General features: G+C 62.4%; 55 protein-coding genes and 2 tRNA genes (1 of these 57 only partly in view). 28 read left to right on the forward strand and 29 right to left on the reverse strand.

Annotation, left to right across the window (positions count from 1 at the left end; genetic code table 11):
* Window positions 1-140 precede the first annotated feature (140 nt).
* Together FJ959_RS19665 and FJ959_RS19670 are read left to right on the forward strand one after the other, a co-directional pair.
* Window positions 141-686 carry an SIS domain-containing protein gene (locus FJ959_RS19665; protein ID WP_140515824.1) on the forward strand — a complete coding sequence of 182 codons (546 nt, stop codon included), beginning with the start codon at window positions 141-143 and terminating at the stop codon, window positions 684-686.
* 4 nt (window positions 687-690) lie between these two features.
* Complete coding sequence (locus FJ959_RS19670) at window positions 691-1,434, forward strand: creatininase family protein (protein WP_140515756.1); 744 nt, start codon at window positions 691-693, stop codon at window positions 1,432-1,434.
* Between the two features lie 45 nt (window positions 1,435-1,479).
* Here the strand turns inward: FJ959_RS19670 and FJ959_RS19675 are convergent, their stop codons facing one another.
* From FJ959_RS19675 to FJ959_RS19685, 3 genes are all read right to left on the reverse strand, one after another.
* Entirely contained in the window at window positions 1,480-2,397 is a 918-nt protein-coding gene (locus FJ959_RS19675; RefSeq protein WP_140515758.1) for a carbohydrate ABC transporter permease, read from the reverse strand.
* A 13-nt stretch (window positions 2,398-2,410) separates the two neighbouring features.
* Window positions 2,411-3,532 carry a sugar ABC transporter permease gene (locus FJ959_RS19680; protein WP_140515760.1) on the reverse strand — a complete coding sequence of 374 codons (1,122 nt, stop codon included), beginning with the start codon at window positions 3,530-3,532 and terminating at the stop codon, window positions 2,411-2,413.
* 94 nt (window positions 3,533-3,626) lie between these two features.
* Window positions 3,627-5,291, reverse strand: a complete 1,665-nt coding sequence (locus FJ959_RS19685) for a sugar ABC transporter substrate-binding protein (protein WP_140493924.1) — start codon at window positions 5,289-5,291, stop codon at window positions 3,627-3,629.
* Window positions 5,292-5,579: 288 nt separating this feature from the next.
* Here FJ959_RS19685 and ugpC point away from each other — a divergent pair, with 288 nt between their 5' ends.
* Genes ugpC through rbsK form a run of 3 tightly spaced genes read left to right on the forward strand, consistent with a single transcriptional unit; the run spans window position 5,580 to window position 8,043 of the window.
* Window positions 5,580-6,629, forward strand: coding sequence for a sn-glycerol-3-phosphate ABC transporter ATP-binding protein UgpC (gene ugpC, locus FJ959_RS19690; RefSeq protein WP_140631582.1), 1,050 nt, complete (start codon window positions 5,580-5,582; stop codon window positions 6,627-6,629).
* Window positions 6,630-6,656: 27 nt separating this feature from the next.
* Window positions 6,657-7,109 (forward strand): RbsD/FucU family protein, encoded by a 453-nt coding sequence (locus tag FJ959_RS19695; RefSeq protein WP_140493920.1) that lies wholly within the window; start codon window positions 6,657-6,659, stop codon window positions 7,107-7,109.
* 4 nt (window positions 7,110-7,113) lie between these two features.
* Complete coding sequence (rbsK, locus tag FJ959_RS19700; RefSeq protein ID WP_140631585.1) at window positions 7,114-8,043, forward strand: ribokinase; 930 nt, start codon at window positions 7,114-7,116, stop codon at window positions 8,041-8,043.
* Between the two features lie 26 nt (window positions 8,044-8,069).
* Here rbsK and FJ959_RS19705 read toward each other — a convergent pair.
* Window positions 8,070-8,145, reverse strand: a tRNA-Val gene (locus FJ959_RS19705).
* Window positions 8,146-8,361: 216 nt separating this feature from the next.
* On the opposite strand from FJ959_RS19705, the gene FJ959_RS19710 reads away from it, so the two are divergent.
* Window positions 8,362-8,438: transfer RNA gene (locus FJ959_RS19710), tRNA-Asp, on the forward strand.
* Between the two features lie 46 nt (window positions 8,439-8,484).
* On the opposite strand, the gene FJ959_RS31850 is transcribed toward FJ959_RS19710, so the two are convergent.
* From FJ959_RS31850 to FJ959_RS19755, 10 genes are all read right to left on the reverse strand, one after another.
* A complete protein-coding gene (locus tag FJ959_RS31850; protein ID WP_181171936.1) occupies window positions 8,485-8,634 on the reverse strand; it encodes a hypothetical protein in 150 nt (49 codons plus the stop codon).
* 129 nt (window positions 8,635-8,763) lie between these two features.
* Window positions 8,764-10,515 carry a sulfatase-like hydrolase/transferase gene (locus FJ959_RS19715; protein WP_140631588.1) on the reverse strand — a complete coding sequence of 584 codons (1,752 nt, stop codon included), beginning with the start codon at window positions 10,513-10,515 and terminating at the stop codon, window positions 8,764-8,766.
* 36 nt (window positions 10,516-10,551) lie between these two features.
* Window positions 10,552-11,958, reverse strand: a complete 1,407-nt coding sequence (locus FJ959_RS19720; RefSeq protein ID WP_140631590.1) for a 50S ribosomal protein L11 methyltransferase — start codon at window positions 11,956-11,958, stop codon at window positions 10,552-10,554.
* Window positions 11,955-12,164: a hypothetical protein gene (locus FJ959_RS19725; protein WP_140495002.1), complete on the reverse strand. Its 210-nt coding sequence runs from the start codon at window positions 12,162-12,164 to the stop codon at window positions 11,955-11,957. The genes FJ959_RS19720 and FJ959_RS19725 overlap by 4 nt, the downstream gene beginning before the upstream one ends.
* A gap of 849 nt (window positions 12,165-13,013) precedes the next feature.
* On the reverse strand, window positions 13,014-13,217 hold the full coding sequence (locus FJ959_RS19730) for a CsbD family protein (RefSeq protein WP_140493912.1): 204 nt from the start codon (window positions 13,215-13,217) through the stop codon (window positions 13,014-13,016).
* Window positions 13,218-13,374: 157 nt separating this feature from the next.
* The gene (locus FJ959_RS19735) at window positions 13,375-14,160 is read right to left on the reverse strand and encodes an SDR family oxidoreductase (protein WP_140631593.1); all 786 of its coding nucleotides are present in this window, start codon (window positions 14,158-14,160) and stop codon (window positions 13,375-13,377) included.
* Complete coding sequence (locus FJ959_RS19740) at window positions 14,157-15,152, reverse strand: ABC transporter permease (protein WP_140556947.1); 996 nt, start codon at window positions 15,150-15,152, stop codon at window positions 14,157-14,159. The genes FJ959_RS19735 and FJ959_RS19740 overlap by 4 nt, the downstream gene beginning before the upstream one ends.
* 105 nt (window positions 15,153-15,257) lie before the next feature.
* Entirely contained in the window at window positions 15,258-16,298 is a 1,041-nt protein-coding gene (locus tag FJ959_RS19745) for a sugar ABC transporter substrate-binding protein (protein ID WP_140515774.1), read from the reverse strand.
* Between the two features lie 39 nt (window positions 16,299-16,337).
* The gene (locus tag FJ959_RS19750; protein ID WP_140493903.1) at window positions 16,338-17,102 is read right to left on the reverse strand and encodes an ATP-binding cassette domain-containing protein; all 765 of its coding nucleotides are present in this window, start codon (window positions 17,100-17,102) and stop codon (window positions 16,338-16,340) included.
* Window positions 17,102-18,265: an ROK family transcriptional regulator gene (locus FJ959_RS19755; RefSeq protein ID WP_140631596.1), complete on the reverse strand. Its 1,164-nt coding sequence runs from the start codon at window positions 18,263-18,265 to the stop codon at window positions 17,102-17,104. Before FJ959_RS19755 ends, FJ959_RS19750 begins: the two co-directional genes overlap by 1 nt.
* A gap of 149 nt (window positions 18,266-18,414) precedes the next feature.
* Here FJ959_RS19755 and FJ959_RS31855 point away from each other — a divergent pair, with 149 nt between their 5' ends.
* Complete coding sequence (locus FJ959_RS31855; RefSeq protein WP_181168489.1) at window positions 18,415-18,582, forward strand: hypothetical protein; 168 nt, start codon at window positions 18,415-18,417, stop codon at window positions 18,580-18,582.
* 36 nt (window positions 18,583-18,618) lie between these two features.
* On the opposite strand, the gene FJ959_RS19760 is transcribed toward FJ959_RS31855, so the two are convergent.
* Both FJ959_RS19760 and FJ959_RS19765 read right to left on the reverse strand, forming a co-directional pair.
* Window positions 18,619-19,923: a M23 family metallopeptidase gene (locus FJ959_RS19760; RefSeq protein ID WP_140631598.1), complete on the reverse strand. Its 1,305-nt coding sequence runs from the start codon at window positions 19,921-19,923 to the stop codon at window positions 18,619-18,621.
* Between the two features lie 159 nt (window positions 19,924-20,082).
* Entirely contained in the window at window positions 20,083-20,550 is a 468-nt protein-coding gene (locus tag FJ959_RS19765) for a peroxiredoxin (protein WP_140631601.1), read from the reverse strand.
* Window positions 20,551-20,645: 95 nt separating this feature from the next.
* On the opposite strand from FJ959_RS19765, the gene FJ959_RS19770 reads away from it, so the two are divergent.
* Window positions 20,646-24,035 carry a DUF3971 domain-containing protein gene (locus tag FJ959_RS19770; protein WP_140631603.1) on the forward strand — a complete coding sequence of 1,130 codons (3,390 nt, stop codon included), beginning with the start codon at window positions 20,646-20,648 and terminating at the stop codon, window positions 24,033-24,035.
* A gap of 7 nt (window positions 24,036-24,042) precedes the next feature.
* Here the strand turns inward: FJ959_RS19770 and tyrS are convergent, their stop codons facing one another.
* On the reverse strand, window positions 24,043-25,296 hold the full coding sequence (tyrS, locus tag FJ959_RS19775; RefSeq protein ID WP_140631606.1) for a tyrosine--tRNA ligase: 1,254 nt from the start codon (window positions 25,294-25,296) through the stop codon (window positions 24,043-24,045).
* Between the two features lie 299 nt (window positions 25,297-25,595).
* On the opposite strand from tyrS, the gene FJ959_RS19780 reads away from it, so the two are divergent.
* Genes FJ959_RS19780 through FJ959_RS19795 form a run of 4 tightly spaced genes read left to right on the forward strand, consistent with a single transcriptional unit; the run spans window position 25,596 to window position 29,207 of the window.
* A complete protein-coding gene (locus FJ959_RS19780) occupies window positions 25,596-26,330 on the forward strand; it encodes a glycosyltransferase family 2 protein (RefSeq protein ID WP_140515786.1) in 735 nt (244 codons plus the stop codon).
* Window positions 26,323-26,655, forward strand: a complete 333-nt coding sequence (locus tag FJ959_RS19785) for a lipid-A-disaccharide synthase N-terminal domain-containing protein (RefSeq protein ID WP_140493889.1) — start codon at window positions 26,323-26,325, stop codon at window positions 26,653-26,655. Before FJ959_RS19780 ends, FJ959_RS19785 begins: the two co-directional genes overlap by 8 nt.
* A gap of 43 nt (window positions 26,656-26,698) precedes the next feature.
* The gene (locus FJ959_RS19790; RefSeq protein WP_181171935.1) at window positions 26,699-28,348 is read left to right on the forward strand and encodes a glycosyltransferase family 39 protein; all 1,650 of its coding nucleotides are present in this window, start codon (window positions 26,699-26,701) and stop codon (window positions 28,346-28,348) included.
* 25 nt (window positions 28,349-28,373) lie between these two features.
* Complete coding sequence (locus tag FJ959_RS19795) at window positions 28,374-29,207, forward strand: phosphatase PAP2 family protein (RefSeq protein WP_140631609.1); 834 nt, start codon at window positions 28,374-28,376, stop codon at window positions 29,205-29,207.
* A 17-nt stretch (window positions 29,208-29,224) separates the two neighbouring features.
* On the opposite strand, the gene FJ959_RS19800 is transcribed toward FJ959_RS19795, so the two are convergent.
* Both FJ959_RS19800 and FJ959_RS19805 read right to left on the reverse strand, forming a co-directional pair.
* Window positions 29,225-29,875 carry an FMN-binding negative transcriptional regulator gene (locus FJ959_RS19800; protein WP_140631612.1) on the reverse strand — a complete coding sequence of 217 codons (651 nt, stop codon included), beginning with the start codon at window positions 29,873-29,875 and terminating at the stop codon, window positions 29,225-29,227.
* 15 nt (window positions 29,876-29,890) lie between these two features.
* Window positions 29,891-30,565 carry an alpha/beta hydrolase gene (locus FJ959_RS19805; RefSeq protein ID WP_140493883.1) on the reverse strand — a complete coding sequence of 225 codons (675 nt, stop codon included), beginning with the start codon at window positions 30,563-30,565 and terminating at the stop codon, window positions 29,891-29,893.
* A gap of 241 nt (window positions 30,566-30,806) precedes the next feature.
* On the opposite strand from FJ959_RS19805, the gene FJ959_RS19810 reads away from it, so the two are divergent.
* The 7 genes from FJ959_RS19810 (at window position 30,807) to sufA (ending at window position 38,049) form a co-directional block, all read left to right on the forward strand.
* Window positions 30,807-31,970, forward strand: coding sequence for a cysteine desulfurase family protein (locus tag FJ959_RS19810; RefSeq protein WP_140522190.1), 1,164 nt, complete (start codon window positions 30,807-30,809; stop codon window positions 31,968-31,970).
* A 185-nt stretch (window positions 31,971-32,155) separates the two neighbouring features.
* Complete coding sequence (gene sufB, locus FJ959_RS19815; protein WP_140493879.1) at window positions 32,156-33,673, forward strand: Fe-S cluster assembly protein SufB; 1,518 nt, start codon at window positions 32,156-32,158, stop codon at window positions 33,671-33,673.
* Window positions 33,674-33,700: 27 nt separating this feature from the next.
* Window positions 33,701-34,456 (forward strand): Fe-S cluster assembly ATPase SufC, encoded by a 756-nt coding sequence (sufC, locus tag FJ959_RS19820; protein WP_140556929.1) that lies wholly within the window; start codon window positions 33,701-33,703, stop codon window positions 34,454-34,456.
* A gap of 25 nt (window positions 34,457-34,481) precedes the next feature.
* A complete protein-coding gene (gene sufD / locus FJ959_RS19825) occupies window positions 34,482-35,750 on the forward strand; it encodes a Fe-S cluster assembly protein SufD (protein ID WP_140631615.1) in 1,269 nt (422 codons plus the stop codon).
* Window positions 35,751-35,933: 183 nt separating this feature from the next.
* Entirely contained in the window at window positions 35,934-37,169 is a 1,236-nt protein-coding gene (locus FJ959_RS19830; RefSeq protein WP_140494998.1) for a cysteine desulfurase, read from the forward strand.
* A 5-nt stretch (window positions 37,170-37,174) separates the two neighbouring features.
* A complete protein-coding gene (locus tag FJ959_RS19835; RefSeq protein ID WP_140493873.1) occupies window positions 37,175-37,567 on the forward strand; it encodes an SUF system Fe-S cluster assembly protein in 393 nt (130 codons plus the stop codon).
* Between the two features lie 101 nt (window positions 37,568-37,668).
* Window positions 37,669-38,049 (forward strand): Fe-S cluster assembly scaffold SufA, encoded by a 381-nt coding sequence (gene sufA, locus FJ959_RS19840; protein WP_006206001.1) that lies wholly within the window; start codon window positions 37,669-37,671, stop codon window positions 38,047-38,049.
* 126 nt (window positions 38,050-38,175) lie between these two features.
* Here sufA and FJ959_RS19845 read toward each other — a convergent pair whose 3' ends face one another.
* Window positions 38,176-38,673, reverse strand: coding sequence for a GFA family protein (locus FJ959_RS19845; RefSeq protein ID WP_140631618.1), 498 nt, complete (start codon window positions 38,671-38,673; stop codon window positions 38,176-38,178).
* 91 nt (window positions 38,674-38,764) lie between these two features.
* Here FJ959_RS19845 and FJ959_RS19850 point away from each other — a divergent pair, with 91 nt between their 5' ends.
* Complete coding sequence (locus tag FJ959_RS19850) at window positions 38,765-39,088, forward strand: TfoX/Sxy family protein (protein WP_140631620.1); 324 nt, start codon at window positions 38,765-38,767, stop codon at window positions 39,086-39,088.
* A 162-nt stretch (window positions 39,089-39,250) separates the two neighbouring features.
* On the opposite strand, the gene FJ959_RS19855 is transcribed toward FJ959_RS19850, so the two are convergent.
* Window positions 39,251-40,168: a pseudouridine-5'-phosphate glycosidase gene (locus FJ959_RS19855; RefSeq protein ID WP_140625566.1), complete on the reverse strand. Its 918-nt coding sequence runs from the start codon at window positions 40,166-40,168 to the stop codon at window positions 39,251-39,253.
* A 46-nt stretch (window positions 40,169-40,214) separates the two neighbouring features.
* On the reverse strand, window positions 40,215-41,159 hold the full coding sequence (locus tag FJ959_RS19860) for a carbohydrate kinase family protein (protein ID WP_140560979.1): 945 nt from the start codon (window positions 41,157-41,159) through the stop codon (window positions 40,215-40,217).
* Window positions 41,160-41,441: 282 nt separating this feature from the next.
* Here FJ959_RS19860 and recA point away from each other — a divergent pair, with 282 nt between their 5' ends.
* Window positions 41,442-42,539 (forward strand): recombinase RecA, encoded by a 1,098-nt coding sequence (recA, locus tag FJ959_RS19865; protein ID WP_010909075.1) that lies wholly within the window; start codon window positions 41,442-41,444, stop codon window positions 42,537-42,539.
* Window positions 42,540-42,843: 304 nt separating this feature from the next.
* On the forward strand, window positions 42,844-45,510 hold the full coding sequence (alaS, locus tag FJ959_RS19870; RefSeq protein ID WP_140631622.1) for an alanine--tRNA ligase: 2,667 nt from the start codon (window positions 42,844-42,846) through the stop codon (window positions 45,508-45,510).
* A 150-nt stretch (window positions 45,511-45,660) separates the two neighbouring features.
* On the opposite strand, the gene FJ959_RS19875 is transcribed toward alaS, so the two are convergent.
* Complete coding sequence (locus FJ959_RS19875; protein WP_140631623.1) at window positions 45,661-46,287, reverse strand: glutathione S-transferase family protein; 627 nt, start codon at window positions 46,285-46,287, stop codon at window positions 45,661-45,663.
* A gap of 86 nt (window positions 46,288-46,373) precedes the next feature.
* Window positions 46,374-47,585 (reverse strand): NADP-dependent isocitrate dehydrogenase, encoded by a 1,212-nt coding sequence (locus FJ959_RS19880; protein ID WP_140493857.1) that lies wholly within the window; start codon window positions 47,583-47,585, stop codon window positions 46,374-46,376.
* A gap of 213 nt (window positions 47,586-47,798) precedes the next feature.
* Between FJ959_RS19880 and FJ959_RS19885 the strand changes: the two genes are divergently transcribed.
* Genes FJ959_RS19885 through FJ959_RS19895 form a run of 3 tightly spaced genes read left to right on the forward strand, consistent with a single transcriptional unit; the run spans window position 47,799 to window position 49,748 of the window.
* Entirely contained in the window at window positions 47,799-48,722 is a 924-nt protein-coding gene (locus tag FJ959_RS19885; RefSeq protein WP_140583360.1) for an RNA methyltransferase, read from the forward strand.
* Window positions 48,715-49,503, forward strand: a complete 789-nt coding sequence (gene murI / locus FJ959_RS19890) for a glutamate racemase (protein ID WP_140631625.1) — start codon at window positions 48,715-48,717, stop codon at window positions 49,501-49,503. The genes FJ959_RS19885 and murI overlap by 8 nt, the downstream gene beginning before the upstream one ends.
* Before the next feature lie 11 nt (window positions 49,504-49,514).
* Complete coding sequence (locus FJ959_RS19895; RefSeq protein WP_140631627.1) at window positions 49,515-49,748, forward strand: DUF3008 family protein; 234 nt, start codon at window positions 49,515-49,517, stop codon at window positions 49,746-49,748.
* A gap of 131 nt (window positions 49,749-49,879) precedes the next feature.
* On the opposite strand, the gene FJ959_RS19900 is transcribed toward FJ959_RS19895, so the two are convergent.
* Window positions 49,880-50,086: a hypothetical protein gene (locus FJ959_RS19900; protein WP_140493849.1), complete on the reverse strand. Its 207-nt coding sequence runs from the start codon at window positions 50,084-50,086 to the stop codon at window positions 49,880-49,882.
* Window positions 50,087-50,498: 412 nt separating this feature from the next.
* Here FJ959_RS19900 and rpsD point away from each other — a divergent pair, with 412 nt between their 5' ends.
* The 3 genes from rpsD to FJ959_RS19915 all read left to right on the forward strand — a co-directional run bounded on the left by rpsD (window position 50,499) and on the right by FJ959_RS19915 (window position 52,956).
* Window positions 50,499-51,116 carry a 30S ribosomal protein S4 gene (gene rpsD, locus FJ959_RS19905; RefSeq protein ID WP_140560980.1) on the forward strand — a complete coding sequence of 206 codons (618 nt, stop codon included), beginning with the start codon at window positions 50,499-50,501 and terminating at the stop codon, window positions 51,114-51,116.
* 129 nt (window positions 51,117-51,245) lie between these two features.
* Entirely contained in the window at window positions 51,246-52,139 is an 894-nt protein-coding gene (ttcA, locus tag FJ959_RS19910; RefSeq protein ID WP_140631629.1) for a tRNA 2-thiocytidine(32) synthetase TtcA, read from the forward strand.
* Window positions 52,129-52,956 (forward strand): inositol monophosphatase family protein, encoded by an 828-nt coding sequence (locus FJ959_RS19915; protein ID WP_140631630.1) that lies wholly within the window; start codon window positions 52,129-52,131, stop codon window positions 52,954-52,956. Before ttcA ends, FJ959_RS19915 begins: the two co-directional genes overlap by 11 nt.
* 46 nt (window positions 52,957-53,002) lie before the next feature.
* Here FJ959_RS19915 and FJ959_RS19920 read toward each other — a convergent pair whose 3' ends face one another.
* The 4 genes from FJ959_RS19920 to FJ959_RS19935 form a co-directional block, all read right to left on the reverse strand.
* Window positions 53,003-54,271, reverse strand: coding sequence for a multidrug effflux MFS transporter (locus tag FJ959_RS19920; RefSeq protein ID WP_140631631.1), 1,269 nt, complete (start codon window positions 54,269-54,271; stop codon window positions 53,003-53,005).
* 141 nt (window positions 54,272-54,412) lie between these two features.
* Complete coding sequence (grxD, locus tag FJ959_RS19925; RefSeq protein ID WP_013532137.1) at window positions 54,413-54,748, reverse strand: Grx4 family monothiol glutaredoxin; 336 nt, start codon at window positions 54,746-54,748, stop codon at window positions 54,413-54,415.
* Between the two features lie 153 nt (window positions 54,749-54,901).
* Window positions 54,902-55,135, reverse strand: coding sequence for a BolA family transcriptional regulator (locus FJ959_RS19930; protein WP_140493839.1), 234 nt, complete (start codon window positions 55,133-55,135; stop codon window positions 54,902-54,904).
* Between the two features lie 122 nt (window positions 55,136-55,257).
* On the reverse strand, window positions 55,258-55,269 hold the 3' end of the coding sequence (locus tag FJ959_RS19935) for a hypothetical protein (RefSeq protein WP_140493837.1). It continues 522 nt past the right edge of the window; 12 of the gene's 534 nt are visible here — the last part of the coding sequence; its start codon lies off the right edge, out of view — the gene reads right to left on this strand; it ends in the stop codon at window positions 55,258-55,260.

Below are 55,269 nucleotides of genomic sequence, written 5' to 3' on the forward strand. Positions count from 1 at the left end.
CAGGGGCGTTGGACACGGATTTTGGCGGTGATAGCATGAATAAAAACAAGCTGTTCGGGGAGAGACGTGACCGGGAATTTCCACTCTTCTTCGACCTCGGATCGTTGGACGGCACCGTCGTGAGCGATGGGGGCTCGCAGATGTTCAGGACCGCTCTGGACGAGCTCGGCACTGTGCTGGCGCGCGTCGACGACGGCCGGATCGATGCCGCCTGCGAGATGCTTGCAGGAGCACGGCAGATCGTCGTCTACGGCTGCGGCCGCGAGGCCTTGCAGGTCAAGGGCTTCGCCATGCGGCTCCATCATCTGGGCCTGCCGGTGTCGGTGGTCGGTGACATGACCACGCCGCCCGTGGCGCAGGGCGATGTCTTCCTGGTCAGTTCCGGGCCTGGAGAAACCGCGACCGTGCTAACCCTGATGCAGGTGGCGCGCCAGGCCGGCGCGACGGTTCTGCTTCTGACCGCTCAGCCCGGCGGCAGTGCAGCGCGCTTGGCCGACTTCACGCTGCTCGTGCCGGCGCAGACCATGGCCGACGACCAGGGTCCGCAAAAAACATCGGTCCTGCCGATGGGATCGGTGTTCGAAGGCGCGCTGTTCCTGCTGTTCGAGGTCATGGTGCTGAAACTCAGGGGTCTGACCGCGGCCTCGCCGGAGGCGATGCGGGCCCGTCACACCAATATGGAGTAGTGCGATGCGCTACGAGTTGATGCTGCCGCACCAGATCCGCAAGGCGATCGCCCAGAACTGGCCGATCGCCCTGCCGCTCGGCGTGCTCGAATACCATGGCGAGCACATGGCGGTCGGCATGGACACGCTGGCGGTCGTCAAGACGCTGGAGCTGTTTGAGAAGGAGCGGGAGATCGTCATCCTGCCGCCCTTCTACTACGGCGCGGCGAGCTACGCCGTGGCGCCGCCGGAGGGCACAGGCTCGGTGCAGGTTGGCGGCAATCAACTGGCGCCCTTCGCGGAGGAACTGTTCTACAGCCTGCTGCGCATCGGTTTTCGCAACATCCACGCCATAATCCACCACCAGACCGAGAATTTCGCCGCCGGCATGCCGACCGATCTCGCCTTCAAGGCCGCCGGACGTCAGGCGATCTTCCGCTTCCTTGAGAAGGAACGAGGTGAAGGCTGGTGGGGCTCCGAGGCGATGGCCGCCTACTATGCCGAGCATGCCGAGGGCAGCAATTTTTTCAACTGGGTGCAGGTGCATCCGCTGATGCCGGCCGAGATGAACGGCAAGTACCCGTTCGATCATGCCGGCATCGGCGAGACCTCGCTGATGCTGGCGCTATGCCCTGAGGCTGTCGATGCCGGCCATTTCGCCGACAATACGAGCTGGTATACGGCCAGCGCTCCGGATGCCTCGGCTGCGCTCGGAGCAGAGGGCGTTGCCATGATCATGGATCACCTGCGCACGATCCTGAGGGGCTAGCGCGGTTCTCCTTCTCCCTTGTGGAGAAGGTAAGGACGGCGCCGCCTATTTCACCGCTCCCGCGGTCATACCCATGATCAGGTAGCGCTCCAGCGCGATGCCGATGACGGCCAAGGGCGCGATTGCCGCCGTGGCAAGCGCTGCCATCGACCACCAGTTGATGCCTTGCGAACCGGTCTGGCTCGCCACCATGACCGGAATTGTCTTGGCGTCGGTCGAGGTCAAAAGGGCGGCGAAGAAATACTCGTTCCAGCACAGCACCATCGCCAGGATGAAAGCCGCGACCATGCCGGGCAGGGCGATCGGCATGACGATGCGAAAGAACGCGCCCCAGATCGACAACCCGTCGACGAGGGCCGCTTCCTCGAGCTCGACCGGGATGGAATTGAACTGGTCGCGCATGATCCAGATGACGATCGGCAGCACCATCAGCGTGTAGAGCAGGATCAGCCCGATGCGCGTGTCGAGCAGTCCGACTTCGCGGTAAAGCACCAGGAACGGCAGTGCGAGCACGACCGGCGGCAGGATGAGCTGCGACAGGAAGAAGAAGGAAATGTCCTCGTTCTTGAACCAGGCGAAGTGATAGCGGTAGCGCGTGAGGCCGTAGGCGGCGAGGCTGCCGATGACGATGGCGAGGCTCGACGCGCCGACCGAAGTGATGACCGAATTCATGAAGCGCTTGAAGAATTCGTCGCGGACGGTCGACGTCTGGAAGATCGAATCCGGCGACAGGCCAAGCGATCGCCAGCCCTTCCAGTCCGGCTGGAAGTCGACGAAGGGGATCAGATGCCCCTGGGTCACGTCTACCGCCGACTTGAACGAGGTCGTGATCGTCCAGTAGATCGGAAAGAGGCAGATGAAGGCCCAGAACACAAGCGCGCCATAGATGAAGACGCGGCTGGTGATGAAGCTCGCCGGTGAGCGGATTTCGGAGACGGTATAGTCGGTGGTCTGAACGCTCATGATCCCTGCCGCACTAGTTCACATTGCGCACGAAGCGGTTGGCGACCTTCAGCAGCCAGGTCACGAACACCACGATGATGACGAGATAGGCCATCGCCAGCATCGTGCCGTAGCCGACATTGGAACGGTCCCGGTACTCGCGATAAATAAAGCTCGACACGGAATCGGTGGCGCCGCCGGGACCACCCGAGGTGACCGTGATGATGATGTCTGCCAGTTTCAGCTTGAAGATGATGCGCAACACGACGGCGGTCACCGACACCGGCAGCATCAGCGGGAAGGTGACCTGCCAGAAGGTTTGCCAGGCCGTGGCGCCGTCGACGCGCGCGGCCTCCAGCACCTCGCGCGACATCGCCTGCAGGCCGGCAAGCAGCATGATCATCATGAAGGGGATGAAGGTCCAGGCGTCGAGCATCATGATCGAGATACGGGCGGTGATCGGGTTGGAGAAGAAAGCGGGGTTGTCCCAGCCGAGGTGGCGGGCCAGCGTCGCCGCCGGCCCGAACCGGTACTCCATCAGCGATTTGCCAATCATCCACGAGACCGCGACCGGCGACAGCATCAGCGGCATCAGGAAGACGACGCGGAAGAATTTGCGCGCCCGGATCTGCGCGTTGAGCAGCAGCGCCAGGCCGAAGGCGATGACATATTCGACCAGCACCGCCAGCACATAGAGCACCATGTTGAACAGCGCGTTGCGATAATAGGGATCGCCGAGCATCTGCCAGAAATTGTCGAGCCCGTTGAACTTGCGGCCCGAGAATGAACTCAGGTTCCAGTCGGTCAGCGCGATGTAGAAGCCGAACAGGGTCGGGAAGATCACCATGGCGATGGTGAACAGCAGCGCCGGCAGCAGGAACAGCGCCCGCTGGCCGTCTTCGCCGCGCGTCAGCACCTGGCCGACGCCGAGCGCCACGCCCCACAGCACATAGGCGTAGACCACGGGCCGCCATGTCTCGAAGCCGATCGTGTCGACCTCGCTCTTGTAGAGGACTTGCACCAGGATCGTTGCCAGAAGGCCGAGCGTCGCGACGGCCATCAGGGCCCAACCAAGCCGTTTGCGGCCGGGCGGGATCAGATCGGTCGGTACGGAATTTGCCGGCCACGCATTCGTGGTCGAAGTCTGGTCAGCCACGCCTCTTGCCTCTTTTGCGCAAATGACCGGCCGAAGCCGGCCGAGATACGGCCCGGCGACGTTCCGCCGGGCCGTGATCCATCATAACGCCTGCCTACAGGCCGAGCGAGGCCTTGTAGAGCTTGATCTGGTTGTCACGGCCGATCTGGTCGGTCAGCTTCTCCCAGGCCGCGGCAATGGCGTCTGCGCCCTCCTGGGCCTTCATCTTGCCGGCGAAGGTGTTAGCCAGAATGTCCTCGGCGGCTGAATAGTATTGGAAGATGCCGGGAATGCGTGGCTCGATCGCCGCGTTCGGGTGGTTGTAGCTGTCCGATTCCGACTTGAGATAGGAGGTGATGAAGGCTTCGTCATAGCCCGCCGCCACCCACTCCGGAATGTCGAAATGTGAGTTGCGGTAGGGCTGGAAGCCAGACGGGTACATCGCCGTCCAGATCGACAGGTCCTTGCCGCCGAGATGGGCGGCGGCGGACCATGCCGCCTTCTTCTTCTTCTCGTCGCTATCGACGCGGGCCATGACGTATACGCCCCAGCCGAGATAGGCGCAGTTCGGCGCATAGTTCGGTCCGCTGGCGAGTTTGTCCCACTGCCCGGTCTTGGAGTTGTAGACATCGTCGGAGCCGGGCAGGATCGAGAAGCCGGTGACGTCGCCCACGACGGAGGAGTCGTTGGTCTTGACGTTCGAGCCGACATCGCCCCACCAGGTGACCATCGAGCCGGTGCCGGCCAGGAACTGCTGGAAGGCGGTGGTGTTTGGATCGGCGTTGATTTGGTCGGCAGGCTCCGAAGGCAGCGCGTCGATCACGTCCTGTATGGCGCGCACCCAGGCCGGATTGTTGATGCGCGGCTTCATCGTGTCGGCGTCGAACAGCCAGGCCTTGTCGTCGGGGTGCTTGGCGTAGGCGGTGGCGCGGCTGCCGAGGAAATAGAAGCCGAATCCGCCCCAGGGTTTCGGCGCGTCGAGATAGCCGTAGACGTCCTGACCCTTGACCTGCTTGCCCTTGAGGAACTTGGTGACCGCCTGGACCTGCTGCCAGGTCTTCGGCACGCCCCATTCACCGCCGCCGCCGCCGTCCTTCCAGGCCTTGGCGAGGTCGGCATCGGAAAACACATCGGTGCGGTAATTGAAATTATGAGCGTCGCCGTCGACGGTCACGCGGTACTGCTTGCCGTTCCAGGTGCCGACAGGCGGCTTCAGATAGTTGACGAGGTCGTCGAAATCGATCTGGGTCTTGACCCAGTCGGGCATCTCGGACGTGAGGCCCTTGCCGCAGACGTCGCCCTCGAACGGCGCGCCCATCTCGATGATGTCGAAGTCGACCGTGCCGGTGGCGATCGACTGCTGCAGACGGGCATTGTAGTCGGCCTGCGCCAGATCGATCCAGTTGATCTTGGCGCCGGTATAGGTTTCCCAAGGCTTCAGGAAGCCGCGGAACAGCACATTGTGCAGGTTCTGGTTGTTGAGACCCATGAAGGTAAGCTCGACGCCGGCGAATTCGCCTTCCTTGACATTGGCCTTGGTCGCCTCGAGGCAGAGCTCGCCGACCTTCTGGAAGTCGGCGTCGGTCGGCTGACCCTTGCCCACGCCGGGGATCTGCAGGATTTTCGAGCGCAGCTCACTGGCGGCGGAGGCCGGGCGCGTGAGGGCGCCGAGCCCGGCGCCGGATGCGGCAGCGATCGCGGCCATCGAGGCCGCGCCCTTCAATATGTCGCGTCGGGTTGCCCCCGCGCGGACCAGCGTTTCGTAGAGACCTGTTTTCATCGATGTTCCTCCCAGAATATCTGTTGTGAATGCGGCCAAATTTCTCAGGCGCTGGAGCGCCAAACGATTCTCCCGGTTCGGAAACGAACGATGCAGGACCCCACCTGCTCGATTGAAGTTCCGTTTTTTTGGTTCGGGCAACCGGTATTCGGACCAGCGCCCGTCACTATTCTCGCAACCAAACGCCGTGTCAACGAGACCGGGTTTTGTCGGGAAGAGACCGGCTTGCCCTGGCAGGTCGCGTTGGTTAGCTTCTGCGCATACGGCAATGGAGCCGATGGGGGAGATATGGCTCAAGTCGCGATCAGCAAAGTGGCCAAGGCGTTTGGAACCGTCAAGGTTCTGCACGAAGTCAGCGTCGATATATCTGACGGCCAATTCGTGGTGCTGGTCGGTCCTTCGGGTTGCGGCAAGTCCACGCTGCTGAGAATGGTGGCGGGGCTGGAGACCGTCTCCGGCGGCACGATCGCCATCGGCGACCGTGTGGTCAACCACTTGCCGCCGGCCAAGCGCGACATCGCCATGGTGTTCCAGAACTATGCGCTCTATCCGCACAAGACAGTCGAGCAGAACATGGCCTTTGCGCTCAAGCTGCGCAAAACCGATCCGGCCGTGGTTGCCGAGCGGGTCAAGCGCGCCGCCGACATCCTCGACCTCAACCCTTATCTGAAACGCTATCCCCGGCAGCTTTCCGGCGGCCAGCGCCAGCGCGTCGCCATGGGCCGCGCCATCGTGCGCAACCCGCAGGTGTTCCTGTTTGACGAGCCGCTCTCAAATCTCGACGCCAAGCTGCGCGTGCAGATGCGCACCGAGATCAAGGAACTGCACCAGCGGCTGAAGACCACCACCATCTATGTCACGCATGACCAGATCGAAGCCATGACCATGGCCGACAAGATCGTGGTGATGCGCGACGGCCGCATTGAACAGGTCGGCGCACCGCTGGAACTGTTCGACCGGCCTGCCAACTTGTTTGTCGCCGGCTTCATTGGCTCTCCGTCGATGAACCTGCTCAAGGGCGTCGCGCGCAAGGGCGGTGTCGACATCGCCGGCGCTCTGTTCCCGGTCGCGCCCGGCAGCGCCGTGGAGGAAGGGCGCGCCGTCGTCTATGGCGTGCGCCCGGAGCATCTCGAGATCCATGCCGATGGCGTGCCTGCCAAGATTTCGGTGGTCGAGCCGACTGGCTCGGAAACCCTGGTCTTCCTGCGTTTCGGGGACGGCGAGATGGTGGCGCTGTTCCGCGAACGCCACGACTTCAAGCCCGGCGATACGCTCAAGCTCAGGCCGCGGCTCCACCACATCCATCTGTTCGATGCCGAGACCGGCAGGCGTCTCTGATCTCAAACTCATTTCACGAGGAATATCATGCTTAAAGGGATCAATCCGCTCCTCAATGCCGACGTGCTCCAGGCATTGCGGGCGATGGGACACGGCGACGACCTGATTGTCGCCGACACCAACTTCCCCTCCGATTCGGTGGCGCGCCAGACGGCGCTCGGGCGGCTGCTGCGCATCGACGCGCCGGCGGCGCAAGTCGTGAAGGCGGTGCTGTCGCTCTACCCGCTGGATACGTTCGTCGACGATTCGGCCGCGCGCATGGAGATCGTCGGCAAGCCGGACGAGATCCCGCCCGTCCAGCAGGAAGTGCAAAAGGAGATCGACGCCGCCGAGGGCAAGCCATGGCCGATGCTGCCGGTCGAGCGCTACGCTTTCTACGAGCGCGCCAAGCAGGCTTACTGCGTCATCCAGACCGGCGAGCGCCGTTTCTACGGCTGTTTTGCCTTCCGCAAGGGCGTAGTCCCGCCGGATGCGGAGTAGCGGCATGCTGGCCGGCAAGCCGATCGTCATCCTCGGAGTCTTTGTCGCCGACACGGCCTATCACGCCGCGCGGCAGCCGCGCATGGGCGAGACGATCCTCGGAACGTCCTTCACCCTCGGTCCCGGCGGCAAGGGTTCGAACCAGGCGGTTGCGGCCGGTAAGCTCGGCGCCGATGCAACCTTCCTCACGCGCCTCGGCGTCGATGCCTTCGCCGACATGGCCAAGCGCACCTGGAAGGACGCCGGCGTGAAGAATGCCGTGATCGACACGCCCGACAGCTATACGGGCGCTGCCTATATTTTCGTCGAGGAGGGCACCGGCAACAACGCCATCATCGTCAGCCCCGGCGCGGCGATGCTGATCTCGCCCGACGACATCGAGGCCAATGCCGCCCTGATTCGTGGTGCCGGCGTCTTCGTGACGCAACTCGAACAGCCCATCGAGGCGGCGCTGCGGGCGTTGGAGATCGCGCGCGGGGCAGGGGTGACGACCATCCTCAACCCGGCTCCAGCGGCCAGGCTCCCCGACCGCATCTATTCGCTCTGCGACTACCTCACGCCCAACGAGACGGAGACGGAGGAGTTGACCGGCATGAAGGTCGCCTCTGTCGATGACGCCCGCGCAGCCGCCGGCAAGCTGCTCGAAAAGGGCGCCGGCGCCGTCATCGTCACGTTGGGAGAGAAAGGCGCATTGCTGCACACGAGGGATCGGTCCGAACATGTCGCCGCCGTCAGCGCCGGCCCGGTGGTCGAGACCACGGGAGCCGGCGATGCCTTCAATGGCGGCCTGGCCGCCGCGCTGTCGCGTGGGATGGAGCCCCTGCAAGCCGTGCGCTTTGCCTGCGCCGTTGCGGGCATTTCGGTGACGAGGCCAGGCACCGCGCCGTCCATGCCGGACTTGCACGAGGTCGAGGCGCTGCTGGCAAGGGGCTGAGGCGTTTTGAATGAAAGGCGCCTGAATGGTGGGCGATGACGGGCTCGAACCGCCGACATCTTCGGTGTAAACGAAGCGCTCTACCAACTGAGCTAATCGCCCGCTCCGGGCCGGACCTTTAAGCGGTCGGGGCCAGCTTCGCAAGGCCAAATGAGCGTGGGACGCCGTCGTTGCGGGCCGTATTTGCGAACAACACGCCGGCTGTCAAAAAACCTTCTCCAGTTTGATGTTATGATGGTTTCGTGCGCTTGACACCCGGTGGCGAACCCCTTATCCAGCGCCCAACGACGAACGCGGCTGACACGTGCTCGTCAATGCGCGGGTGTAGCTCAGTTGGTTAGAGTGCCGGCCTGTCACGCCGGAGGTCGCGGGTTCGAGCCCCGTCACTCGCGCCATTAGTTTCAAGGGGGTAGCTACCGCCCCTTGAAAAAGTTTCAACTCTCATTTTCCGGAGAGTTTCAACTTTTCGTATTCATTCCGTTCCTGGCCGAGCAGTTTCCTGCCCCTACGTCGGGCTGCGCAGACGGCTACCAGATTGACCGGCATGTACGTCTTCTGGATCGCCTTGTTCTGGTCGATTGAATTGGCCATCTTGGCCGAGATCGCCTCGATCGAAGCGCCGCTGGCGCGGCGTTGGCCTCGACCGCACCGGAACGCCCAACGTCCATGAACCGGGCGGGCCGAGGGGGGACGCATCGCGATATTCAAGCGGTTCAACCGCTACGGCACCGGTATAGTCTCGGTTTGTGTGAAGACTGCATGTCCGGCCGTGAACACTACGGTATTGGCTAGCAGCGGAGAAATGCCCCCATCGTGCGGATAGACAAAGAATTTTTGCGGGCGCACGCGGATGCTTTCACAGGATCCTGTTAGGCAGGGCAACAAACTCAGACCATCGTGAGGTCGGTTAGGCTGGTGCCCGATCGCGTCCATTATTGTGGGATAGACGTCGATCAACTGCGATTCTCCGTCAGATACCGCAAAATCAGAGTCCGATTGAGATGGCTTAATCATGAGGGTTGCCATCGACCTGCTTTCAAATGCTGCGGTGGTGCCTCCAAATGCGGTGATGCCGGAGTGATACGGCGGACTCATCTCTGAGCCAACGAGTCCATTCAAAAAGCCTGCCCACCCGGACCCGTGGTCAGATTGTATGACGATAATGGCGTCGTCATAGCGGTCCAGTCGCTTGAGCTCTTGCAAGAACTCCACAACAAGCTTCATGGCGCAACTGGCCTGAGACCTATAGGCAGCCTGGATCCCGACCGCCGCACGTTCGGGATCGACCATGCAATTTGCATCGAGCACGTAGGGGCCATGAGGAAGGATCGCTTGGAACAATGTGTATCTGCCGCGCGCGGCAAACCGCTGTTCATTCGCGATCAGATATTTCATCCCCACAACAGCCTGAAATGGATGGACGCCTTGTTCTACGGTCTTCGGGATGTAGCTTTCCGCTTTGCGCTCAAATACCGCGCTAATCCGTTCGCCGGCCGAGTGTCCCCACCCCAGGGCCTCATTTGTCAAGAAATTTGGAAACAATTTTGCAAATAATAGTCCAGAAAATTCGACAATTTGCGGATGCTTTATTGAGTACTGGTACTTGGTGATCTGCTCTGGCGTGAAGAATACATCTGCAACATTTGTCTGCAATATCTCCGGAAGCCCCACAACATCAACTGTGTAACCATCCGTCCGAAGATCTTTCAGCAATCCTTGATCGAAGGCTGCTCTCCAGGCGGGAAAGCTTCCGCTCCGAAATATGGTACCGGTCAGATAGCTCGCAACCGACGATAACGTATACGGATAGTTTGAAATATTCCGGCGCATAAACGTAAACCCGCGAAAAATGCTCCGGTCATTCATCTCTTCGATGGCGGCAAGTGCAAAATCTGACTGCATCTCATCGAGATGAAAGTGATATATATTTGGAAGGTCCGAGCGGCCATTTATAGACAAGCCGGATTTAGGAGAGTTTTCGGTTTCAGCCGGTGGCACTGGCAGGCCCGCAGCAACAGTGGCCAATCCGGCAATTAACGCGATCGATAGGATGGCAAAAACCCGAACCAGCGTGCCTAGAGTCGTAACTGCACCCACCGCCAACAGCGCGACCAAGATGGCAACTTCTACCGCAGTGATGGAGATGGGCTCCGGGCTTGCGAATGATGCGCCATCTAAGCGACTCAGCTGAACGGGGGCAAAAACGTCGGCGAGTAATACGAAGGCCCCTAGAAGCAAATACGCCTTTTTTACGAAATCCCGAATCCCGAACAAGGTTAGAGTGGATACAAATATCAAAATAAATGCGCCACCATAAATGAAAATAGTGGGGAGCCAAATATCATACCCCAATTCCTTGGCGTTTTTCGCATAAAGTTCCAATGGAAAAAATACGAAAAGAACTAATATTGGAAACAGTAAGGCGAGAAATGCCATCGAAATTCTAACAATGCGATTGGAATTAATGCCCATTCGAAAATACCCGATGAAGTACCATCTCTTTTTAATTCATCGCCTATCGAATTGATAAAGTGTACGGCCGGTGGCTGACACTGTTTGTTTCTTCGCAATGCGGGAAACGGACGTGAGTGCGCATTCGAACGAAGAAGGGTTATAATCGGGGAAGATATCCTCTCGAAGAGCAAGCATGTGTCGAATTGTTGGATCATCCTTAGGGACGAACTCGATTATGCCGGTGGGAGCAACGTCAACAATCCATTTGACGGCCTGGTGCAAAGGCACGTTTCTGCCAATGGCAAGATGGTGCTCAAAAGCGAGAGCAAGAACCGCATCAGCTCTGAATCTGGACGAGAAACCCTTTCGTTCCTTCTGAGCCCATCCTTGATCAGGGCTGGGGTTCGCAGCATCCAGCCACAACGGAAGAAAGTTCATTTTAGCTGACGCGGCCCGCGAAAATCCGATGTCGACTGCGGTCTGATCGAAGTCGAAGCCAACTACCGCTTTCGCGCCACCCTCCAAGGCGGCGACCGAAAAGTCGCCAGTATTGCAGCCCAGATCGATTGCGGTGGCGACTTGGCCGGATGCCGCGAAATCGTGGATCATTTGCCGCTTTGTCGAGGCCTCTTGACTGGAGTAGGTGTTCATACTCGCGTATGCGCCCCACACAGTCTTGCCGGTGTCGGCCGGCTCTAGGCGTGCGATCCACCGGCGCAATTGGGATAAAATGCCGTGATACCCCGCCCGCGGTAGCTTTCTGCTTCGGCTAACCCTTTTGACAGCGTTGCTGGGATCATTCACGGAGCTCTGTTCAAGGCGACTTTGCAGCGTGACGTGGGTCAACATGTTCCACGAAAATCGCTCAGAAAATGTGAGCAAGCGAGCAAAATCGCGGGTGGAAATGCCCTCCAGCGCACCCCTGAACCATGAATTGTGGGCGATTCCCTTCACAGCTCGGAGAAGCAGCGGATTAAGAAACTGCTCGCAGAATTGTCTGTGACCCGTCCAATACTCCCCGTCCCGATATGGCCTAACAGAGAGGATATCGATGAAGATGGGCTTGGAGCCAACGAACTGCACATTGTAGGCGCTTGCGTCAGAAAGGACAAAATTCTCGGCCAATAGTTGTATTTGCAGGTCAAGATGATGCAGTGCTGCTGCCTTCAACGCACCGAAAGACCATTCGTAGGGATAGCTCAAGAATGGTATCGCTCCGTGTTCCAACACGTAAGCTGGTTTTCCTACGACCTCGGGCCAATCTGCGGGGGCAACCTCACTGGTTCGGACTATTTTATCCAGCTCGGCGTAACGTAGCAGGATGCCCGCATCCCGGGCGGCCTCATAGCTCGCTTTGCCCTGGTCGGTCACTGTGCGGAAAACCCGGCCATCGGAAACAAAGACCGACCCGGAAGGATCTCGGAACGATCCGTCCTCAAAAACTAGTCCTGAACCTTTCATTTCCGGTCTGTACGATTCTTACCGAAAATGCGCGCCAACAGCAGTTTGAGGCGATTGTAATAGATGGTTAACACGGTGGTGCCCGCCGCGACACCTGCAATCAAGCCCTGCAGCAGCATGCTCCCGGTGCCCGGGTCGAGATATGCGTGAGCCGACACCGTCAGACTCAATAAATATAGCATCCCAAGTGAAGCTGTCAGTCTCATCTTGTACAAAGGCCCATACTCCCCATCGGCTCTGCGCGCGGTTGCTGTTTAATGCGCCTTTAATGCGATCCAACGCGTTTGACCAGACATTTGTCACAAATCTTTCACACTTCGAGAAACTTGTGGTGACGGAAATGGCCGCGACAGCGTGTCGCTAGTGAGCCACTCTGTCGCTGTGCGGCGCCAAACATTTCGGATTTTTGCGATCGAACATGTCTCCGCCAAAATGGTCAACGAACGCCTTCGTCGCGGCGGGTCGGCGAAGTGAAGGCGATAGTCCTCATATTTGCCGCTCTACCATATCGACGGCACGTGCCCGTTCGATGAGTGATGGCGCCGGGGGTTAACACGATTACGTTTGGCATCAGTGGGAGGTCGGCTTCTCGGTTGCTGCCGCTTGGGCGTCGATTGCGTCGCTCCTTGACCTGCAACATCATGGCGTGGGGCTGCTTGAATAACGATGTACTTGGCGCCGTGCCGAGCCAAGGTGGCCGGCGCCCTTTTTTGGGGGCGGGTGGGGTAAACCCGACTTGCAGGACGCCGGCCAGGCGGGTTGGGGTCCGCCAAGAAGTATAATGCCAGAAAACCTTCTGGTTCGATATTCCGCGATAACGGAACATCTGCGCGACATGCGCGAGTTCCAGCCGATCTCAAGGGGCTTGTGGTTCGGCTGTTCATCCCTAGCGTAGATAGCGCATATCGGCTTTCTGGCCGCAGATATTGAAGGTGTAGACGTTGTGCTTCTTGTGCGCCGCGCGCCATCATGCGGACGGCCGGGAGAGGCGGGGAGCCCGTCGACCGTAGGCATAACGGCTCTCGGGAAGACGCCTTTTATGGCAGCTCTGCTATCTACCAGCCCTGCCGACTATACCAGTCGTCGACGTCTCGGCGTACGCGATCCTTCTCGATGCCGTAGCGTTCCTGGATAATGCCCTCAAGCTGATCGCGTTTGCCGGCGATGCGGTCGAGATCATCATCAGTGAGCTTCCCCCACTGCTCCTTGACTTTACCCTTGACCTGCTTCCAGTTTCCTTCGACGCGGTTCCAATCCATTGTGGCTATCTCCTGAATCACACATGGAAGAACGGGTGTATCGCCATGAGGTTCCGGTGGGCCAAATCCCCGTCGATTACCGCCAGCGGGAACGCTGCGGTTGCGCTTGGCATCAGTGATGATGTGCGCCGGCTTTCTTGTTCCCCTCACGCGTTGTTCACGGCGGCGCCAGCCTGAAGTCGCTCCCCTCCGGCAGCAATTGCCCGCCATCGACGACAATCGTGGTGCCGGTGATGTAGCTGGCATCGTCGGAGGCCAGGAACAGGAAGGCATTGGCGACGTCGCGCGGGCTGCCCAGCCGGCCGAGCGGAATGGCGTCTTCCATGTTCTTGATGAAGGCAGCACCCCGGTGAAGCTCCATTCCCTCGGTGAGAATGTTGCCGGGTTCGACGCCGTTGACGGTTATGCCGTAGCCGGCGAATTCGAGCGCCGCCGAACGGATCAGCCCGTTTATGCCTGCCTTGGTCGCGGAATAGTGGCCGTGGCCGGGACTGGTGACGTGCGGTCCGGTGATCGAGGAGGTGAACAGCATGCGCCCGCGGCGCTGCGCCTTCATCGGCACCAGTGCGGCGCGAGCGGCATTGAAACTGCCGCGCAGATTGACCGCCATGACGCGATCCCAGTCGTCCGGGCTGGTGTTCTCCAGCAATTGCCAGGGATAAATGCCGGCGTTCTGGACGATGATGTCGAGGCGGCCATGGTGCGCGAGCGCCAGCGCGACGGCGGCCTCGACATCGGCCAAAAGCGAGATGTCCGTGCCGATGAAGGCGGCGTCAAGTTCACTGGCGGTCGCTCGCCCCACCTCGATCTCGGTGTCGGCAAGCACAAGCCTGGCGCCTTCTTCGGCGAAACGTTGGGCGATGCCCTTGCCGATGCCGCGCGCGGCGCCGACGATCAGCGCCACTTTGCCCGACAGTCTTCCGGTCTCTGGCCCTACGGTCATGCGAGCCTCTGGCGAATGGTTTGCTTGAAGGCGTCGAGCAGGACCGCCGCCAGCACCAGCAGGCCGTGAATGACCTGGGTGAAGTTGGCGGGCAGGCCCATCAGATTGATCGCCGTGTTGATGGCCGACAAAAGCAGCACGCCGGCATAGACGCCGGGTAAGGTGCCGACGCCGCCTTTCAGGCTGACGCCGCCGATGACGACGGCGGCAAAGGCGTTGAACAGCAGGCCGACGCCGAGATTGGCGGTGGCGCCCGATGTGCGGATGGCGAGCAGCCAGCCGGCAAGGCCGGCTATGGCGCCGGCAAGTACGAACGCGATGATCAGGTTGCGGTTGACGCGGATGCCGGCGCGGAAGGTCGCCGTCTCGTTGCCGCCGATCATCACCAGATGCCTGCCGAAAGGCGTCTTGGCCATGATCAGCGAGAAGACGACGAAGCAGGCAATCGCGATCCAGGCGGTGAGCGGCAGACCGATCAGCCGCTGGATGCCGAACCAGCGGATGGCAGGCGCCAGATCCTGCGCCGAGCGGCCGCCGGAAATGACCAGCACCAGGCCGCGCACCCAGATGTAGGAGGCCAGAGTGATGATGAAGGCGCTCATCTTGACCTTGACGACCAGGAATCCGTTGAAAGCGCCGATGACGCCGCCGACGGCAAGCGCCAGCAGCAGCGAGACCGGCACCATCAGCCAGTCCGGATGCAACTGTACGCCGAAGCCGATGCCCGAAGAGCAGAACAGGATGCCGACCACCATGGCGCTGAGCGCGGCCACCGATTCGACCGACAGGTCCATGTGCCCGGCGATGATGACCAGCGCCAGGCCTATCGACATCACGCCCAGCACGCTGGAGGCTTCGATGATGTTGGCGAAAATACCGAGCTGGAAATAGTTGGGAATGAAAAGGGAGAACACCACCAGCACGAAGACCAGCATGAACCAGACGAGATTATCGAGGACGAACTCGAGGATTTGACGGGTGCGGGGGCTCATGGGCTGATCCGGTTTGGGTTCGAATGCCGCGGCGGCTCTATGCCGGGCAATTCTGCCGGGCAGGGCGGCTCCGGGCGGGTGGCCCGGAGCCGTTCTGGGGAAGGTTTATTCGACGGGCTTAACGGTGTCCGTCGGCGGCTTCTGGTTGCCCCAGAAGGCTGGATTGTCGACGTTCTCCTTGGTGATCGCGGCACCCGGGATCTTGATGTTGGGGCCCCAGGCCTCCTTGGTCACCACTGATTTCAGCCCAAGCACGTCATAGTCGCCGGGCTTGATCTCCTGCTTGTTGACGACCTTGTCCATGAACATGGCGACGGCCGCGGCCTGCGCGTAGAGCGGCTGTTCGACTTCGACGTTGAGCCAGCCCTTGCGGATCAGGTCGAGGCCGACCGGCGCGCCGTTCGAACTCATCAGCATGACGTCGCCCGGCTTCTTGCCGGCGGCCTCGAGCGAGGCGACGGCGGCGACCGAAAGATGCGCGGCGTGGCTGAAGATCAGGTCGATGTCGGGGTTGGCAAGCATCTGGTCGGCGACGATGGTGCCGGCGTTGCTGGCCTCCCATTGCATGGCCGGCAGCGAGATAATCTTGACGTCCGGGAACGCCTTCATCTTCTCTTCAAAGCCTTTCTGGATGTCCAGCGTGTAGGGATCGCCGGGGTCGCCGAGCACCTGCAGGATCTTGCCCTTCACAGCGCCGTTCTTGGCCTTCAGCAGCGCTTCGGCCTGTTCGGCGGCGACGTGGCCGATCTCGACAGTGCCGGCTACCGAGGTGAAGTCGGACGGAGTGGAGGTGATCTGGCGATCGAATTCCACGACAGGTATGCCGGCCGCGCGCGCGGCCTCGATCGACGGCTTCAGCGCGTTGAAGTCGACGGCGGCCAGGATGATCGCCTTCGGTTTCAGCGCGATGACGTCGTTCATCTGCGATTGCTGGGCGTCGGTCTTGTTGTCGGCGTTCAGCGTCTTCATCTCGTAGCCGACCTGTTTCAGGAACAGTTCCAGCGCGCTCACCGAGCCGGTCTGGAACTCGTCGAGCAAGGTCGGCACCATGTAGTAGACGGTACCCTTGGACTGGGCGAATGCCGGCGTGAGCGTGGCAACTGCCAGTGCCAGGATACCTAGGACAGAAAGAAGTATTCGTTTCATGTCGTTGGCTCCTCTAGTGCCGGACCCCTCTTTTGTCCCTCAGCCCGCCGGTCCGGCACCGGCAAGCGTCTCGCCGGTGATCATGTTGATCACCGCATCGGGACTTGTTTTGTTGCGTGCGACATCGCCGGCCACGACGCCTTGCCGGATCACCACGATCCGGTCTGCGACCTGGAAGGCCTGCTGCATGATGTGGGTGATGATGACGACGCCGATGCCCTGGTTCGCCACTTGGCGGATCATGTCGAGGCCGCGCCGCGTCTGTTCGACGCCAAGCGCTGCGAACGGCTCGTCGAGCAGCACAAGCTTGCCGCCCCAGTGCACGAAGCGGTTGAGCTCGATGGCTTGCCGCTGCCCGCCCGAGAGATGCTCGACATTGGTGCGCAATGACGGAATACGGGTGCCGGCGCTGGCAAGCGCCTTGCCGACCACGGCCTCCATCGCCCGCTCGTCGAGCACTGGAATGCCGAGCACCTTGCGCGTGATCTCACGGCCCATGAAGAAATTGGCCACCACGTCGACATTGGTGCACAGCGACAGGTCCTGATAGACGGTCTCGATGCCCGCCGCCTTGGCCTCGGCGGGGGATTTGGCAAGGAACTCCTTGCCTTCGAACAGCATGCGGCCGGAGGTGGGCTCCAGGCCGCCGGCGATGATCTTGACCAGCGTCGACTTCCCGGCGCCGTTGTCGCCCAGCAACGCGACCACCTCGCCCTTGCCGATCGAGAAGCTGATACCCTTCAGCGCCTGGATCGCGCCGTAGTTCTTGGTGACGTTGTCGAGCACCAGCAAGGGTTCGCTCATCAGGCAACCTCCCTGGCTGTCAGAATATCGCGGCCGCGTTCGCGCCCGGCGGTGAACATCTGGCCGAAGCGTGGCGACAACACGCCAGAGACGGCCAATGCGGCCGCGCCGCGCAGCACGGCTTGCTGGCCGCCGCCGGCGACGACGATGCGTGGCGTCTTGCGGTCCTTGCGGGCCGAAACCGAATTGTGCAGAGGCGCAGCCGATCTCGCCAGGCGTTCGAGCAGGTCCGGCGCCGCCAGCCCGCCGAGCACGACCGTCTCGGGGTCGAAAAGGTTCTCGATGATGGCAATGGCGTTGCGGAAGATCGGGCCGACCTCGGCGACCCAATCGGCATCGCTGCCCTTCCAGCGCCCTCGCGCTTCGAGCGAGACATAACGTTCGAGGCAACCGCGATTGCCGCACGGGCAAAGCTCGCCATTGGGAACGACGGGAATATGGCCGATCTCGCCGGCATTGCCCCAGGCGCCGCGCAGGACGCTGCCGTCATGCATCATGGCGCTGCCAAGTCCGACGCCGAAATAGAGATAGTAATATTCGGAATGCTGGGCGCCGATGCCGTAGAGGCGCTCGCCCATGGCGGCCGCAGCCATGTCGCCGTCGAAAAAGGCCGGCAATCCTGTCGCCGCCGTCAGCCGCTCGCGCAGCGCCACGTCCTTCCAGCCGGCCATTGTGGTCGGCCCGATGAAGCTCATCGTGTCCACGCCGAACGGGCCGGGAAGCGCCATGCCGATGCCGATGACGCGGCCCGCGGCGCGCGTTCCGGTCAGGTCGCGGACCATGGCGCGGACCTGGTCGAACGCATGATCGGGCGTCGCGTTGGGGGCCTCGCGGTGCAAGCTGTCGATCACGTCACCGCTGAGATTGATCAGCGCCGCGTCGATCCCCAGCGGCGTCAGGTGGATGCCGACGGCATAGCCGCCCTCGGGATTGATGCGCAGCGTCGCCGGTGGCAGGCCACGGCCCTTCGGCTCCTCGCGTACGGACAGGACGTAACCCTGCTCCTCCAGTTCGCGAACGATGGTCGATACGGTTTGAACGGTGAGGCCGACATGCCTGGCGATATCGCCCCTGGCGATGGGGCCGTACCGGCGGATCGATTCGAGCACGATGCGTCGGTTGTACGGCCGCCCGAACTCCTGATTGGTCCCTCGCAATGCCATGCCTTGCGTCCCCGGTTGAGGCAAGGTTGGCACCAAATATTTATTCAGTCAAATGGAATTCAAAAATGCACCGCATTTGAGGGACGCGCCCGCTACGGCGGAAAAGCCGGCCGGTGTCCGGCTGATCACCGCGCCCTAGATAGCGGGACATGGATAAGATTTATGTCTTGCTGATCTTTGCCGCGGCCATTGCCATCATCTGCCTGGGCGGCAGATGGAACACATCTGATACCGACCACTATATGGGCTTCGACAATTTGCGGTCGCCCCGAAAGGGAAAAGCCCTGAACGGCGACAAGGATGCGAAAAAGCAATGAGGACGGCGCGGGATGGCGGCGGCCTGGGCCCGTGCGTTAGAGATACTGCGCGACCTTCTTGCCGACCGTGAGGAAACGCAAAGGATCGATCGCTTCGCCATTGTGGCGGACTTCGTAATGCAGATGCGGGCCGGTCGAGCGACCGCTGCTGCCGGTCTTGCCGATGACAGCGCCGGCATCCACTTTTTCGCCCACGGTCACGTCGATTTCGCTGAGATGTCCATAGCGCGTGGCAAACCCGTTGCCGTGATCGACTTCGACCATGCGGCCATAGCCGCCATTCCAGCCGGCCTTGGTGACCACGCCTGGCGCGGTGACCTTGGCCGCCATGCCGATCGGCGCCCTGAAGTCCATTCCCGAATGCAGGGCGGCCGTGCCGAGGATCGGGTCGGTGCGCACGCCGAACGGGCTGGTGACGGAATGACCGGGTGCGGGATTGGCGAGCGGCAGCCGGCGTGCTTCCTTCTTGAGTTGATCGAGCGTGTCCAGCGCCTCGTCCAGTTCCTTGACCTTGCTGTCGAAAAACATCGAGCTGTCGAGCGGGATCAGCGGTCCGCCGACATCGCTTTCGTTCTTGCCGAAATCACTGTCGACCGGCAGCCCGGCCGCCTCGAGCGCCTGGGTTATGGCGTCGGCATTCTTGTAGGCGTTATCAGCAAGTATGCTGATGCGCGTGAGCTGGTCGTTCTCGATGGATTTCAACGACTTGTTGATCGAAATGAACAGTTTGTCGGCACGATCGGCGGCCGAATCGTTCGGCAGCGGATCGGAGCGGGTCGCCCACAGGGAGAACGGCCTGGTGTCGGCGGTGCCAGTGGCGGCGCCGAGGCTGGCCAGCGCGTAGCTTTGAGCAGGCTGGGCGATGCTGCCGGTCACTTCGGCGTGTTTGTCAGGCTTTGCCGGCGCTGCCGGATCTTCGGCCGTCGCTGCGCCGACTTCATTTTCGGCGCGGTCGAGCAGCGGGCCGAGGCGGCCGTGGCGCTGGCTGAGCTGCGTCTGGCGCTCCAAAAGCTCGCTCACCTTGGTTTCCATCAATTGCTGGTCAAGCAACTGCCGGCTGGTGATGCGGTCGACCTGGGCGCGAAGCGCCGAGATGCGGTCTTCGTAAGCCTGCTGCATGCGGGCCTGGCGCGCGGTGGTGGCGCCGATCAGGTCGTCGCGCAGCACGAGATAGGAGGTGGCCAGCAGGTAACCGATGGCGATCGCCGCCAGCGCCGAACCGAGAAATACAACCAGCCAGGGCCGGATCGTGAAGTGCCTGATCTCGCTGCCGCGGGCGATGATGACTGTATGCGGTTCCTTGCGCCTGCCAAAGATCGCGGACTGACCGGTTGCGTTCACGGGACCAAGCTTTCGTTTACGACACCACGACAGCCCGACTACACATTATTAAGGTTAACAAAGCTTTGCCGAAGCAAGACGCCGGCAAGAATTGCCCGCAAAGCGAGCATGGGGTTGCTTCGCGTCGCTTTCTGAAAACAAGGGCGCGGAGGCGCCCCCTTAAATCGCCCGCACAGCTTCCAGCACCTCCTCGGCATGGCCCTTGACGCGGACCTTGCGCCAGATCCTGGCGATGCGCCCGTCGCGGCCGATCAGGAACGTCGCGCGCTCGACACCCATGTATTTGCGGCCATACATCGATTTTTCGACCCAAAGGTGGTAGGCCTCGATCACCTTGCGCTCCTCGTCGGAGGCAAGGTCGATGGTAAGATCGTATTTCGACTTGAACTTGTCGTGCTTCCTGGCGCTGTCGGGCGACAGGCCGATCACGACGGCGCCGGCCTTCTCGAACTCCGGCTTCAACTGCGTAAAGCTGATCGCTTCGGCGGTGCAGCCGCTGGTGTCGTCCTGTGGGTAGAAGTAGAGGACGACAGGTCTGCCGGCAAAGCCGGCCAGGCTGAGCGAACCACCGCCGTCCCGCGGCAACTCGAATTGCGGCGCGGGATCGCCCACATTGAGGTCAGCCATATCCATGCCCTTGTTTGAGGTTACGCGCGAAGCCACACCGATATAGTGTCGAGCGGGGATTCGTCCACGAGCGAGTTCGTAGAACGGAAAATTGCGTGGATCAGGAGCAACCGCAGCACGAGAAGATCAGGTTCAGGCGGGATGAAATCACCGACCTGGGCGCCTTGCCATCGGCTTGCCGCGTTCCGCCGCTCGGCCAGGCGGCGATCGGCCGCGGCTTTCGTATCCTATCGCGGCTGTTTGCCGGCGCCGTTGCGCTGGTGCTGCTGGCGGCGGTGGCTGTCTATCTCATCGGTGTCTCCGGAATAGGGGCCGACCGGCTGCGCGTCGAGGCGGAGGCCGCCATCGAGAAGCTTGCGGGCGTCGATGTCGATGTTGCGGTCGGGCCCGCCCGCATCACCCTCGACAGTTCGAGCTTCGTCGCGCTCCAGGTGAGCGACGTCAGCCTGAAGGCCAGCGACGGTAAACCCATGGCCGATGCGGGCAGGGTGCGTTTCGGCATCCGCCTGCTGCCGCTGCTTCGAGGCGAGGTGCGGCTGACCAGCGCCAGGATTTCCGATGCGCGCATCGTTACCGCGGCGATGCCGTCGGGCGGCGACTGGACGGCCGAACTGCGCAATCGAGACGGGCTGATCGATCCCGAAAAACTGTCCGATGCGCTCTTTGCCAATATCAATCACGCTCTCGATGCGGTGCGCGAGGAATCGCTGCACCGTATCGATCTTCACAATGTGGCATTCGTCTTGCCCGACACCGAGGCGGTCAGGTTGATCACCGTCGCCGAGGCGGTCGTCCTGCAGTCGGGGACAGGCGGCATGGAGTTCTCCTCGCAGGCAAATGTCGACGGCAAGGCGGTGACCGTCGCCGCATCCGCCAGCCGCGATGCCGAGACCCGGCGCGTGATGTCGCTGGATGCCACCGTCGGCATCGCCGAAGACGGCGGCGAAAGCGGCGCAATGGCGTCCGGCGGCAAGTTGGGGGCGCTCAGCGTGACGCTCAAAGGGTCGCAGGGGGCCGACGACACCGCGTCGCGGCTGACGGCTGCCCTGTCGTCCAGGGGATCGGTGCTTGATCTCGGCACGCGTGGCCTGTTGTCGGCCGATGTCGATGTCGGCGCCACGCTCGTCCGCGGCAGCAACAAGATCCAGGTGGACAGGCTGTTGCTGAAGACCGGCCGCTCGACCTTCGATTTCGCCGGCTCGATCGGGCCCAGGCCCGCGACCGGCGCCGCCGGAGAGGAGCCGGCCTACCGATACGATCTGACCAGTGACGGCTCGACACTGGCGCCTTCGGAATCGCCGGAGCCAGCGCTCACCTTCCTTGCCCGCATCGCCGGCGTCTACCAGACCAAAAGCCATAAATTGGTAGCCGATCAGATCGCGGTCCGGTCGGCCGCTTCCAGCGAGGTCCTTGGAACCGCGGCCGTGCAGTTCGTTGACGGCAAGGCTCCCGGCATCAATCTGGCGCTCAACGTGCATGACATGCCGGTCTCGCACGTCAAGCAGCTTTGGCCATGGTTTTCGGCGCGCAATGCACGGCTCTGGGTATTGGACAATCTGTTCGGCGGCCGCGTCGTCGATGCCAATCTTCAATTCCAGGTGGTGCCTGATCGCCTCGGCAATGGCGTGCCGCTTTCCGCCGACGAGGTGTTCGGCCGCTTCCAGATCGAAGGATCGCGTTTCGACACGGCTGGCCGCATTCCGCCGATACGCGATGCCGTCGGTGTCGTCGCCTTCCACGGCAATGACGTCGATATCTCCCTGTCTTCCGGTACTGTCTTCATGCCCAGCGGCCGCACGGTGGCGGCCAGCAACGGCACGCTGACCGTCAAGGCGGCCAACCGCCCGCCGGTCGTCGGCGCGCTCGACATCGACGTTGCCGGCGAAGCGTCCGCGGTCGCTGAACTTGCCTCCTACGAGCCGATCAATGCCATGCGCCATGTCGGCTTCCTGCCCGAAGACCTGTCCGGCAGCGTCACCGGCCATGTCAGGGCCGATATTCCGCTGCAATCCGGCGTCGACAGCTCGAAGCTCGATTGGCTGGTATCGCTCGACTACAGCGGGCTTTCCTTGGCCAAGCCGTTCGAAGGCCAGACCGTGACGGATGCCGATGGTTCCGTCACGGTCGACCCTGAAAAGGCTGTCATTTCCACCAAGGCATCCCTGAACGGCATTCCGGCCGAACTCGACCTGATCGAGCCGCTGGAGGATGGCGGACCGGCACGCAGCCGCAAGGTGGCCCTGGTGCTCGACGACAAGATCCGCGCCGCCGCCATGCCGGGGCTGGCCCCGTTGCTGGGCGGAACAGTGAAGGTAGCGATCGACAAAAGCGGGGAGGGCAACCAGAACGTCTCGGCCGACCTGACCAATGCCAGGCTCGACATTCCCTGGGCCGGATGGAGCAAGGGGGCAGGGGTCCCCGCAAGTGCCACATTCGTCATGACCACGTCCGGCGACACCACGACGCTGTCCGACTTCGACCTCGACGGCAAGACATTCTCCGTCGACGGCAACATCGTGCTGGTCAACGGGGCCCTGTCCTCGGCAAAGTTCAGCAAAGTCGCCCTGAACCGGGGCGACGACGTGGCGGTGTCCGTCAAGCGATCGGGCAGGGGCTATGCAGTCAACGTCAGCGGCAATGCCCTGGATGCCCGCTCGCTGATCAAGCAGTTCACCTCCGACGTCGACACCGCGACCAAGACGACGGGCGCCGACGCGATTTCCGTCAGCGCCGACGTCGATCGGCTGACCGGTTTCCACGACGAGCAATTGTCCAACCTCAAGCTCGATTACAGCGCGGCCGGTTCGAAGGTGAACGGGCTGAAGGTCAGCGCCACTGCAAGTTCGGGAGCCGCCATAGCCATCAGCAACACGAGCAGCGCCGGCCGGCGCTCGCTCAACGTACAGTCGGCGGACGCCGGTGCGATACTCAGATTCCTCAACATCTACGAGCACATGGAAGGTGGGGCGATTGCCCTGGCCTTGTCGGGAGCGGGCGACGGGCCGATGAAGGGCAAGGTGGACACGACCAACTTCTTCGTCGTCAACGAACCGAAGCTCGCCTCCATCGTCTCGACCACGCCGGCAGGCGACAGCCGCAGCCTCAATCAGGCGGTCAAGGGCAAGCTCGACACCTCGCGGGTACAGTTCGAACGAGGCTACGCCGAGATCGAGAAGGGCAGCGGCTATCTCAGGCTGGCCAATGGCGTGCTGCGCGGTCCCCGCATCGGCACGACGTTCCAGGGCACGCTCTATGACCAGAACAACAACATGGACATGACCGGCACCTTCATGCCGGTCTACGGCCTCAACCGCATCTTCGGTGAACTGCCCATCGTCGGCGCGCTTTTGGGCAATGGCCGCGACCGCGGCCTGATCGGCGTGACCTACCGGCTCAAGGGCAACGCCAACAAGCCGCTGCTCGACATCAACCCGCTCTCGGTGATCGCGCCGGGGATATTCAGGTCGATCTTCGAGTACCGGTGAAGGGGCCTCAGATCGGCCGCACCAAAATGTGTTTTTTCCTGCCGAGTGAAAGCTTTACGACGTTTTCCGGACTCAAATCCTGAAGCGTGACCGTGCGACGGTCATCGCTGACAGGCTGATCATTGAGCCGCACCGCACCGCCTTGCACATGCCGCCGCGCTTCGCCGTTGGACGCCGCCAGCCCGGCGGTCACCAGCAGCGCCAGGATGCCGACGCCGGCTTCGAGCTTGGCGTTTTCAACCTCGACGCTCGGCAGCGTCTCGGCGAGGGCACCTTCCTCGAAGGTCTTGCGTGCGGTTTCGCTGGCCTGTTCGGCGGCGCCGCGACCATGGAGCAACGCGGTGATCTGCGTGGCGAGGATCTTTTTCGCCTCGTTGATCTCGGACCCACCGAGCTTCTCCAGGCGCGCCACCTCGTCCAACGGCAGCGTCGTGTAGAGCTTCAGGAAACGGCCGACATCGGCGTCCTCGGTGTTGCGCCAATACTGCCAGAATTCGTAAGGCGAGAGCATCTCGGCATCGAGCCAGACCGCGCCCGTGGCGGACTTGCCCATCTTGGCGCCCGACGAGGTGGTGAGCAGCGGCGTCGTCAGCGCATAAAGCTGCGCGTCCTCCATGCGGCGACCGAGATCGATGCCGTTGATGATGTTGCCCCACTGGTCGGAGCCGCCCATCTGCAGACGGCAGCCGAGGCGCTTGTAGAGCTCGACGAAGTCGTAGGCCTGCAGGATCATGTAGTTGAATTCGAGGAAGGACAACGACTGCTCGCGGTCGAGCCGCAGCTTGACGGAATCGAACGCCAGCATGCGGTTGACCGAAAAGTGACGGCCGACGTCGCGCAGGAAATTGACGTAGTTGATCTCCATCAGCCAGTCGGCGTTGTTGACCATGATCGCGTCATTCGGGCCGCTGCCGAATTTGAGAAACGGCATGAAATTGCGGCGGATGCCGGCGAGATTGTCGTCGATGTCGCGCGGGGTCAGAAGCTTGCGCGCCTCGTCCTTGAAGGAAGGGTCGCCGATCATCGAGGTGCCGCCGCCCATCAAGGCGATCGGCCGATGGCCGGTCTGCTGCAGCCAGTGCAACATCATGATCTGGATCAGCGAGCCGGCGTGCAGGCTCTTGGCGGTCGCGTCGAAGCCGATATAGGCCGTCACCGTCTCCTTGGCGAAGAGATCGTCCAGCCCGGCATCATCCGAAGTCTGGTGGATGAAGCCGCGCTCGCTCATCGTGCGCAGGAAATCGGATTTGAAGGCAGGCATTTTTTCTTTCCCGAAGCGTCCGCCCGTCCGGCGCGGGCGTATGTGAAAGCGCGCGTTTAGCACCCAAGCGCGATCAGCAAAAGTGGATTCCGGTGTTGCGCCCGATCGCACTTCGACCAGGGGCTTGGCAATCACTTGTTGTTGAAACGCCGCAAGCCGCCTCTCGGCGCGGATGCTTGCTTCATTGTTTGTGCTGGCGTAATGAGGCGCGCGCCAAAAGGTCCTTGCAGCCCACGACCTCAAGCGGCACCGCACGGCATCCACCCAATGCCATATCCGACGACAGAGCCCCACGCGACATGCCGGACGCATTGATATCCATCGTCATTCCTTGCAGGAACGAGGCGGCAAACCTGCCGCTGCTGATCGATGAGATCGAGGCGGCGATGACCGGGCGCGACTTCGAACTGATCATCGTCAACGACGGCTCGACCGACGAAACCGCAGCCGTTCTCGCCAGGCAGGCAGCACTTCGCCCGTTTCCAGTCAGGGAATTGCGGCACGAGAAATCCGCCGGCCAGAGCCTCTCGGTACGCTCCGGCGCCTGGGCGGCGCGCGGAAGCATCGTCGCCACGATCGACGGCGATGGCCAGAACGATCCTCAGTACATTCCCATGCTGGTCGACGCCTTGCGGCGGGCCGGGCCCGGCTACGGCGCCGCGCAAGGGCAGCGCCTGAAGCGCCGCGACAGCAAGGTCAAGCAACTGGCATCGCGGTTCGCCAACTGGCTGAGAAACGCCATCCTGCATGACGAGACGCGCGACACAGGCTGCGGCCTGAAGGCGGTCCACACCGAGATCCTGCGCAAGCTGCCGTTCTTCGACGGCACCCATCGTTTCGTTCCGGCGCTGGTCATCCAGGAAGGATACCATGTCGTGCATTGCGACGTCGTCGACCGCTCCCGCCGCCACGGCAAGTCGAACTACGGAATTTTCGACCGTGGCCTGCAGGGCGTGCTCGATCTCTGCGGCGTCTGGTGGCTGCGCCGCAGGCGTCGCCGGATGCCAAAAGTAGAGGAAATCACGCATGGTTAACGTGCTTCAGGAACTGGTGACCTGGATCCACCGGGTCTTCATCGAACAGTTCAACGCGTGGATCCTGCTCGGCTTCGTCGCCCAGTTCTTTTTCACCATGCGCTTCGTCGTGCAGTGGCTCGCATCGGAAAAGGCCAAGCGAAGCGTCGTGCCGATCGCCTTCTGGTTCTTCTCGCTGTTCGGCGGAGGTCTGTTGCTGATTTATGCGATCAAGCGGCAGGACCCGGTGTTCATCGCCGGCCAGGGCATGGGCTTGTTCATCTACATCAGAAATCTCTGGCTGATCGCCAATGAACGCAAGGCGGCGATGACGAAGGTCGATTGAGCGGCTTTGCGCATCAGGGAAGAATGGTCGGAGAGGCTGGAATATGGCGCTGAACAGGAACTACATCCTTCTTTTCCTGTTCAGCCTGGTGATGACGGTGTCGGGACTTGCGTCCATGCCGCCGCTGGACCGTGACGAGCCGCGCTTCGTCCAGGCCACCAAGCAGATGGTCGAGAGCGGCGATTATGTCGACATCCGCTTTCAGGACGCTTCGCGCTACCAGAAGCCGATCGGCATCTATTGGCTGCAATCCGCGGCCGTGGCTCTAAGCGGCAAGGGCGCCGCCGCACCAATATGGGTCTACCGTCTGGTGTCGACGCTGGGCATCGCCCTGGCCGTTCTCGGCATCGCCTGGACGGGCACCAGGCTTTTCGGAGCCAGTGCCGGCATCGCCGCCGGCCTGGTGATGGCGGCGATCTTCGCCACCGCCTTCGAGGGCCGCGACGCCAAGACCGATGCGATGCTGCTGGCCTGCTGCGTGGCGGCGCAGGGCGCGCTGGCGCAGATTTACCTGGCATCGCGCCGCAACGAGCCCGTCGCCGGCCATCTGTGGTGGGTATTCTGGCTGGCGCAAGGGGCCGCGATCCTCATCAAGGGGCCGATCGCCCCACTGCTGTCGGCGCTCACCATCGCTGTCTTGTTTGCATTCGAACGCGACGGGCGCTGGCTGTCGAAGCTCAAGGTGGGGCGCGGCCTGCTGCTCGTCGTGCTGATCGTGTTGCCCTGGCTCGCCCTGATCACCTGGAAAAGCCACGGCGCCTTCCTCCAGCAGGCCGTCGGCAAGGATATGCTCGGCAAGGTCGCCCAGGGCGAGGAATCGCACGGCCTGCCGCCCGGCTTCTACATGTTGACCTATTCGCTGTTCATGTGGCCGTTCGGCCTGATCGCCGTCGGCGCCGGCCTGCAAGCCCTCAACCGGCTGCGCGACGATGTCAGGCTGCGCTTCTGCCTTGCCTGGTACATCCCCTTCTGGCTGGTATTCGAACTGATTCCGACCAAGCTGCCGCACTACGTGCTGCCGGCCTATCCCGGCATGGCGCTGCTGATCGGCTGGCTTTTGACATTGCAGCCGCAGGAAGCCAATGCGCCGCTCCGGCGCTGGCAGCAATGGTTATGGTGGTCGACTGCATTCGGCCTGGTCGTGGTCAGCCTCGGCCTGGCTGCGGTCTGCGTGGGCGCCCCGATCTATCTCACCCATACTTTCTCGTGGTGGAGCATTCCGGCGGCCGCGTCGGCGCTCGGCGCCGGCTATCTGGCCTTCTCGCGACAGTTGCAAGTGCCGCTTGCCCGTATCGGCGCCGTCGCCGCCTGTGCGGGCATCACCTACGGGTTGCTGTTTGGTATCATCGCCCCGTCCTTGAAGCCGATATGGCTGAGCCCGGCGATCAACCAGGCTGTGCGCGTCTACAAGCCTTGCGACACCTCGATGCTGGCGTCGGCGCGGTATCACGAGCCGAGCCTTGTGTTCCTGGTGGGCACGAAAACGATACTGACCGACATCGATGGCGTGGCAAAGCATCTGCTTGCCGACCCCGCCTGCGCGCTGGGACTGGCGCCGGTCGAGGATGAGCAGAAACTCAATGGATTGCTGGCCGGGCAAGGCAAGGCGGCGAGCCGTCTTACGACGATCGACGGGGTCAACTTTTCATCGGGAGACAAAATGTCGCTCGGCCTCTACCGTATCGCCCAATGAGTTCGACAACGGGATCGGGTTTTCAATGCTGGTGAAACCGCGCCCTTCCGTTTCCGTTGCGCCCGCTGCGGTGGTGCGTCGGTCGGTCGGCAATTTCCGCGACACGCTGCGGATCGTGAGAGGGCGCTTCGCCGCTCGTTCCGCCTCGTATCCCAAGGTCATATGGCCGCTCTGGATCTCGGCCTGGATTTTGCTCACGGCAGCGGCCTTCGCCGGCCTCGACACGCCGGCGGGACTGCTGCACGGCCGGTGGTCGGCGGGCTTCGGCCGGCTTGCCGAGCTCCTGACGCAGTTCGGCCTAGGCGGCTGGTATCTCATCCCTCCGGCACTCTTGCTCATAGGGGCCAATCTGACGGACTGGCGAAGCCTGTCGCGGCGGTCATTGATACTCGTCTACAATTGGACCTGCCTGGCGTTCCTTGCGTTGAGCGCCATCGGCCTGTCCGGCCTGCTGGTCAATGTCCTGAAATATGCGATCGGCCGCGCGCGCCCGCTCTATTTTCAGGATCTTGGTGTGCTGTCTCTGCGTCCCTTCGCCTTCGATGCGCGCTTTGCCGGTTTTCCGTCCGGTCACGCCACGACCATGGGGGCCGTGTTCGGCATCCTGCTGCTTTTGTTCCCGCGGCGCTGGTACATCGCCTTGCCGGTCACGGCCTGCATAGCCTCGACGCGGGTCTTCGTCGGCGCGCATTATCCGAGTGATACCGTCGCCGGCTTTGGTCTTGGCTTTGCCTTCGCGCTGGTTTGCGGACTGGTCTTTGCCCGGCTCGGCTTCATCTTCAGCCCGACACGATCGGGATTGCCGGTGCGCAAGCAGACGTTTCGGCTGATCGGTCGAACAAGCCGAACGGCCGTCTGATTCATCGAGCCTGGGATTTAGTCGCCGTTCAGTCCGCCATAGGACCTTACCAGGTTCACCATGTCGGACGAATTTGCCGTCTCGCTTTCAAGCCCGTGCGCAACGCCTGCGCGATCCGCGACGGGACGGTTCTGGCTGACCTTCCATTTGCCATGGATTTCGGCGATCTCGATCTCCAGCCCGATGATGCCCTTGATCTGCGACTGAATGAACGGGGCAGGCGCATCCGTTACCGCCCATGGCGCCTCACGCGTGCCTTCCTGCGAAGCCGTCAGGTCGGCGATCTGCCGCGCCAGCCAGTCCTGATCATCGATCACCTTCGCGGTGCCGCGCACCTGCACGATGGCATAGTTCCAGGTTGGCACCACCTTGCCGGTCTCGCGCTTGGTCTCGTACCAGGACGGCGTCACATAGGCGTCGGTACCCTGGAAGACGATCAGCACCGTCGAGGCCGGATTGTCGGCGATAAGCCGCCATTGCGGATTGGCTCTAGCCAGATGTGCGCGCAGCCTGCCGTTTGGCCCGACATCGGCGTCGATCAGGAACGGAATGGCGTCGGCGACCGGCCCCTCGGGTCCGCTGGAAACCAGCAGGCCGAGTGGATGTGCCCGGATCAGCCCGTGCAGCACGTCCGGCCGTGTTTCCTGGAAATGAGGAGGCTGGTACATTGCGATTATCCGTCCTTAGCGCAGCCGCTTCGGGCGCGGATCCGACAATTCGCCGGCCAGCCGGCGATCGAGATAATCCGCGCATTCCTCGATCAGCAGTTCGGCATCGTTGGCGAAGAAATGATTGGCGCCGGGCAATGTCTTCTGCGTGATGGTGATGCCCTTTTGCGTGTGCAGCTTGTCGACCAGGCCTTGCACGTCCTTCGGCGGCGCCACCTTGTCAGCGTCGCCATGGATGATGAGCCCCGAGGAGGGGCAGGGCGCCAGGAAGGAAAAGTCGTAGGTGTTGGGTTGCGGCGCGACCGAGATGAAGCCTTCGATCTCGGGCCGGCGCATCAAAAGCTGCATGCCGATCCACGAGCCGAACGAATAGCCGGCAACCCAGCAACTCTTGGAATCCGGATGCAGCGACTGCACCCAGTCGAGTGCGGCGGCCGCATCCGACAATTCGCCGGTACCGTGATCGAATTCGCCCTGGCTGCGCCCGATGCCGCGGAAATTGAAGCGCAGCGTGGTGAAGTCGCGCTTCTGGAACATGTAGAAGAGGTCGTAGACGATTTTGTTGTTCATCGTCCCGCCGAATTGCGGGTGCGGATGCAAGACAATGGCAATCGGCGCGCTCTTTTCCTTCGAGGGCTGGTATCGACCCTCCAGACGGCCGGCCGGACCGGTGAAAATGACCTCAGGCATGAAATACTCCAACTTGGGTAATAAGAATGCGCGGCGCCCGGAGAACCTTCCTCTGGCCTTGACGCAGGGCGAGCGTCTTCATAGAAGCTAGTTTAGAATTGTTCAAAACTGGGTGGCCGGAACGCAATCGTCCGGCTGCCCGCGCCGCAAGCCGCGTAAATAGGACGGCTTGCCTTGGAATTTCAAGGAAATAACGCGATATCTCGGTGGAATGGCTTCTGACGGGACCAACTGGAAGAAAATGGCCGGAATGCGCGCCTATCTCGACTACAATGCCAGTGCGCCCCTGCTTGCAGCGGCACGCGAGGCTATGGTCGCGGCGCTCGATGTGGCCGCCAACCCATCATCGGTCCATGCCGAAGGGCGTGCGGCGCGTCGCCTGATCGAAACTGCAAGGCGTGATGTGGCGGAATTGGTGAAGGCCAAGGCTGGGCATGTCGTGTTCACGTCAGGCGCCACGGAAGCCGCCTCGACGCTGCTGACGCCCGATTGGCGGATGGGGCGCGGGACCATCCGCATGAGCCATCTCTATGTCTGCGAAGCCGACCACCCCTGCCTGTTGAACGGCGGGTCCTTCCCGGCCTCGCAGGTGACGCGGATCGGCGTCGACGCCAATGGAATTGTCGACCTCGAAGCAATGGCAAACGCGCTTGCCGCGCACGATAAGGCCGCCGGCCTGCCGCTGGTGGCAATCCATGCCGCCAACAATGAGACTGGTGTCATCCAGCCGGTCGATCGTATCGCCGAAATCGTAAAGGCGGTCGACGGTGTCCTCGTCGTAGACGCGGTTCAGGCGGCAGGGCGCATTTCGATCGACATTTCGGCGGGTTACGCCGACTATCTGATACTGTCGTCGCACAAGATCGGCGGCCCCAAGGGCGTCGGCGCCATCGTCGCCGCTGCCGATCTGATGATGCCGAAGCCGCTCATCAACGGCGGTGGCCAGGAAAAGGGCCATCGCGGCGGCACCGAGAACCTGCCCGGCATTGCGGGATTTGGCGCGGCGGCGCGGGAGGCTCTCATCGGATTGGAGGCCATCGACGCCCTGCGTCGGTGCCGCGACGAGATCGAGGCCATCGTTAAAATGTTGATACCGGACGTGGAAATCTTCGGAACCGGCGCACCGAGACTTGCCAACACGACATTCTTCGCTATTCCCGGCGCCAAGGCCGAAACGGTACAGATCGCCTTCGACCTGGCCGGTGTGGCGCTGTCGGCGGGTTCCGCCTGCTCGTCGGGTAAAGTCGGTCCGAGCCATGTGCTGAAGGCCATGGGTCAAGGTGACAGTCCGGGTGCGTTGCGCTTGTCGATCGGCGCGGCGACCGGCGCGCAGGACATCGAGGCGTTCCGCCTGGCGTTGGCAGAAATCGCCGCACGTCGGGTGGGCAAGGAGAAGGCCGCGTAGCGGTTGGACGAATTTGGGCCTTTCGGCCTGGTAGAGCCGTGCGTTTCATGCTGGCCGGGTGAATTTCCGGCCGAGGCGCACTATATGAAACTTACGCCGCCGCGGGTGCTCCTTGGGTGCTTATCCGGCGGTGCCATAGTTTGAAAACTGTCGGGCCTTGACCCCGGCGTGGATGGAGAACGCATATGCCTGCTGTGCAGGACACGATCGATCGGGTCCGAAAGATCGACGTCGACCAATACAAATACGGGTTCCAGACCGAAATCGCTGTCGACAAGGCCCCCAAGGGCCTGAGCGAAGACATCATCCGTTTCATTTCGGCGAAGAAGGACGAACCGTCCTGGATGCTGGAATGGCGTCTGGAAGCCTATCGGCGCTGGCTGACGCTGGAAGAGCCGACCTGGGCGCGCGTCAACTATCCCAAGATCGATTTCCAGGACATCTATTACTACGCGGCGCCGAAGAGCACGCCCGGACCGAGCTCGCTCAGCGACGTCGATCCGGAGATCTTGAAGGTCTACGAGAAACTCGGCATTCCGCTGAAGGAGCAGGAGATCCTGGCCGGCGTGCAGAAGACCGATGCGTCCGAGCTCGAGGAAGCCAGCGACAACGTCTACAAGTCCGGCCGCGTCGCCGTCGACGCCGTGTTCGATTCGGTATCCGTCGTCACCACGTTCAAGAAGGAACTGGCGCAGGCGGGCGTCATCTTCTGCTCGATCTCGGAAGCCATCCGCGAGCATCCGGAACTGGTGAAGAAATATCTCGGCTCGGTCGTGCCGACGTCGGATAATTTTTATGCGACGCTGAATTCGGCCGTCTTCACCGACGGCTCGTTTGTCTTCGTGCCCAAGGGCGTTCGCTGCCCGATGGAACTGTCGACCTATTTCCGCATGAACGAGAAGAACACCGGCCAGTTCGAGCGCACGCTGATCATCGCCGAGGAGGGGGCCTACGTCTCCTATCTCGAAGGCTGCACGGCGCCGCAGCGCGACGAGAACCAGCTCCATGCCGCAGTCGTCGAACTGGTGGCGCTAGACGATGCCGAGATCAAATATTCGACGGTGCAGAACTGGTACCCCGGCGACGCCGAGGGCAAGGGCGGCATCTATAACTTCGTTACCAAGCGCGGCGATTGCCGTGGCCACCGCTCGAAGATCTCGTGGACGCAGGTCGAGACCGGCTCGGCGATCACGTGGAAATACCCGAGCTGCATCCTGCGCGGCGACGATTCCAGCGGCGAGTTCTATTCGATCGCCGTGTCGAACGGCTACCAGCAGGTCGACAGCGGCACCAAGATGATCCATCTCGGCAAGAACACGTCGAGCCGCATCATCTCCAAGGGCATCGCCGCCGGCTTTTCGCAGAACACCTATCGCGGCCAGGTTTCGGCGCACCGCAAGGCGACCAACGCGCGCAACTTCACCAACTGCGACTCGCTGCTGATCGGCGACCAGTGTGGCGCCCACACGGTTCCCTACATGGAAGCCAAGAACGCGACGGCTCAGTTCGAGCATGAGGCGACGACGTCGAAGATTTCCGAGGACCAGAAGTTCTACGTCATGCAGCGCGGCATTCCGGAGGAGGAAGCGATCGCGCTGATCGTGAATGGCTTCGTCAAGGACGTCATCCAGCAGCTGCCGATGGAATTCGCCGTCGAGGCACAGAAGTTGATCGGGATTTCGCTCGAGGGCTCGGTCGGCTGACCGGACAGATATTCAGGAAACAAAAGAATGCTTGAGATCAAGAACCTGCATGCCCGCATCGTCGATGACGGCACCGAAATCATCCGCGGCCTGAACCTCTCGGTGAGAGCCGGCGAGGTCGCGGCCATCATGGGGCCGAATGGCTCGGGCAAGTCGACGCTGTCCTACATTCTCGCCGGCCGCGAGGACTACGAGGTCACCGAGGGCGATATCCTCTACAACGGCCAATCGATCCTCGAAATGGATCCGGCCGAGCGCGCGACGTCGGGGATTTTCCTGGCCTTCCAGTATCCGATGGAGATACCGGGCGTGGCGACTATGGAGTTCCTGAAGGTTGCCATGAACGAGCAGCGCAAGGCGCGCGGCGAGGAGCCGCTGAAGATCCCCGAATTCCTGAAGCGGGTGAAGGAAGCCGCCGGCTCGCTCAACATGGACATGAACATGCTGAAGCGGCCGCTCAATGTCGGCTTCTCCGGCGGTGAGAAGAAGCGCGCCGAGATCCTGCAGATGAAGCTTTTGGAGCCAAAGCTCTGCGTGCTTGACGAGACCGATTCCGGGCTCGACATCGATGCGCTCAAGATCGTTTCCGATGGCGTCAACGCGTTGCGCTCGCCCGAGCGCGCCATTGTCGTCATCACGCACTATCAGCGGCTGCTCGAACACATCGTGCCCGACACCGTGCACGTGCTCTACAAGGGCCAGGTCATCAAGTCCGGCGACAAGTCGCTGGCGCTCGACCTCGAGGCCAATGGCTATGCCGGCGTGATCGGTGAAGCCGCGTGAGATGCCAGAAGGCAAGGTCAAACTGATGAACATGCACACACAACCCCAGCGGACACCGGCCGAAACAGCGTTGATCGACGCTTTCGGCGAACGGTTGTCGCTGCTGCCGGGCGACGGCGCGGTGATGTTGAAGCGCGACGACGCCATCGAGGCGGTGAAGCACGGACTGCCGACCCGGCGTATCGAATCCTGGCACTACACCGACCTGCGCCGGCTGCTGAATGCGGTGCCGGACTTCGACCCGACGGCCGTGGTCAAAGCCATCGCGCCAGTCGTTGAAGGTTCCACCGTGTTGCCGCTTCTCAACGGCGTGTCGAGCGCCAAAACGCCCGCAATCGAAGGCGTCAGCGTCCAGTGCCTGTCGGAGAAACTGACCGACGGCAGCATCGCGCCTGGGCTCGATCCCTACGGCAGCGACGATGCCATCGGGGCGTTGAACACGGCTTTCGTCGCCGACGGTTATTTCGTCGACATCGCCGATGGCACCCAAGTGGAAAAGCCGATCGAATTGCAGAACCTGCAGGCCGGCGGCCAGACGCATGTACGCCTGGCCGTGCGCGCCGGCGCCGACGCCAAGGCTGTGATCGTCGAACGCCAGGCCGGCGAGGGCGCGGCCCTTGTCAGCTCGGTCAGCCAGCTCGTGCTCGGCGAAGGCGCCGAGGTGACGTGGCTGATCATCCAGGAGCAGCCGGACACGGCAACGCATCTGGCGCAGTTCAAGGCTCATATCGGCAAGAATGCGAAGCTGACGCTGTTCGTCATGAACGCCGGCGGCAAGCTCGTGCGCCAGGAGGTCGTGGTGAAGACGACGGGCGAGGGCGCTGACTTCCAATTGCGCGGCATCAACCTGCTGGCCGGCGACGCCCACACGGACACCACCATGGTGCTCGATCATGCGGTGCCGCACACCACGTCGACGGAAGTGATCCGCAATGTCGTGACCGGCAAGGCCCGTGGCGTCTTCCAGGGCCGCATCAACGTCCATCAATACGCGCAGAAGACCAACGCCAAAATGGCTTGCAACACGCTGCTTCTGTCGGACGACGGCGAGTTCTCGACCAAGCCGGAACTCGAAATCTTCGCCGACGACGTGGTCTGCGGTCATGGCGCCACCGTCACCGAGATCGACCACAACCATCTGTTTTACCTGATGGCGCGCGGCATCGACGAGAAGAGCGCCCGTGGTCTGCTGGTGAAGGCCTTCATCGCCGAGGTGATCGAGGAACTGGACGACGAGGTGATCGTCGAGGCCCTGGAGACCAGGCTCGACGGCTGGTTTGCGGCGCATGGATGAGTGGATAGGGCTCGCTCCGGCGAACACCCCTGATCCGGCCGCTTCGCGGCCACCTTCTCCCACAAGGGGAGAAGGAAGAGCGCCTGACCTTCTCCCCTTGTGGGAGAAGGTGGATCGGCGCGAAGCGCCGAGACGGATGAGAGGCGTTGCACGGAATGAGGCGGTGCCTCAAGAGAGCTTATGATGGACCAGAAAGTCGAAACCTACGACGTCGAGGCGATCCGCCGCGATTTCCCGATTCTGTCACGCGAAGTCTACGGCAAACCTCTCGTCTATCTCGACAATGGCGCCTCGGCGCAGAAGCCGCAGGCGGTGCTCGACGCGGTCCAGCACGCCTATGCCCAGGAATACGCCAACGTCCATCGCGGCCTGCACTTCCTGTCCAATGCAGCGACCGACGCCTATGAGAAGGCGCGGGAGACGGTTCGCCGCTTCCTCAATGCGCCGAGCACCGACAATATCGTCTTCACCTCGAACACGACATCGGCGATCAACACGGTCGCCTATGGCTATGGCATGCCCAATATCGGCGAGGGCGACGAGATCGTGCTGTCGATCATGGAGCACCACTCCAACATCGTCCCATGGCATTTCATCCGCGAGCGGCAGGGCGCCAAACTGGTCTGGGTGCCGGTCGACGATCTCGGCGTCTTCCACATCGAGGAATTCGAGAAGCGGCTGACAGACCGGACGAAGCTGGTCGCCATCACGCAGATGTCGAACGCGCTGGGCACGGTGACGCCGATCAAGGAGATCGTGCGCATCGCGCATTCGCGCGGCATTCCCGTGCTCGTCGACGGCAGCCAGAGCGCCGTCCATATGCCCATCGACGTGCAGGACCTCGACTGCGATTTCTTCGTCTTCACCGGCCACAAGGTCTACGGTCCCTCGGGCATCGGTGTACTCTACGGCAAGAAGGACATCTTGCAGCGCATGCGTCCGTTCATGGGTGGCGGCGAGATGATCGAGGAGGTGACCGAAGACATCGTCACCTACAACGACCCGCCACACCGCTTCGAGGCCGGTACGCCGCCGATCGTCCAGGCGATCGGGCTGGGCGCCGCGCTCGATTACATGGAAAAGATCGGCCGCGAGCGCATCGCCGCGCACGAGGCCGATTTGAAGGACTATGCGCACGAGCGGCTGCGCGCCATCAACTCGCTGCGCATCTTCGGCGATGCGCCCGGCAAGGGGGCCATCATCTCGTTCGAGCTGCAAGGCATTCATGCCCATGACGTGTCGATGGTGATCGACCGGCAAGGCGTGGCTGTGCGCGCGGGCACCCATTGCGCCCAGCCCCTGTTGAAACGCTTCGGCGTAACCTCCACATGCAGGGCGTCGTTCGGCATGTATAATACGCGAGCCGAAGTCGATGCTTTGGCTGATGCGCTGGAAAAAGCACGCAAGTTTTTCGGGTGACGATAATGGAAGATGCCAGCACAGCCACCGATGCTGTTCCCGACGCGGCCGCCAATGCGGTGGTTTCCGCGTCCGCCATTCCCGCCGACGAACTGGCGCGGCTGACCGACGACATCGTTTCGGCGCTGAAGACGGTCTACGACCCGGAAATCCCGGCCGATATCTACGAGCTTGGCCTCGTCTACAAGATCGACATCGAGGACGACCGCTCAGTCAAGATCGACATGACGCTGACCGCGCCCGGCTGCCCGGTGGCCGGCGAGATGCCGGGCTGGGTTGAGAACGCCGTCGGCGCCGTCGAAGGCGTGTCGGGCGTCGAGGTCAACATGACATTCGACCCGCCCTGGTCGCCCGATCGCATGTCGGAAGAGGCGCAGGTGGCGGTGGGCTGGTACTGACGTCGAGTCCGGCACACTTGCGCCAGTGGCAAAACTTCACCATTTTAGGTGAGGAATCATTCGGCAGGCCTTGAACCTGCATGGAATGGAGAAGGAAAAAGATGGGACGCTTTGCCGTCATCACGATGACCGAAAAGGCCGCCGACCGGGTGCGCGAGATCGTTGCCACGCGTGAGAATGCGCATGGCATTCGCCTCGGTATCAAGAAGGGCGGTTGCGCCGGCATGGAATACACGGTCGACCTGGTGACCGAACCCAATACCAAGGACGACCACATCGAGCGCGACGGCGCCCATGTCTATGTCGCGCCGGAAGCAGCACTTTTCCTGTTCGGCACCGAGATGGATTTCGAGCAGACGACGCTGCGCACCGGCTTCACCTTCCGCAACCCGAACCAGAGCTCGGCCTGCGGCTGCGGCGAATCCGTCGAACTGAAGCCGGCCGACCTCAAGGCGCTGGCAGAAGCACGCGCCTCCGCCTGACCTTCCTTAGCCCCGATACGGGGAGGAGGTGGCCCCAAGGGCCGGATGAGGGGCAGCGCTAGCCCATCCGAAGTCTGTGCCACCTCTCATCAGCTTGCACGTTCCCCGTACGCAGGAAGAAGACGGCTATTCCACCCACGTCCCGGTCCGCTTGTGCCAGTCGGCGATCGATTCCTCGGGATAGACGTCGAACACCTTGTCGCTCGGCCCGACATCGGGCTCGACCCAGTTGGCCTTGTATTTCAGCATCAGATGCACCTTGCTTGGCGGTTTCGGCAGGTCGCTGTCGATCGCCGAGGCGAAGGGATGGACGAGTTCCGGCCAGGTCGGGTCGTAGAGCCACAGCGCCGATCCGCATTTGCGGCAGAAATTGCGCTCTCCGGTCGAGATCTCGCAATGCGGATGTTCGTCGTCCTCGATCTCGGCCCGATAGACGCCGAGGCTCCTCTTGCCGCGGATGGTCATCGTCTCGTAGTCGGCGCCGAGATTGACGGCAAAACCGCCGCCGCCCTGCTGCTTGCGGCAGATCGAGCAGTAGCACAGCATGAACGGCACGGGCGTGTGGCTTTCCACCTCGAAACGAACGGCATTGCAGCGGCAGGACCCCTTGAGCAGGACAGGCATGGCGGGAACTCCGATCGATCCCCTTTCAATCTGTCAGCATGGTTTTGGTTGCGCCGATGACAAGGCCGAATCGCGGTGACATGATCCGCGCATGGACAATGAACGCATAGAAGAACTCTTCCAGAGCCTGGGCCCGGTCAGCATCCGGAAACTGTTCGGCGGCAAGGGCATCTATGCCGACGGCGTCATCGTCGCCATCGTGCTGCGCGGCGAATTGATGCTGAAAGCGGACGAGCAAAGCGCGCCCGATTTCGAGGCCGCCGGCTGCACGCAGTGGACCTACACCGGGTCCCGGCACGGCAAGCTGGTGGCGATGCCCTATTGGAGCATTCCCGACAATGCCTTCGACGACCCCGACGAGATGGCGGTCTGGGCGCGGCGGGCCTATGAGGCGGGGCGAAGGGCGGGGAAGTGAAGCGCAGCCGTCGAGTTCCTTCACCCCCCCTCCCGCCTGCCGGCTGTCGGCCTGCTTCTTCAACGTTGAAAATTGGCGAAAGCCGGTGTGACGTCTGATCTCCCCCCTATCGGAGGAGATGTCCGGCAGGACAGAGGGGGGTGCCGTCCAGCCCACATCGGCCTACAGCGCCCCGGCAATCCGCGCTGCCAGCCGAGCATTGTTTTCGACCAGCGCGATGTTGGTCTTCAGGCTCCGGCCGCCGGTGAGTTCGAGGATTTTGGAGAGCAGGAACGGCGTCACCGCCTTGCCGGTAACGTTGAGCGCCTCGGCGGCCTTCTGGGCGGCCTCGATGTAGCCGGCCATCTCGCCGGCCGGGATTTCGTGATCCTCCGGCACCGGATTGGCGATCAGCATGCCGCCGCTCAGGCCCAGCGCCTGTCGCGTCTTGTAAAAATGCGCGATCTCTTCCGGCGCGTGCAAGGTCAGCGGCGCGCGGAAGGGCGACTGCCGCGACCAGAAGGCCGGCATGGTCTCGCAGCCATGGCCGATCACGGGCACGCCGCGGGTCTCCAGCACCTCCAGCGTCTTTTCGATGTCGAGGATGGCCTTGGCCCCAGCCGAGACGACGATGACGGGCGTGCGCGCCAGCTCATCGAGATCAGCCGAAATGTCGAAGCTTTTTTCGGCGCCCTTGTGCACGCCGCCGATGCCGCCGGTGGCGAACACCTTTATCCCAACCATATGCGCGGCGATCATTGTGGCGGCAACCGTGGTGCCGCCGGTGCGCCCTTGCGCGACGGCGAAGCCGAGATCGGCGCGAGAGAGCTTCATGGCGTCGCCGGTCATGGCGAGCGATTCGCGTTCTCCGTCGGAGAGGCCGATCTTGATGCGGCCCGCCACCACGGCGATCGTCGCCGGCACCGCGCCGCCGTTCGCAATGATCCTTTCCACGTCGGCCGCCATGGCGCCATTGTCGGGGTAGGGCATGCCATGGGTTATGATGGTGCTTTCCAGCGCAACCACGGGCTTCCCGGCGGCCAAGGCTTGCGCCACCGGCGCGTGGACATCGATGAAGGGGCGGGCGGTGTCTGGGGTCATCTGGATCTCCAATCCGAAGTGCGGCGCATCCTTTCGGATGCCGGTCTCATGCCATTTCCTGCTCTTCGGGCACAAGAGCCAGCGCTTGCGCGAAAGTCGCCGTGGTGAAATCGGGAACGGCGCCCGCGCTTTCAATAGCCAGCGTCGCGGCGGCGACGCCCTCGCGCAACGCCGCGCGCAAGGGCATGCCGCGCAGCAGGGCGGCGACCGTCGCGCCGGCAAGCGCATCGCCGGCGCCGGTGACGTCCACGACCTTTCTTGGAGGGGGCGGGACGACGGCAAAGCTGCCGTCGCGGTCGAAGCCCAGCACCGGGCCGCCGCCCGCCGTGACCACCGCGCTGTCGAGGCCGGCGCTTCTCAGCCCGTCGAGGATAGTTTTTTGAGAGGCGGCATCGTCAAGTCCGGCAAGCGCCACCGCCTCGCGCCTGTTCATGAAGGCGACGGCCAGGCCGCCGAGCACCGGTGTCAAGCGCACGACCTTGGCCGGTGAAATGGCAATGGCGAACACGGGCTTGCCGGCGGCAAGCGACACCAGCCGCTCCAGAGCCGCCGATGGCAGGTTGGCGTCGCACAGGACGGCATCGGCGGCGGCGATCTCCTCCCGCACCCTGGAGCGGCGGATCTGCTTTGCAAATGCCAGCTCATAAAGCGCCATGTCGGCAAAGCCGACGAGCAGTTCGCCCTCGCGGTCGATCAGCGCCGTATAGCTCGGCGTCGTGCGGTCGAGGAACACCGCGGACAGGTCGGCAATGCCTGCTTCGGCGATGGCGCGCGAAACCGTGTCGGCGGCGGCATCGCCGCCGCGCACCGACAGCAACGAGCCCGAGACGCCTCGCCGCACCGTGCTGCGCAATGCGTTGAAGACGCCGCCGCCAACGTCCTCGCGCATCGTGCCCGGGTTGGAGGCAGCCGGCACGTAAGCGCCGGACACCTGGCCGCGCCTGTCGATATGGGCGCCGCCCACCGCCAGGACTCTTGGAGATCTCACCATGCGCCGATATGACCTTTGTTGGCGGTCACGCACAAGCGCCATGCTGTGCGACGGAGCTTCGCAGGCAACAACCAGCGATTCGTGAGGCCGGCACGGCGAACCAGCCTGGCCTAATATTCGGGTCATGCTGGAGCCGAATCGTGAGACAAAAAAAGAACAAATCAGGATGTTGCTTATTTTTCAAATGCTTGATCCCTCTTGCCAAATGAGAACAAAAAAGGTACAAATAACCAAGGATTACGGATTGTCCGGCCTTCATTGACGACTACGGGGTGATGTATCATGGCTCAGAACAGCTTGCGGCTTGTAGAGGATAAGGCAGTGGACAAATCAAAGGCTCTGGATGCGGCGCTGTCGCAAATCGAGCGGGCTTTCGGCAAGGGCTCGATCATGCGGCTCGGCGCGAACGAGCAGGTCGTCGAGATCGAAACCGTGCCGACCGGCTCGCTCGGCCTCGACATCGCGCTTGGCGTCGGCGGCCTGCCGCGCGGCCGCATCATCGAGATCTACGGGCCGGAAAGCTCGGGTAAGACGACGCTGGCGCTGCACACGGTGGCGGAAGCCCAGAAAAAGGGCGGCATCTGCGCCTTCGTCGATGCCGAGCATGCGCTCGATCCGGTCTATGCCCGCAAGCTCGGCGTCGATCTCGAAAACCTCCTGATCTCGCAGCCTGACACTGGCGAGCAGGCGCTTGAGATCTGCGATACGCTGGTGCGCTCCGGCGCCATCGATGTGCTGGTGGTCGATTCGGTCGCGGCGCTGACGCCGCGCGCCGAAATCGAGGGCGAGATGGGCGATTCGCTGCCCGGCCTGCAGGCCCGCCTGATGAGCCAGGCGCTGCGCAAGCTGACCGCCTCGATCTCGCGCTCCAACACCATGGTCATCTTCATCAACCAGATCCGCATGAAGATCGGCGTCATGTTCGGCTCGCCCGAAACCACCACCGGCGGCAATGCGCTGAAATTTTACGCCTCGGTGCGTCTCGATATCCGCCGCATCGGCTCGGTCAAGGACCGCGACGAGGTCGTCGGCAACCAGACCCGCGTCAAGGTGGTCAAGAACAAGCTGGCGCCGCCCTTCAAGGTGGTCGAGTTCGACATCATGTACGGCGAAGGCGTGTCGAAGACAGGCGAGCTGGTCGATCTCGGCGTCAAGGCCGGCGTGGTCGAGAAGTCGGGCGCCTGGTTCTCCTACAATTCGCAGCGTCTCGGCCAGGGCCGCGAGAACGCGAAGCTGTTCCTGCGCGACAATCCCGATACGGCGCGCGAGATCGAACTTGCGCTCAGGCAGAACGCCGGACTGATCGCCGAGAAATTCCTTGAGAATGGCGGCTCCGAAGGTGGCGATGATGGGTTCGAGGATGAAGCCGGCGCGATGTAAGCGTTCGCCGGCGCAATTCAAGCGTTCGCCGGCGCGATCTAGCGTTCGGTTTATGGCCCGAGTTCGGCCATAATCCCGGTTCATCAATTTGAGCTTATGTAATCGAGTTCTGTAGTATTGCGTTTCGAACCGCCGGCCCCGTGCCGGCGGTTTGCGTTTTGGGTGGCTGGTGAACCGCGAATTGGCCGGCTTGCGTGTTTCTGGACAGGGTGCCAAGCGGCGGCTAAAAGGCCAGCTCCATCTTCTAAAGCAGAGCCCATTTTCCGCCGGTCCGGCCGGCGGCTCTCTCGAAAAGGCAGCATTCATGAGTGGCGTGAACGAGATCCGGTCGACATTTCTCGACTATTTCCGCAAGGAGGGTCACGAGGTCGTGGCGTCGAGCCCGCTTGTACCGCGCAACGATCCGACGCTGATGTTCACCAATGCCGGCATGGTGCAGTTCAAGAACGTCTTCACCGGCCTGGAGAAGCGGCCCTATTCGCGTGCCACGACCGCCCAGAAAAGCGTTCGCGCCGGCGGCAAGCACAACGACCTCGACAATGTCGGCTACACCGCGCGCCACCTGACCTTCTTCGAGATGCTCGGCAATTTCTCCTTCGGCGACTATTTCAAGGAGCGCGCCATCGAGTTGGCCTGGAACCTCATTACCAGGGAGTTCGGGCTTAAGAAGGACAAGCTGCTCGTCACCGTCTACCACACCGACGACGAGGCGGCCGGCTTCTGGAAGAAGATCGCCGGCTTTTCCGATGATCGCATCATCCGCATCCCAACCTCCGACAATTTCTGGGCGATGGGCGACACCGGGCCGTGCGGGCCATGCTCGGAAATTTTCATCGATCGCGGCGAGCACATCTGGGGCGGTCCGCCCGGCACCCCGGAGGAGGATGGCGACCGGTTCCTGGAATTCTGGAACCTGGTGTTCATGCAGTACGAGCAGGTGACGAAGGACGAGCGCATCGACCTGCCGCGCCCGTCGATCGACACCGGCATGGGGCTGGAGCGCATGGCCTCCATCCTGCAAGGCGTGGAAAGCGTGTTTGAGACCGACCTGTTCCGCCATCTGATCGATGCGGCGTCGTCCGCGCTCGGCCGCGGTCCCGACGCCGAGACCGTCGCATCCTATCGCGTCATAGCCGATCACCTGCGCTCGTCCTCGTTCCTGGTCGCAGACGGCGTGCTGCCATCGAACGAAGGCCGCGGCTATGTGCTGCGCCGCATCATGCGCCGCGCCATGCGGCATGCGCAATTGCTCGGTGCGAACGAGCCGCTGGTGTGGAAGCTGGTGCCGGCGCTGGTTCGCGAGATGGGTCAGGCCTATCCGGAACTGGTGCGCGGCGAACAGCTGATCACCGAGACGCTGAAGCTTGAGGAGACCAGGTTCCGCAAGACACTGGTGCGTGGCCTCGGTTTGCTGTCGGAGGCGACGGAAAAGCTCGGCGCCGGCGACATGCTGGACGGCGAGACGGCTTTCAAGCTTTATGACACCTACGGCTTCCCGCTCGACCTGACGCAGGATGCGCTGCGCCAGCGCAACATCTCGGTCGATCTTGCCGGCTTCACCAATGCGATGGAGCAGCAGAAGGCCGAGGCGCGTAAGCACTGGGCAGGTTCCGGCGAGGCGGCGACGGAAGCGGTCTGGTTCCCGGTGCGCGAAAAATCCGGCGCTACCGAATTCCTCGGCTACGAGACCGAGCAGGCGGAAGGCATTATCCAGGCGCTTGTCCGCGACGGCAAGACCGTCGACAGCGCCGGCAAGGGCGAAGCGGTAGCCGTAGTCGTCAACCAGACGCCGTTCTATGCCGAATCCGGCGGCCAGATGGGCGACACCGGAACCATTTCAGGCGAAGGCTTCTCGATCGAGATTTCCGATACGCAGAAGAAGGCCGACGGGCTGTTCGTGCATCTCGGCAAGGTGGTCAGCGGCACTGCCAGGACGGGTGCCGCCGTCGAGCTGAAGGTTGACCATGCGAGGCGCTCCAGGCTCCGCGCGAACCATTCCGCGACGCATCTGATCCATGAGGCGCTGCGCGAGGTGCTGGGCACCCATGTCGCACAGAAGGGCTCGCTGGTCGCGCCCGAGCGCCTGCGCTTCGACATCTCGCACAACAAGCCCATCTCGCCCTCGGAACTCGAGGAGGTCGAGCGCATGGCCAATGAGATCGTGGTGCAGAACAGCCCGGTGATCACGCGCCTGATGTCGGTCGACGATGCCATTGCCGAAGGCGCCATGGCGCTGTTCGGCGAGAAATACGGCGATGAGGTGCGCGTCGTGTCTATGGGCACGGGCCTACATGGCGCCAAGGCCAACCGCCCCTATTCGGTCGAGCTTTGCGGCGGCACGCATGTCAGGGCAACCGGTGACATCGGCCTGGTGCGCGTCGTGTCCGACAGCGCCGTCGCCGCAGGCGTGCGCCGCATCGAGGCGCTGACGGGCGAGGCCGCGCGCAAGCATCTCGACGAACAGGACCGGCGGCTGAAGGCGGCCGCGGCAACACTGAAAATCTCGCCGGCCGACGTGCCGGCGCGTGTTGAAGCCCTGCTCGAAGAGCGCAAGAAGCTCGAGAAGGAGCTCACCGAAGCGCGCAAGAAGCTGGCGCTGGGCGGCGGGTCGCCCGCTGACGCGCCGGCCGCCAACGAGACCGTCGCGGGCGTCGGCTTCCTCGGCAAGTCGGTTTCCGGTGTCTCGCCGAAGGATCTGAAGCCGCTCGCCGACGCCGGCAAAAGCTCGCTCGGCTCCGGCGTGGTCGTGTTCGTCGGTGCGGGCGAGGACAACAAAGCGAGCGTCGTGGTCGCCGTCACCGATGATCTCGTCGGCCGTTTCAGCGCCGTCGACCTGGTGCGTGTCGCCTCCGCCGCCCTCGGCGGGCAGGGCGGCGGCGGCCGGCCCGACATGGCGCAGGCCGGTGGCCCCGATGCCTCGAAGGCCGACGACGCGATTGCTGCGGTGAGGGCGGCGCTGGAGGCGGCGTGATTCATTGCAGAATTGGGGGGCAACGCTCCAGGCCGGTTGCTTCCCTTCGAGGTCGCGCGGCCCCTCATGATGGGCGGCGCGACATCAATGATCGGCTGTCCGCGAAATCGTTGACCTGAATCGAATATCGCTGCGCTGCGCTGTCGCAGATCAGCCGGCCTTTTCAGTCCTGGCAAAGCTTGCCTGTTTAGCAATACAATCCCACCAGTCCTGTATGTCGGCAAAGCGAGCCAGCAGTTTGCGCCCTTCCGCCACCCTGACGAAATAGCCGATGATCGGTGCCGCATGCAGGTCGGCGAGCGTCAGTTGATTGCCGAGCAACCACGGCCCCGGGGATCTCAATGATGAGAGCACCTGAAGGACCGCTCCTGCTTGTCGTAATCCGCTGACAATCAGCGCTTCGTCAGGCGACGCCTTCTCCAGCCGCTCCACGGCGACGTCCCAGACCATGGCCCGATAGCCATAAGCGTCGAGCATGCCGATGATCTGGTTCATCCGCGCGCGGCCGCGCGGATCGTTCGGCTGCAAGGGCGGTCCGTCGAAAGCTTCATCGACATAGCGCGTGATCGCGCTGGCCTCGAACAGGCGAAAACCGTCATGCTCGAAGGCCGGGATGCGGCCGAACGGGTGGTGCTCGAAATACCAGCCGGGGATGCCCTCGGCGGCAAAGACATCGACCGGCACAAGCTCATAGTCGACGCCCTTCTCCTCCAGCGCCATGCGCGTTATGCGCACGTAAACGCTGTAGTCCGCGCCGTAGAGGACCGGTTTGGCCATGTTGCCAGTCCTTTGCTTTCGATTTCGTTGGCCCAAAAAAGCGAAGGCTCCTTCCGGAGCCTTCGGCGTGTTGAACCCGCGGGTGCCTACGCCATCGCCTTCTGCAAATTCTCGTCGATCTTGTCGAGAAATCCGGTGGTCGACAGCCAAGGCTGGTCGGGGCCGATCAGCAGCGACAGGTCCTTGGTCATGAAGCCGGATTCGACCGTCTGGATGCAGACCTTTTCCAGCGTTTCGGCAAAACGCTTCAATTCGGCATTGTCGTCGAGCTTGGCGCGGTGGGCCAGCCCTCGGGTCCAGGCGAAGATCGAGGCGATCGAATTGGTCGAGGTTTCCTCGCCCTTCTGGTGCTGGCGATAGTGGCGCGTCACGGTGCCGTGCGCGGCTTCCGCTTCCACCGTCTTGCCGTCCGGCGTCATCAGCACCGACGTCATCAGGCCAAGCGAGCCGAACCCCTGCGCCACCGTGTCGGACTGTACGTCGCCGTCATAGTTCTTGCAGGCCCAGACATAGCCGCCCGACCATTTCAGGCTGGAGGCCACCATGTCGTCAATCAGGCGGTGCTCGTACCACAGCTTCTTGGACTTGAACTCGGCCTCGAACTCAGCCTCGTAGACCTCCTGGAAAATATCCTTGAAGCGGCCGTCATAGGCCTTGAGGATGGTGTTCTTGGTCGAGAGATAGACCGGGTAGTTGCGCAGCAGGCCGTAGTTCAGCGAAGCGCGGGCGAATTCGCGGATCGACTCGTCGAGATTGTACATGGCCATGGCGACGCCGGCGCCGGGCGCGTCGAACACGTCGTGCTCGATCACCTGGCCATCCTCGCCGACGAACTTGATCGTCAGCTTGCCCTTGCCGGGAAAACGGAAATCGGTGGCGCGGTACTGGTCGCCATAGGCGTGGCGGCCGACGATGATCGGCTTGGTCCAGCCGGGCACCAGCCGCGGCACGTTCTTCATGATGATCGGCTCGCGGAAGATGGTGCCGCCGAGGATGTTGCGAATGGTGCCGTTCGGCGATTTCCACATCTTCTTCAGCTTGAATTCCTCGACGCGCTGCTCGTCGGGCGTGATGGTCGCGCATTTCACGCCGACGCCGTATTTTTTGATGGCGTTGGCCGAATCGACGGTCACCTGGTCGTTGGTGGCGTCGCGATGCTCGATGCCGAGGTCGTAATATTCAAGCTTGAGGTCGAGATAAGGGTGGATCAGCTTGTCCTTGATGAACTGCCAGATGATGCGGGTCATCTCGTCGCCGTCGAGTTCGACGACCGGGTTCGCCACCTTGATCTTCGCCATGGAAAGAATGCCTCGTTGCTGGGAAATGGGACGGCCTTGCCCGCGTGGCGTTCGGCCGAGGATGCGCCCCTATATCAAAGCGTTTTTGGCCGCGCAAACGACGATCGGTCACGAAAGCGAAGCGATCGCCCCGCCATTTGCGAATGGTTCATTTTCGCGGCCGAATATGGCAGGGGACGCTGAAATGCCGCAAACAGCAGTTCATTGACAATCATGCCCGTCACCAAAGATTCCGATACCGCTTCAGTCGCCAGCCCCGCCATCATCCTCGTGGAGCCGCAGCTCGGCGAGAATATCGGCATGGTTGCGCGCGCCATGGCCAATTTCGGCCTGGTCGAACTTCGCCTCGTCAACCCGCGCGACGGCTGGCCGAACGAGAAGGCGCGGGCGGCGGCCAGCCGCGCCGACCATGTCATCGACGCCGTCAAGGTTTTCGACGATCTCGCCACGGCGATGGCCGACCTGAATTTCGTTTTCGCGACCACCGCAAGGCAACGCGACGGCTTCAAGCCCGTGCGCGGGCCGGTCGAGGCGGGCAGGGTGCTCCGGGCTCGCCATGGCATGGGTCAGCGAACCGGCATCCTGTTCGGCCGCGAGCGTTTCGGCCTCTATAATGACGAGGTTGGCCTCGCCGACGAGATCGTCACTTTTCCGGTCGACCCCGATTTTTCCTCGCTCAACATCGCCCAGGCCGCGCTTCTCATGTCCTACGAGTGGATGAAATCCGGCCTCGAGGACGAGACCAAGACCAACTTTACGGGTCCGGACATGAAGCCGGCCAGCAAGGAAGAACTGCACGGCCTGTTCGCCTATCTCGAAGGCGCACTCGAAGCGCGCGGCTATTTCCGGCCGGCGCCGAAGAAGCCGAAGATGGTTGACAATCTGCGCGCCGTATTGACCCGGGCGGGATTTGCCGAGCCGGAGCTCAAGGTGCTGCGCGGCATCATCTCGTCGCTGGACAGGTTCTCGCCGGCGATGCCGCGCGGCGACGGCTCTCCGGGAGATGATCCAAGGCGGCTTCCGGCAGCGGCGCGCGCCGGCGGTCCCGGCCGCAAGACCAATGCGGATCGTCAGGTGGCCGATGACGACGACAACCCCGCGCCGCCGCTCGGCGGCAAGGGAACCGACAATGACTGATCAGCCGATCCTGATGTTCGATTCCGGCATTGGCGGGCTGACTGTGCTGCGCGAGGCGCGCGTGCTGATGCCCGACCGCCGCTTCGTCTACATCGCCGACGATGCCGCCTTCCCCTTTGGCGCCTGGGAGGAACCGGCGCTGCGGGTCCATATTCTCGACCTGTTCGGCAAATTGCTGGACCGGTTCGCCCCGGCCATCTCGGTCATCGCCTGCAACACCGCCTCGACGCTGGTGATCGACGCGTTGCGCGAGAGGTTTCCCGGCCATCCCTTTGTCGGCACCGTGCCTGCCATCAAGCCGGCGGCGGAGCGTACCCGCTCCGGCCTCGTCTCCGTGCTGGCGACGCCGGGCACGGTGAAACGGCAATACACGCGCGACCTGATCAGCAAATGGGCGCAGAAGTGCCATGTCCGGCTGGTCGGCAGCGACCGTCTGGCGGGGCTGGCCGAAGCCTATATGCGCGAAGGCTTCGTCGACGAGGAAGCCGTGCGCGCTGAGATCGCCCCATGTTTCATCGAGCGCGACGGCATGCGCACCGACATCGCCGTGCTCGCCTGTACGCACTATCCTTTTCTGGTCAACCGCATGCGCAAGACCGCACCCTGGCCGGTCGACTGGATCGATCCTGCCGAAGCGATCGCCCGGCGGGCGATGTCGCTGCTGTCGCCGGTCAATGGGCCGTTGCCGCATGGTGAGCCGGACATCGCGGTCTTCACGTCCGGCAAGGCGGATTTTGCCACCAGCCGTTTGATGCAGGGCTTTGGACTGACGGTCGCCTGATTTCCGGAACATTGGCGAGGCCGTTTCGTTTTCTCCCAGGCAATGAAGGGAGAAAAACCAGGCCTGCCACCTCGAAGGCCCAGCAGAAGGCCGCCGGCGCCGCATTGTCGGCCAAGCGCGGCGAGACCAAGAAGAGCGAGCTCAAAGGCGCTTCCAAAGGGATGTACGAATCCATGAGCGAAAAGCAGCTCGAGGAATTCGCCGAAACCAAGCGCAAGGATCTGCCGGAGAAAAAGAAGCACTGAGGGAAGCGCTATTTGGCAACGCCCTTTGTGAAGGGCTCGTCCAATGGCAAGAAATAGGCCCGCGACGGGGTCGCAGGCCTTGATGTTATTGTCTGGTCAATGGCCGACGTAATCAGCGCCAGTGGCGGCTGTTAGCGCCAGTGGCAACGTCGCACTTTTTGGCGAATGACATGGCGGTGACCATGGCGCCAGACGACGCGCTTCCTGACCACAATCCGGCATACCTGATGAGGCCGGTGGCCTTGCCAATGCCTTGCCATCGCCGGCTCAGGAGTAATGACGGCCATCGATCCGGCCAACACCGCCGCACCAGTCAGGCTTAGAAAGAACTTCTTCATCCGAATTCAGGCTCCTCTGCTCAAGTCCCTTCCTGGAGCGGTTCAGCTTCAGGGAATCGCCGCCCCGCTCCGGTTTTTTACACAATCCCGGGTAGAAACCGCTAGCGCTTTCCGGGAATTGTTCTAATAGCGCGGGCGGCGCCAGTTGGAACCTTGACAGCGGTTAAATCTCTGTTTAACAGCGCTCCCAACACCGGGCCGCAACGCCCGGTGGTTTGTTTTGCATGCGCAAGACCTCGACGGAAGCCAGTCTGTTTTCCAAGGTCTTGTTTGAACTGACGTGTCCCGTGGGTTTTTCGCCGCGTTGCGTGGAAAAACCCTGTCAGGTCTCGAAAACGGAGGCCAGAGGAGGGCGCGTTTCCTTCACCCGGACCATGAGGCTCCGGGTTATGTTGTTTTGAAAGGGAATGCGATGAGCAAGCGCGAATCCGCGAAGTACAAGATCGACCGCCGTCTCGGCGAAAACATCTGGGGCCGCCCGAAGTCCCCGGTCAACAAGCGTGAATACGGCCCCGGCCAGCACGGCCAGCGCCGCAAGGGCAAGCTTTCCGATTTCGGCCTGCAGCTGCGCGCCAAGCAGAAGCTGAAGGGCCACTATGGCGACGTTTCGGAAAAGCAGTTCCGCAAGGTCTATGAGGAGGCCGACCGCCGCAAGGGCGACACCTCGGAGAACCTGATCGGCCTGCTCGAGTCGCGTCTGGACGCTGTCGTCTATCGCGCCAAGTTCGTTCCGACCATTTTCGCCGCCCGCCAGTTCGTCAACCACGGCCACGTCAATGTCAACGGCAGGCGCGTCAACATCGGCTCGTACCGCTGCAAGCCGGGCGACGTCGTCGAAGTGCGTGAAAAGTCGAAGCAGCTGGTGATCGTCCTGGAATCGGTCGGCCTCGCCGAGCGCGACGTGCCGGACTACATCGAAGCCGATCACAACAAGATGACCGCGACCTTCTCGCGCATCCCGGGCCTGGCGGACGTTCCGTTCGCCGTCCAGATGGAACCGAACCTCGTCGTCGAATTCTATTCGCGTTAAGCGAAGGCTTTTTGCGAGACCGGAAGGGGCCGCCCATCGAGGCGGCCTTTTCTTTGTCGGCCATGTCCGCTAATCCGGGCGGCAACGAAGCTCCGAACGTTCGTTGCTCCAGGATTTGGAACCGACGCCATGAACATGCTGCCAGACGCTCAATCGCTTGAGCAGGCCGCCGACATCGAAGTCGGTTTTCATCCGCTGTTCGCCGATGTGCCGTCTTCGGTCGAGTTCAACAAATTGCGCAAGCGGCTGCTGCGGCTGACCCGCCAGGCGATCGAGGATTTTTCGATGGTCAGGCCAGGCGAGCGCTGGCTGGTGGCCCTGTCGGGCGGCAAGGATTCCTACGGCCTGCTTGCCATGCTGCTGGACCTCAAATGGCGCGGCCTGCTGCCGGTGGAGCTGCTGGCCTGCAATCTCGACCAGGGCCAGCCGAACTTTCCCAAGCACATCCTGCCCGATTACCTCAATGCCCACGGCATTGCACACCGCATCGAATACCAGGACACCTACTCCGTCGTCACCGACAAGCTGCCGCAGGGCAGCACCTATTGCTCGCTCTGTTCACGCCTGCGGCGTGGTCATCTCTATCGCGTAGCCCGAGAGGAGGGGTGCTCGGCGCTGGTGCTCGGCCATCATCGCGAGGACATTCTCGAAACCTTCTTCATGAACCTGTTCCACGGCGGCCGTCTCGCCGCCATGCCGCCCAAGCTGCTCAACGACGAGGGCGACGTCATGGTGCTGCGGCCGCTTGCCTACTGCGCCGAAACCGATCTGGAAAAGTTCGCCGCGGCGATGCGGTTCCCGATCATCCCTTGCGATCTCTGCGGCAGCCAGGAAGGTCTCCAGCGCAACGCGATGAAGGCCATGCTTGACGATATCGAAAAGCGCATGCCCGGCCGCAAGGACACGATGCTGCGTGCGTTGTCCAACACCAGGCCGTCGCATCTGCTCGACAGGAAACTATTCGATTTCGCCGCCCTCGATGAAACGCTCTCCAGCAGGCAAGACATTTCCGATGACATTTGACGATACCGCGATCGACTGGCTGGCCAGCACCCTGGCCGAAGCAGCCGAAGCCGAAATCATGCCGCGCTTTCGCCGGTTGGGCGGCGGCGACGTCCGCCAGAAGACGTCGGCCGCCGACTTGGTGACGGAAGCCGACGTCAGTGCCGAGCGGCTGATCACCGCCAAGCTGCGTGAGCGCTACCCAACGGCCATGATCGTCGGCGAGGAAGCCTGTTCCGACAATCCGGCGCTGCTCGACGGTCTTGGCGATGCCGATCTGGCTTTCACCATCGACCCGGTGGACGGCACTTTCAATTTCGCTTCCGGCGTGCCGTTGTTCGGCGTCATGCTGGGTGTCGTGGTCCGGGGTGAGACCGTCGCAGGCATCATCCACGATCCGGTCGGCAAGGACTGGCTGATCGGCGCCAGGGGCGCCGGCAGTCATATCAGGCACCCGCATGGCAACCTGGAAAAAGTGCGTGTCGCGGCGCCCGTGCCGATCTCGGGAATGACCGGCTCCGTCTCCTGGCAGTACATGGCCGAACCAGAGCGGTCGCGGCTGGCGCGCAACCAGACGAAAATCCTGTCGCAATTCGCCTATCGCTGCGCCGCGCATGAATATCGCCTGCTGGCCAGCGGCCATGCCCATTTCGTCGTCTACAACAAGCTGATGCCGTGGGACCATCTGCCCGGTGTCCTGATCCATACCGAGGCCGGCGGCCACGCCGCGCGTTTCGACGCCAGTGCCTACCTACCGTCGCATGTCGGCGGCGGCCTGCTTGTCGCACCCGACCGGGAAAGCTGGCGCGAGTTGCGCAGCGAACTCTGGACGCAATAGCCGGCTGCCAATTCGATTACCAGCCGAGCGCCGCAAAGGCGACAATTCAATGCAGATCGGCAATGTGCCCCGAGACGGGTTGATTCTGCGGCTGGAACATCTTGCCGCGTTCGGCGATGAAGATCATCAGCAGGGCTGCGACCGAGACGCTGCAGAAGCCGGCGGCCAACGGCGTCACCGTGCCGTTGAAAGCCTGGCCGATCAGCGTGCCGAGAATGCCGCCGAGAAACGTCTGCATGAAGCCCAGGATGGACGAGGCCGTGCCGGCCAGTTGGCCGAGCGGCTCCATGGCGAGCGCGTTGAAATTCGCGCCGAGCGCGCCGAAAGGGAGCATGGCGCAGGCAAAGAAGGTGACGAACAGCCAGAGCGGCATCTTCATTTCCAGCGAAACCACCAGCCAGGCCAGGCTGATGACCAGAAACAACAGCAGCGCGCTCTGCGACAGGCGGCGCATGCCGACGCGGCCGACAAGACGCGAATTCAGGTAGTTGGAGAAGGCGAGCACGCCGGCAACGCCGGCGAAGATGACCGGAAACAATTCGCCGACATTGAATATGTCGACATAAATCTGCTGCGCCGAGGCGATGAAGCCGAACATGGCGCCGAAGATGAACGTACTGGCGAAGGCATAGCAGATCGCGACGCGGTTGGTCAGCACGATGCGGAACCCGCCGACAATGGCATTGACGGTCAATGGCCGGCGATATTCCGGATGTAGCGTCTCGGGCAGGCGCAGCAGCGACCAGGCCGAGACGACAAGCGCGCCGACGGCCATGGTGACGAAGATCAAATGCCAGGTCGCGAACAGCATGATGAACTGGCCGATGCCGGGAGCAATCACCGGGATCGCCATGAACACCATGAAGATCAGCGACATCACCTCGGCCATGCGCCGGCCATCGAACGTGTCGCGCACGATCGAGACGGCGATGACGCGGGTCGCGGCCGCACCGATGCCTTGCACGGCCCGGCAAAGTAGAAGCGTTTCAAAGCTTGGCGATATGGCGGCCGCGGCGGCCGCCGCCACATAAATGATCAGGCCGGCGACAAGCGGCGCACGGCGCCCGAATCGGTCCGAGAGCGGTCCGAAAAACAGCTGTCCGCCGCCAAAACCCAGAATATAGGCGGTGATGACATATTGCCGGTGGTTTTCGTTCTCGACGCCAAGCGAGGCGCCGATCTGCTGCAGCGCCGGCAGCATGATGTCGATGGCCAACGAATTGAGCGCCATCAGCGCTGCGCACAGCGCGATGAACTCCCAGCGCGGAATGGGCAATTTGCTTGCCGATTGCGGTGCTGACGTCTGCTGGTCCACGGCAAGTCCGATCTCTCAAACGAAAACGCGCCGGTGGCCCGGCGCATTGGCTCGTCCTGGTCTGGGTCCCGGACGCAAAATTGCCGAGGCGGGGCTGCCCCGGTGCTCAGGGCATGTCGACGGCGACATGCCCAACCGAAATCAGGCGGCGCCTTTGACGCTCACGCCCTTCTCGACAAGGAATGTCTGCAACTCGCCCGCCTGGAACATTTCGCGCACGATGTCGCAGCCACCGACGAATTCGCCCTTGACGTAGAGCTGAGGGATCGTCGGCCAGTTGGAGTATTCCTTGATGCCCTGGCGCAGCTCGGCCGAATCCAGCACGTTCACGCCTTTGTAGTCGGCGCCGATATAGTCGAGGATCTGGACAACCTGGCCGGAAAATCCGCATTGCGGGAAACCGGGCGTGCCCTTCATGAAAAGCACGACGTCGTTGCCCTTCACCTCGTTGTCAATGTAGTCGTTGATGCCGCTCATGGAATATCCTTTCCCGCCTGTGGGAGTCAGGCTCGAAGCTTTTCCATCAGATAAACCCATAGGTTGCCCGAAACAAGACTTTAGCCGCGTGGTGGCCTGAATGGCGCAAAAGATGCGGCGTTTTGGGCCAAGCGACTTTGGCGTTGGAAGCCCCTAGTCCGGCACGCTGGTCTGCAGCGCCAGCGCGTGCAGCACGCCGCCCATATTGCCCTTCAGCGCGTCATAGACCATCTGGTGCTGCTGCACGCGGCTTTTTCCGCGAAAGCTCTCGGCCACGACTTCGGCCGCATAGTGATCGCCGTCGCCGGCAAGGTCACGGATGGTCACCCTGGCATCCGGGATGCCCTCCTTGATCAGTTTTTCGATGTCGCGGGCATCCATTGCCATGGCAAGTTCCTGTTTTCGGGCGGGCTGCGGCATGGCTGCCCGTGCGATGAGAGTCGGAGTGAACCTAAAGCCTTTCCGGCCGGGATTGAAGCCGTTCCGTCCAGCCCCAGCGCGATTGTGGCTCACGACGCGTT

The sequence above is a fragment of the Mesorhizobium sp. B2-2-4 genome (genome assembly GCF_006442375.1).
GTDB lineage: Bacteria > Pseudomonadota > Alphaproteobacteria > Rhizobiales > Rhizobiaceae > Mesorhizobium.

Bases quoted from the DNA above. Each gene is read 5' to 3' on its own strand.
- FJ959_RS31855 (WP_181168489.1), top strand. From the start codon at position 18,415: ATGGATAAGATTTATGTCTTGCTGATCTTTGCCGCGGCCATTGCCATC.
- FJ959_RS19665 (WP_140515824.1), top strand. From the start codon at position 141: ATGTTCAGGACCGCTCTGGACGAGCTCGGCACTGTGCTGGCGCGCGTC.
- tyrS (WP_140631606.1), bottom strand. From the start codon at position 25,296: ATGCCTGCCTTCAAATCCGATTTCCTGCGCACGATGAGCGAGCGCGGC.
- recA (WP_010909075.1), top strand. From the start codon at position 41,442: ATGGCTCAGAACAGCTTGCGGCTTGTAGAGGATAAGGCAGTGGACAAA.
- FJ959_RS19695 (WP_140493920.1), top strand. From the start codon at position 6,657: ATGCTTAAAGGGATCAATCCGCTCCTCAATGCCGACGTGCTCCAGGCA.
- FJ959_RS19875 (WP_140631623.1), bottom strand. From the start codon at position 46,287: ATGGCCAAACCGGTCCTCTACGGCGCGGACTACAGCGTTTACGTGCGC.
- sufC (WP_140556929.1), top strand. From the start codon at position 33,701: ATGCTTGAGATCAAGAACCTGCATGCCCGCATCGTCGATGACGGCACC.
- FJ959_RS19880 (WP_140493857.1), bottom strand. From the start codon at position 47,585: ATGGCGAAGATCAAGGTGGCGAACCCGGTCGTCGAACTCGACGGCGAC.
- FJ959_RS19735 (WP_140631593.1), bottom strand. From the start codon at position 14,160: ATGACCGTAGGGCCAGAGACCGGAAGACTGTCGGGCAAAGTGGCGCTG.
- FJ959_RS19670 (WP_140515756.1), top strand. From the start codon at position 691: ATGCGCTACGAGTTGATGCTGCCGCACCAGATCCGCAAGGCGATCGCC.
- FJ959_RS19750 (WP_140493903.1), bottom strand. From the start codon at position 17,102: ATGAGCGAACCCTTGCTGGTGCTCGACAACGTCACCAAGAACTACGGC.
- FJ959_RS19900 (WP_140493849.1), bottom strand. From the start codon at position 50,086: ATGAAGAAGTTCTTTCTAAGCCTGACTGGTGCGGCGGTGTTGGCCGGA.
- sufA (WP_006206001.1), top strand. From the start codon at position 37,669: ATGGGACGCTTTGCCGTCATCACGATGACCGAAAAGGCCGCCGACCGG.
- FJ959_RS19745 (WP_140515774.1), bottom strand. From the start codon at position 16,298: ATGAAACGAATACTTCTTTCTGTCCTAGGTATCCTGGCACTGGCAGTT.
- FJ959_RS19830 (WP_140494998.1), top strand. From the start codon at position 35,934: ATGGACCAGAAAGTCGAAACCTACGACGTCGAGGCGATCCGCCGCGAT.
- FJ959_RS19860 (WP_140560979.1), bottom strand. From the start codon at position 41,159: ATGGTGAGATCTCCAAGAGTCCTGGCGGTGGGCGGCGCCCATATCGAC.
- FJ959_RS19835 (WP_140493873.1), top strand. From the start codon at position 37,175: ATGGAAGATGCCAGCACAGCCACCGATGCTGTTCCCGACGCGGCCGCC.
- FJ959_RS19785 (WP_140493889.1), top strand. From the start codon at position 26,323: ATGGTTAACGTGCTTCAGGAACTGGTGACCTGGATCCACCGGGTCTTC.
- rbsK (WP_140631585.1), top strand. From the start codon at position 7,114: ATGCTGGCCGGCAAGCCGATCGTCATCCTCGGAGTCTTTGTCGCCGAC.
- grxD (WP_013532137.1), bottom strand. From the start codon at position 54,748: ATGAGCGGCATCAACGACTACATTGACAACGAGGTGAAGGGCAACGAC.
- FJ959_RS19780 (WP_140515786.1), top strand. From the start codon at position 25,596: ATGCCGGACGCATTGATATCCATCGTCATTCCTTGCAGGAACGAGGCG.
- FJ959_RS19755 (WP_140631596.1), bottom strand. From the start codon at position 18,265: ATGGCATTGCGAGGGACCAATCAGGAGTTCGGGCGGCCGTACAACCGA.
- alaS (WP_140631622.1), top strand. From the start codon at position 42,844: ATGAGTGGCGTGAACGAGATCCGGTCGACATTTCTCGACTATTTCCGC.
- FJ959_RS19765 (WP_140631601.1), bottom strand. From the start codon at position 20,550: ATGGCTGACCTCAATGTGGGCGATCCCGCGCCGCAATTCGAGTTGCCG.
- FJ959_RS19915 (WP_140631630.1), top strand. From the start codon at position 52,129: ATGACATTTGACGATACCGCGATCGACTGGCTGGCCAGCACCCTGGCC.
- murI (WP_140631625.1), top strand. From the start codon at position 48,715: ATGACTGATCAGCCGATCCTGATGTTCGATTCCGGCATTGGCGGGCTG.
- FJ959_RS19740 (WP_140556947.1), bottom strand. From the start codon at position 15,152: ATGAGCCCCCGCACCCGTCAAATCCTCGAGTTCGTCCTCGATAATCTC.
- FJ959_RS19730 (WP_140493912.1), bottom strand. From the start codon at position 13,217: ATGGATTGGAACCGCGTCGAAGGAAACTGGAAGCAGGTCAAGGGTAAA.
- ugpC (WP_140631582.1), top strand. From the start codon at position 5,580: ATGGCTCAAGTCGCGATCAGCAAAGTGGCCAAGGCGTTTGGAACCGTC.
- FJ959_RS19800 (WP_140631612.1), bottom strand. From the start codon at position 29,875: ATGTACCAGCCTCCTCATTTCCAGGAAACACGGCCGGACGTGCTGCAC.
- FJ959_RS19715 (WP_140631588.1), bottom strand. From the start codon at position 10,515: ATGGGCATTAATTCCAATCGCATTGTTAGAATTTCGATGGCATTTCTC.
- FJ959_RS19795 (WP_140631609.1), top strand. From the start codon at position 28,374: ATGCTGGTGAAACCGCGCCCTTCCGTTTCCGTTGCGCCCGCTGCGGTG.
- FJ959_RS19810 (WP_140522190.1), top strand. From the start codon at position 30,807: ATGGCCGGAATGCGCGCCTATCTCGACTACAATGCCAGTGCGCCCCTG.
- ttcA (WP_140631629.1), top strand. From the start codon at position 51,246: ATGAACATGCTGCCAGACGCTCAATCGCTTGAGCAGGCCGCCGACATC.
- FJ959_RS19850 (WP_140631620.1), top strand. From the start codon at position 38,765: ATGGACAATGAACGCATAGAAGAACTCTTCCAGAGCCTGGGCCCGGTC.
- sufD (WP_140631615.1), top strand. From the start codon at position 34,482: ATGAACATGCACACACAACCCCAGCGGACACCGGCCGAAACAGCGTTG.
- FJ959_RS19805 (WP_140493883.1), bottom strand. From the start codon at position 30,565: ATGCCTGAGGTCATTTTCACCGGTCCGGCCGGCCGTCTGGAGGGTCGA.
- FJ959_RS19845 (WP_140631618.1), bottom strand. From the start codon at position 38,673: ATGCCTGTCCTGCTCAAGGGGTCCTGCCGCTGCAATGCCGTTCGTTTC.
- FJ959_RS19685 (WP_140493924.1), bottom strand. From the start codon at position 5,291: ATGAAAACAGGTCTCTACGAAACGCTGGTCCGCGCGGGGGCAACCCGA.
- FJ959_RS31850 (WP_181171936.1), bottom strand. From the start codon at position 8,634: ATGGCCAATTCAATCGACCAGAACAAGGCGATCCAGAAGACGTACATG.
- sufB (WP_140493879.1), top strand. From the start codon at position 32,156: ATGCCTGCTGTGCAGGACACGATCGATCGGGTCCGAAAGATCGACGTC.
- FJ959_RS19720 (WP_140631590.1), bottom strand. From the start codon at position 11,958: ATGAAAGGTTCAGGACTAGTTTTTGAGGACGGATCGTTCCGAGATCCT.
- FJ959_RS19675 (WP_140515758.1), bottom strand. From the start codon at position 2,397: ATGAGCGTTCAGACCACCGACTATACCGTCTCCGAAATCCGCTCACCG.
- rpsD (WP_140560980.1), top strand. From the start codon at position 50,499: ATGAGCAAGCGCGAATCCGCGAAGTACAAGATCGACCGCCGTCTCGGC.
- FJ959_RS19885 (WP_140583360.1), top strand. From the start codon at position 47,799: ATGCCCGTCACCAAAGATTCCGATACCGCTTCAGTCGCCAGCCCCGCC.
- FJ959_RS19790 (WP_181171935.1), top strand. From the start codon at position 26,699: ATGGCGCTGAACAGGAACTACATCCTTCTTTTCCTGTTCAGCCTGGTG.
- FJ959_RS19725 (WP_140495002.1), bottom strand. From the start codon at position 12,164: ATGAGACTGACAGCTTCACTTGGGATGCTATATTTATTGAGTCTGACG.
- FJ959_RS19855 (WP_140625566.1), bottom strand. From the start codon at position 40,168: ATGACCCCAGACACCGCCCGCCCCTTCATCGATGTCCACGCGCCGGTG.
- FJ959_RS19930 (WP_140493839.1), bottom strand. From the start codon at position 55,135: ATGGCAATGGATGCCCGCGACATCGAAAAACTGATCAAGGAGGGCATC.